Origin of the sequence: Paenibacillus sp. Root444D2 (genome assembly GCF_001426375.1) — a bacterium.
GTDB lineage: Bacteria > Bacillota > Bacilli > Paenibacillales > NBRC-103111 > Paenibacillus_E.
Window position 1 is genome coordinate 115344 of sequence record NZ_LMEO01000005.1, and the last position, 57537, is coordinate 172880.

The following is a 57537-nucleotide window of genomic DNA, read 5'->3' on the forward strand; positions in this document are numbered from 1 at the left end:
TAATCTTGAGTTTCTATCTATAATTTTAATATCGACATCAGTTCCAATAGCAGCTACTTGCAAATAAAGGGTTTGGAACTTTTTCTTAGGTTTCAATGTGAAGTTAGAGTCTGATGTGCCTATCTGTCTAATAACTTCGACATAATCCTTGCTTTTGTATTGTGTTAATTTAGGATCTTTGACAGCTTGATAAAAGACTTGATCGGCGTTAATAGGAGTGCCCTCAACTTTTTCACCAAATAATACGCTGCTAGTTGCAGCATCATAATCAACAGCGACATTTAAAGAATTTGCAATGGCTCTGGCTGGCAAGTATGTGTTTCCGTTAAAGGTAATAGGAGTAACTACATTTCCATCTGCATCTAACAATTGTACCTGTTTCCCATTTACTTTTACTTTTAGGTCATTGTTTAAATAAGCTTGGATTTCCTCCAAATTTGCACCTGCATAAACACCTGCGCTAGTACTGAGTAGAAGGGAAGCTCCAATAAGAGTTATAATCGATTTTTTCAAGTTGGTTTCAATCCTCCTTAATTTTCAACATAATGAAGACACCATTTGATAATACCACAATTTTCCATAAATATGAACGATAGCTTTAGCTTGCTCATAAAGTTATTTCCTACCACTCATAACTGCCCTCCCACACCCCATTCATCTTGACGTTGCTTCTGGAGATGCCTTCTTTGTGGAAGCCGGATTAAACTCACCGAAAAAACTTTTGTTTTATAAAATAAAATTTCACATATGTTATTGAATGTTGAAATATTATTTTGTATGCTAAAAGCAGCCGAAATTTTTTATAACATTTGCCAAGAGAAAGGAAGAAAGGAGGCCAACGTTTATTCGGCTTTCATGTAAGCGAATACATTCCGAGAAGGAAGTGAATCCCATTGAAGAAATCTTTTCAAAGTGGCGCAGCATCAATCCCTTTTACCATGGCCTTATTATTGTTCTTGAGCACAATCATGTTTAGTGTACCTATTGCTAGCGCTGACACGGAAGCTGCTTTGAGCGCAGATGTGCAGGCGTTAGCCGGCGTGCAGGCTGCCGTCGGTGTGGAAGGCTTTGAGCAAACGGCTAATCTCTTCTCTTCCTCGGCGAGGGCGACGGCAAGCATCGGTCTTATCAGCCGACCGGAAACGATTTATTACGGCTATCATGCTGTAAAATTGTCCTACGATTTTACAGGCACGACCGGAACGTCGGCGGCTTACGTCAACTTCAAGGATGCGGACGGCACAACAGGCAGAACGCTGCAGGGACTTCCGAAGAGACTCGGCCTCTGGGTGTACGGCGACGGCAATAACCATTGGCTGCGCGTTCAAGTCAAAGATTCGGCGGGAACTGTCTCCGCGCTTGACTTCACCACCAGCAATGGACTGAACTGGACCGGCTGGAAGTACATCACAGTATCCGTTCCGAGCTCGCTGAGAGCTCCGATTAAGCTGAATCAAATCTATGTCGCGGAGACAAAAGATAACAACAAAAACAAAGGTGCGCTTTATTTGGACCAGTTGACGGCGTTTTACACAGATTCGACCGTTTATGGGCTCGATTTGGTGGATCTACCTTTTCTTCAGGTTGGGGAATCGAAGAAGGCGCAAGTATTCGCGACTTACCAGAACGCAGTGGAGCCTGTCCCTGTTACAAGCGGGCTTTCCTTCCGCAGTAGCAACGAGCAGGTCGCAATAGTCGACACAAACGGCACAGTCCGGGCACTGCAGCCAGGCACAGCCACGATCTATGCCTCCTATGGGACGGCTCCTGAAGCATCTTATGTGCTGACCGTCTCAACGAGCGCAGCCGTGCCTTCTAGATTAGAGCAATCTTCCTTGGAGAAGCTGGAATCGGGCTCTACGAACAAAATACGCCTGTACGCAGTGTACACGGACATGACCGAACCCGTTAGCGTACTGAGCGGAGCAACGTTTGAAAGCAGTGCTCCTGATGTTGCAACCGTCGATGCAGATGGCGTGGTGAAAGCCGTAAAACCTGGAACGACAACGATCACAATGTCCTATAAAGGCGTCTCAACGGCTTATACGCTGAATGTAAACGCCCCTGTACCGGTATTGCAGAGCATCAAGCTTACCGAGCTCCATACGATGACGGTTAGCGATACCTTACAAGCGAAGGTGCTTGGCACCTACACATGGCTTCCGGGGCAAGTCGAACTGATTAGCGGCGTTACGTATACGAGCAGCAACCCGGCGGTCGCTGCGGTGAGTGCAAGCGGTGTTGTCACGGCGCTGAATTTCGGCACCTCCCGGATTACCGCAACGTATGGCGGGAAAACAAGCGATTTCTACTTGGTGGTGAACAAAGTGGCCGCCTTTCCAAAGTCCGAGCTCAGAGCGGCATGGATCGCTACAGTCGATAATATAGACTGGCCGGACAAAGGTGTAACGGACCCGGAGCAGCAAAAGCGCGATTTCACAAAGCTGCTGGAGCCCCTGCAAACTACGGGTATCAACGCAGTCATCGTGCAGGTAAAGCCGACTGCGGATTCCTTTTACCCTTCCCAATTCGGTCCTTGGTCGGAATGGCTGACGGGCGTGCAAGGAAAAGATCCCGGCTATAACCCGCTTGCGTTCATGCTGGATGAAGTGCACAAGCGAAATATGGAGTTCCACGCTTGGTTCAATCCGTACCGGATCAGCCTGCAGGACCGTTTAGACAATCTGGTGCCGGATCACCCTGCGCGCCAGCATCCGGACTGGGTCGTTTCGTATGGCGGGAAGTTATATTTCAACCCGGGAATTCCGGAAGCGAAGCAGTTCATCATGGACGGCATTATGGAAGTCGTGAAAAATTACGATATCGACGCGGTTCATTTTGACGATTATTTCTATCCGTACCCGATCAGCGGTGTCGACTTCCCCGACCAGGATGCTTTCCAGAAATACGGCGCGGGCTTTGCAAGCAAGGCGGACTGGAGACGTAACAACGTCAATTCGTTCGTACAGGAGATAGGCGCCAGAATCAAGCAGGAGAAAAGCTATGTCAAATTCGGTATCAGTCCGTTCGGCATCTGGAAAAATAAAGGCGAAGATCCAGCAGGTTCCGATACGAATGGTCTCAGCAGCTACGACGCCATCTATGCGGACTCCAAAAAATGGGTTGATCAGCAGTGGATCGATTACATCACACCGCAAATCTATTGGTACATGGGCTATTCGCCGGCCGCGTACGACAAGCTGATCGAATGGTGGAACGGCGCGGTTGCCGGTAAAAACGTTCACCTTTACAGCGGCCAGGCCACCTACCGCATCGGCTCAAATGATCCGGGTTGGCTGAACCCGAACGAAATGCCGGACCAAGTAAGCTATAATCGCAATTTCGGCAACGTCAAAGGAAGCATCTTCTTCAGTGCCAAATGGCTGCCGGCGAATCCGCTGGGCTTTACGGACCGGTTAAAAACCGATCTCTACCGCTACCCGGCACTTGTCCCTGCGATGCCTTGGCTCGACCATCAAGCGCCAAGCTCCCCTGTTCTCGCTTCCGCCATCAGCAAACCATCCGGCGTTGAGCTGACTTGGGCGAATGGTACAGCAGACGCGGCCTACTATGTCGTTTACCGTTTCGAGGGCGATACGGCAGGAAGCTTGCAGGATGCGTCGAAGATCGTCGCTACCGTCCGCAAGCAGGAGGGCTCGAAGGGATCATTCGTCGACCGGACTGCCGTTGACGGTGCGCGGTATACTTATGTCATTACCGCTGTGGACCGAATCCACAACGAAAGTGCGGCGAGCAACGCGATTGCGATAACGAACGTACTTGATGTGACAGCACCTGTGACGACGGCAACCGTTGAAGGAACGATGCGTAACGGCTGGTACGTTTCGGAGGCGACGGTGAAACTTACGGCGACGGACGACCTGACCAGCGTCAGTTCAACGCAATACAGTAACGACAACGGCGCAAGCTGGCAGCCGTACGGTGGGCCTGTTACCGTTGAGGCCGACGGCGTGACCACCCTTCTTTACCGGTCCGAGGATGCCGCCGGCAACGTGGAAATAGCGAAAAACATGGAAATTCGCATCGACCGTTCAGCCCCAGTGATTCAAATAGGCGGCGGGTCCACTTTCTCCGTAGACCAAACCGTTCAAATAAAATGTACCGCTTCCGATACGGTTTCGGGCCTCGTCTATAATCCGTGCACCGCACTCCTTGTCGATGCTCCAGCCTATGAGCTCGGTCTTGGCTCGCACGTCGTAACCATCGACGTTCAGGATGCCGCCGGCAACGCAGCATCTGCAACGTTTACATACACGGTGCAGACGACCGTTAGTTCCCTTGCGAACGTAACTCGCGCATTTGTGACAGGACCGGGAGCAGATGGTGTTACGAACTCGCTTGTGAAAAAGCTCGAGCACGGTAATTACGATGCTTTTATCAATGAAGTGCAGGCACAAACCGGCAAAAGCCTGACGAACCACCAGGCTGACGTCTTGATCCGTTTGGCAGCGTCTCTGCAATAAATCGTAATATAGTTAAAAATTCCCTTGTTCCGGTCGGAACAAGGGAATTTAATATTCGACATTGTATGTTAATGTTAAGATAGTCTCATCCTAAAAAAACTGCCAAACTTGGGAATGGTGAAAATATGACAAGAAACGAATTGAGCAAAATAATTAAACGGCGTGAAGAAGGGCGAGCCAAGCAAGATCAAGAGATCTTAAGTGAGGTTCGCGAGCAGTTATTAGCATTGCTTTCCGATTACCCGGATGATGCGGAAATCAACTACCAAACCGGGATAGTGCATGACAATTCCGGCCTTGGACTTGAGGCTATTCCATACTATGAGCGGTCTCTTAAGTTAGGCCTATCTGGTCCTGACCTAGAAAGATGCCTAATGGGTCTGGGGAGTACATACCGATACTGGGGGTACTACAAAGAAGCAGTTGAGACGTTGCGCAGAGGCGTTAGGGAATTTCCAGAAAATCGGGCAATTCAAGTATTTCTCGCCATGGCTCTCTACAATAGCCAAAACTACAAAGAAAGTGTTGAACTGCTGATCACCAATTTAATGGAAACTACCTCAGACGAAAAACTTCATTATTTTAAACGAGGGATAATGGCTTACAACGAAGACCTTGATGAAACTGCCGGATAAGCATAACATTATTGTTTAGAGTGATTACCACTGAATAATGCCATACAAATAAGCAGCTTCTTCTCAGAGGCTGCTTTTAATTTGGAACCGGAGAAATCCCTTTTATTGGTCGCTCTCATGCACCGTTCAGGTAATCGGTGAGAACTTCATCGATTATACGCCTTGCGACGCCAGCGAACACTGGGTTGGTGTCCTTGTAGTAAGGGAGGGCAATCAATCCCATTGACAGGGCATAACCGCGACCACGAGCCCAGGTTGCGTCATCAGGCCGCAGCTCTCTACGGAATATTACCCGTGTTTCTGCGTTGAGGATGCTCCATGCAAACAGCATGTCCCATGCGGGATCACCCAAACCCATACATCCAAAGTCGATAACGGTACTTATCCGCCCTTGTTCGATCAACAAGTTTCCTGCATGGATGTCTCCGTGAATCCAGACTGCCGGCCCATCCCACTCTGGCGCTTTCAAGGCTGCTTCCCACGCTAAGGTTGCCGTATCTTGATCGATCATGTCTTGCAGTTCTGCGATTGCTTTGCGGACGACGTTATCTCTCTTTTCCAGCGACATGCCTCGGGAAGATGCTGGGGGCGTAACATCGGCGAGATCGATCCGCTGCATGGCTGCTACGAATTGAGCCATCACGGTCGCCGCTTGGCCTAGATCGTCGATGCGACCGATGATCGCGTCCTCGCCATTGAACCACCGATACACAGCCCATTGCCAAGGATAGCCCTCGGCGGGCACTCCTATCGCGAGTGGGGAAGGAATGGCAAGGGGTAGATGTGGGGCAAGTTTTGGCAACCACAACTGTTCCCTCTCAGCCTGTCCAGTGGCCCCCTCAATGCGAGGCATTCGTACGGCCATATCCTCCCCGAGCCGGAAAATCGCGTTATCCGTCCCGCTTGAATTAACCCGTTTGAGCGGTAGCTCTGCCCATTGCGGAAATTGCGCAGCGAGTAACCGCTTAACGAGTGATGCGTCAATCTCCAACTCGTTGTCATGCATCCTGTTAGTGTTTATCTGTGAAGTGGATAAGTCTGAATCCGTTTCAGCAGTTAATTCGTCCAATGTGATGCCTATTACCCGTGCGATTTGAACCATTTGCTCCGGCAACAAGTCATGTTCTCCGTTAAGAATTTTCCCCATCAATGAATGGCTCGCTCCAATCTCGTTAGCAAGCCATTGAATCGACTTTTTATTTTGCTCTAACCACGTCTTCACTTGATTCATCATTAGAATAGTACCTCCCATAATTATGTTTATCATCATTATATGTACAATCCCTTTAGTGTTTTCATATCATTCACTCATTCTCATATAAGATTAGTTAATTGTATGGGTGTGTTTTACTTTCGACAAGGTAAGTTTCGTGAATACATATTGTGTTTGTTCCTACAGAATTCAAAAAAGACGCTTTTTCAGCGCCTTTTAAAGTATCATTGTAGTCGAGTACTACCTTGCCGTTCCTAATTTGTGGCATCGATGATGAGGTCAAAATGTTGCAAATTCCTATAGCTTATCGCTAAGCTCTCGAACGGATCTCGGCGGCTTTGATCCTGCTCCACGACAAGTCACTGAGTACCAATTGCCTCCGCCACCTTCGAAATCTTCGTGAAATTCAGAATACCTACGCCGTTCTCCGCAAAAAATTGCTCCTCGCCCGCTTGACGGGGATTGAGCCCCTGACCTCATCGCTTCCGGCGATGCGCTCTCCCGGCTGAACGGATTCCCCTCGAAATTCTTAATCATTTAGAAAAGTTTTCTCGACCAGCACGTCTCTCAATGAGACAGCGGTCAGGTTTATATTTGCAAAACCAGTTTTCCAACCGTGTTCTTTTCTTCCAATAGAGCAAGTGCTTCTGCGGCATTTTCCAAAGGATACACGCCTTGAATCTCCGCATGTATTTCTTTTCTTGCCAGCATTCCTAACGCTTCTCGGGCTGCTTTCCCTGTCTCCACAGGATTACTGTCGCTGTATCCGCCTAATGTAAAACCAGCAAACTGTTTGTTGGAAAACCAAATTTGATTGTAAGAATGCATAACATCCTCTTCTCCGCTTGCGTTTCCAACTACAACCAGCTGCCCTAACGGACGAAGCACCTCTAAGCTTTGTTTGCGCATATTCCCTCCGACAGGATCAAAGACGGCATGAACACCTTTTCGTCCGGTTGCTCGTAGGGTTTGTTCCACAAAATCGGAACGGACGAATAATTCGTCGTACCCGAGGGATTCGGCCAACTTTACTTTCTCAACACTTCCGACGGTTCCGAGTACCTTGCCTGCTCCCAGACGATTCGCCATTTGCCCCAGAAAACTGCCCAGCCCGCCAACCGCTGCATGAACGAGTATGTTGTCACCCGTTTTCATTCGATAAACATCTTTTATAGCCAAATAAGCGGTTGTCAGATTTACAATGGAAGCTGCAGCTGTCGCTAAGTCGAGGTCAGCTCCTAATTGATCTAACGGAACCGTCAGATCTGGCCGTACATTCGCCATTGATGCAAAGCCGTTAAGATCATGCAGTGTCATCGAGGCAACGGGTTGACCAATGTAGAAGCCCTCTACTCCTTCTCCAATGGCGCGTACATATCCCGACACTTCCAAACCTGGAGTAAGCGGCATCGGAAAAGCGGTAATGAATTCGCCACGACTAAGCAAAACTTCGAAATAACCTACTCCAGCATAAGCAACGTCAATGGTCAGCATACCGGGGGCCGGTTGCAGATCCGGCTTCTCTCGCAACTGCAAATTTGCAGGTCCTTCTGGTCGGTCAATTATGATAGCTTTCAATTTGTGAAACCTCCTTGATTGAGAATAAGTCTATTATATTCGACGACCAAGGAGGCAACCTGTTTGCAGTTATACAGGTATCCAGACTAACAGGCTTATTTGCGAATATGTACTAATTTTTGCTCAGTGTCGGTACCTGCAATGGGTGTAAATACACAGCAGTGTAGGTTTTCATTGCCGTTAATATTAGAAAAGGTGTTTAATTGAAAGTTTAATCTCCCTGCGACGTGATGATCAAACGTGTAAAGTATAGCTTTCTTAATATGCACATCATGCAAACGCCATAACGTTAGAAACTCCTCGCTTTCCTCGCACATCCGCCGCACGAAATCTTCATACCAAAGATCGCCGGCCTTTTGGTCAAAATACATACGAAATACCCCTATCGTATAATCAGCAAATTCCTTCCAGTTTGCCAACTGCTTTCGCAGGTTTGGATCGGTAAATACCAACCGTGACATCACGCGATTCTCTGCGGGAATCGCATGGAAATCCGCAATGATTTCAGAAGCCATCTGATTGAAGGCCAACACCTCAGTTCGATTATTTGCGATGATTGCAGGATAGCTCAGTTGGTCGATAATGTTCTGAAGCCCTGGATCTACTTCCTTAGCGTTCGGGTAAGGTTCCCCCTCACCGCTATAATTTGCCAAACGAAGCAAATGAAGATGTTCTTCTGAAGATAATTGTAAAGCTTTGCCTACGCTCTCGATCACTTCTCTTGAGGCGGTGACGGCCCTGCCTTGTTCCAGCCAGGTATACCAGGTGATGCTTACACCCGCAAGATGAGCAACCTCTTCTCTGCGTAATCCCGGCGTTCTTCTTGTTCCAAAGCGACCGATAGTGTTGACATGATCCGGCTTGATCCGTTCCCGGCGGGATTTTAAAAAGTCTCCGAGTATATTGATTTTCGGGTTTTCTGAAGACATTCCACAACCTCTTTCTTCGCAATCAATTCAAGTTATTTCTATTATACAGATATAAATAAAAAACGACATCTCTGCCGTTTGATTGTTGATATGTCCTCACTTTCCGTATCAGCGATTTCATACCTGTTCGTTAAACAGGTTTATTCCAAGCCTTCTTCACTTGATTAATTTCGACAAATCCGCTATTTTTTTATTCTCCAGATACTGCTCCATCTGACGTTCGGCGTCGATCACAACCTGCTGGATCAGACATTCACTTCCGTGATTCAGGCTGCATTCGAACAAGGAAGCGGTCCCTTCGATCGCATGGATGATATCGAGAAAGGAGATATCTTCCTGTTTCCGTCTGAGGCGATATCCACCGTTTGCGCCGGGCGTGGACTGAATCAATCCTGCCTTGACAAGCTTGGTCATCATCTTGGACAGATAGGTCTGCGAAACGCCCAATTTTTCAGCAAGCAATTGCACGCCAACAGGCTTATCAGGAGCTGCCGTTACCAAATAAAGCATTGCATGAAGCGCATAGTCAGTCGCCTGAGAATATTTCATTCAGCACCTCCATTAACGATTTTACGAATCCATAATAACTCTAATATTTCTAAAAGACAAGCATTAATCCCATACAATTGTTCATCTGCGATAAATCATTCTGCATGGCAAATCCATCCCGCAAAAAGTCCAGTAGAATAAACACGGGTTATATTCGTAAAGCCTGTGTCTTGAAGTTCGCCATCGTCGCGGTCTCCGTACGCGTTAACGCGTACGAATTCTTCTTGAAGTAGCACGTAAGATGATTCCGGTAACAAGCCTTGGTTGCCAAAGTTTTTGATATAAGCATCAGTCTCAGCGTCACGAATCGCAATATGTTTAACTTTTTCTGTAGCTAGTTGATTCCCTATTGACAATGCACATGGCATAAATTATCATATTAATAAATGAACGATTCATTCATTAATCGAGAGGTGGAATATAAATGACGAGAATGATAACGAATAGTAAATGGACAGTACAAGGCAAATATGTAGTAATTACTGGGGCAACAAGCGGTATTGGGTTGGCCGCGGCCAAAGAGTTCGCAGCTCGGGGGGCAAACTTAGGAATCGTAGCTCGTAATCAAGCTAAAGCAAATGAAGTAGCGGCCCAAATCATGGCATCAACCGGTGGGAAAACCACTGTGGACGTATTCTTGGCTGATATGGCTTCACAAAAGTCTATACGTCAAGTAGCGGCTGATATTTTGGACAAATGCCCGAGAGTGGACGTTCTGGTCAATAATGCCGGCGCCTTGTTCGAAACGAGGCAATTAACCGACGATGGTATGGAGATGACTTGGGCTGTAAACCATCTGGCGCCTTTCCTTCTGACTACGCTTCTCCTTGATCGCATGAAGGAAAGCGAGCATGCCCGTGTTATCACAACTGCATCCCATGGTCACAAGATTGCCAAGAAGGGTATCAACTTTGATGATCTCACTGCGGAACACCTTTATAGCTTTCCCCAAAATTTTATTGGTGGTCCTACATTTCGCTACGCTGAGACTAAGCTCGCCAATATCCAGTTCACCGCTGAATTGGCTAGGCGGCTAGAGGGGACCGGAGTCAGCGCCTACTGCTTTGATCCAGGTCTAGTTTCTACAAACTTCAATCAGAACAACGGACTTTTAGCCCGTATGACGATGGCCGTGATGAAAATGTTCTCTCGCAGTCCGGAGAAAGGTGCCGAAACTTTGGTGTGGTTAGCAGACTCGGATGAAATGACTGGTCATAATGGTTATTACTACACCGACATGCAAACAACAATTCCGTCTGCTCCCGCTCAGAACCTGGACACCACAAAACGATTATGGATGGTAAGCGAAGAACAGATCGGAATTCGTAGACTCTAACAGATGCCTTCCCCCTCCATTCAGCAACATTCCCACGAATTACCTGATACGTCATATCCGTTGAAGCACCCTACCCCATACATGAATGAACAAAAAAAGGAGCTGCCGAGGCAAGCTCCTTCAGTATTCTCTGTCTCTCGGTTTTATAAATCTTGCGAAAGACGTATCATATCCACAACTTGAATCCCATTTTCAAATATTTTTTCACTGTAATGTCTTATAAAGAAGTCTCTATCAACTCCAATTATTCTGAACCCACATTTCTGATAGAGAGCAAGTTGTCCTACTCCTGAGTTTCCAGTGCCAATTTCAATCGTTTTAAAACCGAGCAACTTTGCATTTTGAATTGCATGGTTTACCATCTGTTTTCCTATCCCTTTGCCTTGATAGTTTTCAGCAACGGCTACATTAACTAACTCAACTGTCTCAGGCCTTGTTCTTAGTAGAACATAGACACCTATTATGCTATCATCCATTTCAGCGACATAGCATTGACCTCTTTTGATATATTCTTCAACAAGTTTCTGAGAAGGGTCCGCTAATAAAAGTAACTCCAATGGAGGTTGTTCGTCTGCACTTAACTTTCGTATTTCCATTTATTCTATCTCCTTGATGAAACGATTTTTTAAATATTCCATGCTATCCTGTTTATTAATCATAAATTAATAGCAATGAAAAGGAAATAAAGGAAAATTAGAGGAATTCATAGAATAGCTTATCCTAAACTTCAATATCGCATCGACAAGGAGTGTACTTGTGAACTATTCAACATTATCGAAATTCTTACCTTCTAGATTTCATCGTTTTCATGTATTTCTTATTTTTATTACAACCGTATTGCTTGTCTCGTTAATTGGATATAATCAAAGAGATTTTGCGAAACCCCGTAATTATCTCTATGAAAAACATAAGGCTTCCAATGGTGTCGTATTGCATACAATTCGGACTACTCCGGATTATGTTCGACTGCAAGCGATCGATATGAATGTAACGAAAACTCCTTATTACGGTATTAATGGGGGCTTTTTCTGGGAAGGAGCACTGCTAAGCATCGCTGTTATCAATGACCAACCTTTGAAAGGAATGCCTGGCGATTACGGATCTGGATGGTACAACACTGGCATTGACACTAACTTAAAGCGTGGAACGCTTGTTTGGGATGACGTCACTAAACACTTCTCGATTCAAGTAGTCACGCATGCCGGTGAGCTGACCGTAACAGATAAGCAGCGTTATTGGGCACAGGGTGGTGTCAGCATGAAGCTAAACGATAGCTTTGGCTGGGAGAGCGATATGATCTTAGAGCAAATGCCAGCCTATAACGAAGGTCATATGCGTACGGCAGTTGTTTATGATAGTCAAGAGAATATTTATATGATTGTAACACCTTCGTACTGTACGATTGAAGAGTTTCGAGCAGCCATACTCGATAGCTTTAGTGATCGAAGGCTGATAGACGGCATCTATTTGGACGGAGATGGTTCCTCCCAATTGCAGTGCCGCAATGTCCGTCTGAAAGGAGATCAACGACAAGTCTATCAGATGCTAACCTTAATCCAATAAGATGACCCCTTTTAAACCTTTCACATTATTTCAGCTATGCTCATCCCCATATCCTCATTATTAATTATCCGAATATGTCACGTCGTCGAATACCATGTTGCCCACGTTCGTAATCGACTGCGGAAACGGGTTGGCTACACCTTCTCGACGTTAAAGTAACGTGCTTCGGGATGCGCAAAGACAATGGCCGATACCGCCGCCTCCGGCTCCATCATGAACGACTCCGTCAGTTCTACACCGATATCCTCCGGCTTCATCAGTATGAAGAGCGCCTCCTGATCCTCCAGATTCGGACAAGCAGGATAACCGAAGGAGAAACGCTGACCGATATATTTCGCTCCAAATCGCTCCTGCATCGTCATCTGAGGGTTATCAGCAATTCCCCACACATCACGCATGATATGATGAATTCGCTCTGCGAAGCCTTCGGCAACCTCAAGTGCAGTAGCCTGCAGCGCATGCGACTTGAGATAATCCCCTTTGTCGCGCCACGCCTTGGCAAGCTCATTGATCCCATGGCCAGTAGTGACGAGCAGGAAGCCCACATAGTCCATTAGGCCGCTTTCCACTGATTTCAAGTAATCAGCCAAGCAATAGTAAGGTTCCGTTTCCTGCCTTGGAAAGCTAAATGTGTGCAGTTCTTTACTTGGGTCCTCCGGATCATAGACAATGACATCGTTACCGTTAGATTGTGCAGGGAAAAAGCGATACATCCCATGAGCTTGAATAATCCCTTTTCTCTGAGCATCATTCAGAATAGAATCCACGGTTGCTTTCAGTTCTAAGGCTTTAGCATCTTTCTCTTCCAAGAGCCGCTCTACTTTGCCTTTCAAGCCTAGATGATGGCCAAGCAGCATCTGCATGTTCACATAAGGCATAATGTGGCCGATCGGATAATCACGCAAAATGTGCCGCATGACATCCGGTGGCACTTGAACCGGAATATCCTTCGAAATGGTAGATTCATGAACACGCGTCAACTTTGGCTCTTCCTTCCTGCCGGCTTCCATGACATACGATTCCTTGCTCTCTCTCAACTCTTGAATGAGCCGCTTCCGCTGCTCAGGATCGCTCAACCGGTTAGCAATGTCCAGACCGTCCATCGCATCCTTGGCATACAAGACTAACCCTTCATATTCCGGAGCAATGCGGGTCTTCGTGAATTTGCGGGTCAGCGCAGCGCCTCCTACCAGTAAAGGTACATCGATACTTGCGCCCCGCAAATCCTGTGCGGTAATGACCATTTGCTGCGCCGATTTCACGAGCAGTCCGGATAAGCCGATGGCATCGGGCTGTTCTCTGCGATAAGCTTCAATGATTTGCTCGGGAGGAACCTTAATCCCAAGGTTCACAATTTGGTATCCATTGTTGGAGAGAATGATCTCCACAAGATTTTTACCGATATCGTGAACGTCGCCTTTCACCGTGGCAAGAATAATTTTACCCTTAACTGCAGATTCATCCTTCTCCATGTAAGGTTCTAGATAGGATACGGACGCCTTCATGACTTCCGCACTCTGCAGAACTTCAGCGACAATGAGTTCATTGTTGTTAAACAAGCGCCCCACTTCCGCCATTCCTTTCATCAAAGGGCCGTTGATAACTTCAAGCGGAGCGTATACCTTCAGAGCCTCTTCCAGGTCGGGAAGGAGTCCTTCCTTCGTCCCTTCGATTATATAGGAGCCGAGGCGTTCTTCCAGTGAGAGATTCGATATTTTTTCTTTCTTCTCTACTTTTTTCACCCGAAAATGTGCGACAAACGCAGCTAACGTCTCATCGTTCGTATGATAGATTAGATTCTCAGCAAGTCGGCGCTCTTCCTCCGGAATCGAAGCATAACGCTCCAGTTTCTCGGTATTAACAATCGCGTAGTCGAGTCCAGCCTTGGTGCAATGGTACAAGTACACAGAGTTCAACACTTCCCTGCCTGTATCAGGAAGACCGAAGGAAATGTTGCTAAGACCAAGAATCGTTTTACAGGCTGGGTATTTAGCTTTAATCAGTTTAATTCCTTCGATCGTTTCAACAGCGGATCCGAGATACTGCGGATCACCAGAACCCACGGGGAACATATTCGGGTCAAAAATAATATCGCATGGTTTCAACCCATATTTATGTGTCAACAAGTCATAGGCACGCTCCGCGACCTCGATCTTTGCTTGTCTGGATATGGCTTGACCTCGTTCATCAATGAGGATCATGACGACGGTTGCCCCGTATTTATGAATTAAGGGCACGATAGCAGCGAACTTGGCTTCGCTATCCTCCAGATTAATCGAGTTGATGATCGCTTTTCCTTGCGAATATTTCAAACCAAGCTCAATGATGTGATCATAGGTGGAGTCGATCATAAGCGGTGCTTTTACTTTCTTTACCACTTCCTGTAAAAAATGCTCCATCGCATAAGCCTCATCGATATCTGTATCCTGCAAATTGATATCAATGACGTGCGCACCATTCTTTACTTGTGCCCTGGCGATTTCCGAGCCTTCCTCGAACTTTCCTTCTTTGATTAATCGTTTGAACTTTCGGGAACCGGAAATGTTCGTCCTCTCTCCGACCATGATCGGACGATTCTCTTCCTCGATATAAACAGTCTCGATCCCTGACACCGCAGCGGGATGAATGCCGTAATTCTGGCGCGGCGAGTATTGACTCAACGTATCCGCTAGGACGCGAATATGAGCAGGCGTCGTTCCGCAACAGCCTCCGGCAATGTTAAGCCAGCCCATTTCGGCGAAGCCGGCCATCTTCTTTGCCAGTGACTCTGGCGATTCATGGTAATGCCCGTTCTCATCGGGCAAGCCGGCATTCGGGTAGCAACTGATGGCCGAATCGGCGATTTGTGATAGCGTACGAATATGGTCACGCATAAATTCCGGACCGGTCGCACAGTTCAGACCAATGGAGATCGGTTTTAAATGCTCCAGCGAAATGTAGAACGATTCGATATTTTGACCTGCCAACGTGGTACCCATAGGTTCGATCGTTCCTGAGATCATTATAGGCAGCTGCGCACCGAGCTGTTCGCAGGCTCTACGTACGCCAATGCTGGCAGCTTTCACGTTGAGTGTATCCTGTGATGTCTCGATTAACAGCGCATCCACGCCGCACTCGATCAAAGCTGCCGCCTGATCATAATAGCTTTCTTCTAATTGTTGGAATGTCACTCCTCCTGTGACAGAGAGCGTCTTAGTCGTAGGCCCCATAGCCCCTGCCACGTAACGCGGCCAATCCGGTGTTGAATATTTCTCAGCAGCTTGAATAGCCAACTTCGCAGCTGCAACATTGATGGCACGCGATTGATCTTGCAAACCATATTCTGCTAGTACAACTGTTGTCGCACCGAAGGTGTTCGTTTCAATCATATCGGAACCAGCGGCCAAGTAGGCTTCATGAATGTCCAGTATAATATCCGGGCGCGTTAGGACGAGCATCTCATTACAGCCATCTAGTTCTTCCCCGCCAAAATCATCGGCAGTCAGATTCGCCTGCTGAATCATAGTCCCCATAGCGCCATCTAGGATCAAAATCTTCTTTTGCATTTGTTCTTGAATAGATGGTTTTTGCATCGTTAATCTTCCTTTCATCTCAGATAAAGAACATCCCCGCTTAATTTGCAAAAAATGATAGCAAATTACAGCAGGGACTTAATTTTCCGGGGATAGAACTGTTGTCAGTGTCGTTCATGGATGCTAGCCAGCACTCGGTTGCTATCTGTCTGGATTTTTCTCTTTCCCCACTTTCGTAAATACTTGCTAGGGATGTGGAACATACCCTTCAATCTTTTTGAGGTCAGGTAGCGGGTTGAGAGGGAAATCTTCAAGCCTGATATCGGTCTAGTTGCCGCTACGCAGAACCCCCAGTCCTCCCCATATCTCTTCATGACATCAAAATGATAAGGCAATACATAAAAACCGGCTGCTTTGAGCGTTGCCATTATACTCCAGACGAATTCTGGCATCTCTGACATCAAGGAGCACGCTATGGTAATGGCTCCCCCTGGTGCCAGGCGCTTTTTCAGGAGACTGTAAAACTCTTTGCTGTAGAGACGGCCGAGCGCAAGAGAATTATAGCTAGGTTCTGGAACGTCGATGATGATGACATCCCACTTCTTCTGGTTCTTCTCCACGAACGCCCTTCCGTCCTGAATGACGGTTCGCACTTTTGGATTTCGCAAAGACCCCTTATTAAACTTCACCAGCGGCTTCAAATTCTTGCCTAACTCCATCATGATGGAGTCAATATCAACGACGGTAATTGCCTTTACGTCTCGATAACGGAGTACTTCACGCGTTGTAATGCCTCCGCCTCCACCGATCATCAGAATGTTCTGCTTCTGCTTAGCGATGGCCATTGGTATATGAACCATCGATTCAGCCCACATATTGTCATCCTCTGTCGTGCCGAACATCACGTAGCCATCCCCATAGATCAGCACTTTGCCATTGGCTTGCTTGACCACTGCTATTCGTTGAAAGCGCGACTTCATTTTGCGCAAAACACGATACTTCCCGTCTGGCTCATCTTCCTCAGAGATATAATCCCGAAAGGACGCAACGCTTGCTTTTGACATATTGATTTTACGATTCGATATAATCTGCGCTTTTTTATAAATCACGATTATCCTCCCCTTTATGGTAGAAATACTTGGTTCATTACTATCGTTTGATCTCGGTCTGGTCCAACTGAAAAAATTGAAACTGGAATCCCCGATAACACACTGATTCTCTCTATGAAATGACGCGCATTGACAGGAAGATCTTCCATTGACTTGACGCCTGTAATGTCCTCTGACCAGCCGGGGAGCTCTTCATAGATCGGTTCGCACCCAGCTAAGATGTTAAGATTAGCCGGGAATGATTCCATGACATCGTCTATATACTGATATGCCGTACAAATTTTCAAACTAGTAATGCCAGTCAAAACATCGATCGAGTGAAGTGAAAGTCCTGTAATTCCACTCACACGGCGAGCATGGCGAACCACAACACTGTCAAACCATCCCACACGTCTTGGACGACCTGTGGTAGTACCATATTCATGACCAATCTCACGAATGTGGTCTCCAATTTCATTCCTTAATTCAGTCGGAAATGGACCGTCTCCTACTCTTGTCGTATAAGCCTTGGCTACTCCGATCACTTGCTGAATCTTAGTTGGTCCGACACCTGCGCCAATACAGACCCCTCCTGCGATCGGATTGGAAGAGGTCACGAATGGATAGGTTCCATGATCGATGTCTAACATGACTCCCTGGGCACCTTCAAACAAAACTCTTTTTCCAGCGTCTATCGCATCGTTTAGCAGAACTGACGTATCGGTCACATAGGGACGGAGGATTTCTGCTATTGCCAAATATTCATCTAAAAGATCCTCTATAGCAAAACCTTCTGCCACGTAGACTTTGTCAAGCAACCGATTTTTTTCCTTCACATTACGCCTCAACTTACGTTCAAATTCCCCTGGATCCAGTAGATCCGCTATTCGAATACCCACACGAGCAAATTTATCCGTATACGCAGGTCCAATTCCTCTGCGCGTTGTACCAATTTTATTCAGACCTTTCGCATCTTCTTCTACAGAATCCAACTTAAGATGATACGGTAAAATGACATGTGCCCGATTGCTGATCCGTAAGTTATCCGTGCTCACCTTGTGACTTTGAAGATACTCAATCTCCTGAACAAGCGCCCTTGGATCAATGACCACTCCGTTTCCAATCACACAAATTTTATCCTTATAAAAAATTCCGGAAGGAATCAAATGCAGTTTATATTTATTTCCCGCAAACACGATGGTATGACCGGCATTATTGCCGCCTTGATAGCGAGCGACAACACTCGCTTTTCCCGCTAAATAATCGGTTATTTTCCCTTTTCCTTCATCCCCCCACTGCGCTCCTACAACAACGACGGTTGACATCCAGCAATCCCCCCATCTTGGTTCTTACTCTTCACATACCTCGTCAATTCCGCCGTCATTTCATACCGCATAAACGGAGTAATCAAATAAATACCTTTAAAATAACGAGAAACAGTATCCACGAGTTCCATTGCAATTTCCATTCCTTGTTTTCTTGCATCTTCACCTTGGTAGCGAGCCATCTTCGCAAGTACGTCATCTGAAAGTCGTATGCCCGGGACATGATGATGGAGAAATTCAGCATTCCGATAGCTGGTTAAAGGCATGATCCCAATGAAGATAGGAATAGATAGCTGCGCAGTAACTCGTGCGACCTGTTCGATTTGTTGATGACAGAAAAGAGGCTGACTCATGGCAAAATCCGCACCTGCTGCAATCTTTTTCTCCAATCTCTCAACTGCTTTGTCTAAATGCCGTGTATTGGGATTGAAGGCTGTCCCAACGGTAAATCCCGCACGTGCTTTAAGGGGACGACCCGAGAATGAAATCCCCTCGTTTAGCTTTTTAATCAGGCGTATCATTTCAATTGAAGTTGTATCGTATACGGAGGTGGCTTCCGGAAGATCACCATAGCGCGGAGGGTCACCCGTTACCGTTAACACATGGTCAATGCCCAAAGCGTAGAGTCCCATCATATGAGACTGTTGAGCAATCAAATTCCTGTCCCGGCAAGTCACGTGGAGGAGAGTGCGAATTCCAACCTGTTCTTTCACGAGTGTCCCCATCGCCACATTGCTGATACGAGTCATCGCGAGCGAGTTATCTGCCATAGTTACCGCGTCTGCTCCTGCCTCTTTTAACGCTATGGCCCCCTCTAAAAAAGGAGAGTAATCCAGATCTCTTGGGGGATCTAATTCCACAATAATGGTCGTTTGTTCTTTAACCATCTCCGGTAAAGTCCTTTGCTTAGGAGGATCTGAACCTGTCTTCATTCTCTCACCCCTTTTCTATTAAAAGTTACTATATTCTATGTAATAGAAACCAAATGGTATGGATGAGTAGCTATTATCATGCCTAAATATATAACTGTTGGTAGAATGCACATTACGCATTTAGAAGATTGCGAATATACATATAGTAGTAACACACACCATAATGGTATAAGGGGTTGAAAATATGAATCTGCCTCCTTCTGTTCTAGTAATTGGAACGATTTTCATAGACTGCAAAGGATTTGCCTGGAAAAACTATCATTCATTTACTAGAAATCTGGGTAACATTCAGTTTGTACACGGCGGTGTAGGAAGAAATGTAGCTGAAAATCTAGCAAATCTCGATGTAGCGACATATTTTGCTTCCTCCATTGATGCCACTGCCATTGGGAAAGAAGTCGTAGAGAGACTTCACAAGTCAAACGTCAATACCGATGGTCTTTTCGAGTCAAAACAACTGGGAATGGGCATGTGGCTGGCGATCTTGGACGAAAAAGGCGATCTAGCCGGTTCCATCTCTCAAATGCCGGATCTTACTCTCCTACAAGAATTGATTTCAAACAAAGGGAAAGAAATGATTAGGCAATCCACGCACGTTGCGCTTGAATTGGATCTTAATTTCCAAATTGCTCATAGCGTCATCCAGCTAGCTGCAGAAGAAAAGAAACCGATCTACGGCGTTCCCGGCAACTTAGACGTGATTTTAAATCATAGAGAGCTATTAGATCATTTAGATTGTTTTATATGCAACAATTTTGAAGCAGATCTATTTTTCGAGCTGAATTTTACGAATTTAACTACCGCTCAAAAACTAGAGTCTCTTATTCAATTTGTTGATCGGACAGGAATGGGCTCTATGATCGTTACTTTAGGAGAAAAAGGGGCTGTCTATTATAATCCTCAAACCAAAGAAGTTGGGTACCAACCTGTCTTTCCCGTCAAACTTGTTGATTCAAGCGGAGCTGGAGATGCTTTTTTTTCAGGTACAGTCATGGGATTGGTAAGGGGGCTTTCTTTAAAAGAAGCAGTGATTTGTGGAACAAAGGTGGCAGGATGGACCATTGAATCTACTGAAAACACATGCCTGGATCTACCCAATAAAATAAAAAATGATGAGTTCTTTATAAAATTGAAGTAAGAATGAGCACCGGTTGAAAAGAAAAAAGAGGGCTATCCGATAGCCCTCTTTCTTAGCCCATTACAGCGTTACGTTGATCAGAATGGTAATATTTGAATAACCTCAAATTTTTCAAGCTATTTTGTAAGGCATATTTTTTTTCTTCAAGAACTTCTTTTGGCAATTTGAACAACGTTGAAAGGTTTTTGGGGAGTGTTTGGTTAGGGACCGATACTTTTTTTCTGCCTGGTATAAAATTTTTAAACGAAGCAATTTGGAAGCCCCAGTCTCCAAAAGAAGGGACATAAACATAGTAGCTTTTCGTATTCAATCCTACACTTTTCAATGTATGATGAATGCTCCAATATACACGTGGCATATCTTCTGTCGAATTGGACTGGATGACGATCATACCGCCAGGAGCAAGCGATTTTACTATGCGTTGGAAAAATTCTTTTGTGTACAGCTTACTAATTACTTTGTCTGATGGATCGGGAAAATCGACGATAATCACATTATAGGTCTTTGAAGTAGGGAAAAATAATCTTGCATCCTTTTGATGAACCTTCACGCGTTTATTAAATAATGAACGATGATTTAAAGTAGATAGGGGCTTACTTTTTGCTAGTTTGATTATTTTGGGATCCAGCTCAACCAGATCAACCTTTTTTACATCCTTATACTTAAGAACTTCTCGTACTGCGAATCCATCACCTCCACCTAATATTAATACATGACGTCGACTGGGGGACATCGTCATTGCCGGATGAACAAGTGCTTCGTGATAAAAGCGTTCATCCAGTGAACTGAATTGCAATTGCTTATCCAAATACATCCGTACATCTTTCGCTTCTACTAGGACAATATTTTGAAACCGACTTTTACCTTTAAATATGATTTTAGGTTTCCTTTGCAATAAATGCCTTAGTGTTGGTATATCCCATATATCACCCCGAGTTTGAATTGAGTTAGGTTTTTTTCTTATCGGTTTTTTGGCCTTACCTTGAGTCATTGTCTTATTTTGCAATTATTTCACCTCTTATTTAATTACAGTTTCGCAATAACTTCTCCTACAAATTAAAATCATGATATGCCATGGTTTTTGAGAAAGTGTGGGCTTCTCTGGGTGACAGTATGAATCTGCGTATCCTTATCTCAAAAACAAAAAAAGGTCAATCTGCATGAGCAAACTGACCTTTTTTTATGCAACTATGGCTCATCGTTAGTTTAGAGGCATTATCCATTTTTATGATAATATAACTGAGAACGACCGGAAGATTATGAATAAAATCCTTAACGAGCCCCCAATTTCCTTCGGCTGATTCGATCTTGGGGACTTTAAATTCAAGAATTAAAATGGTCATCACGATTGCTATGACGCCATCACTAAGAGCCTCAAGCCTGGTCTTGGTCATCGGGAGTTAGCAATAACGCTATAATGCTTCATCTCTAAGATTGCATTGAAAAAGGGTTTAACCAATGAAAAGAAATGTTGAAAATCTGAGCTCGTCCGAAATCCTTGCATATGTCCCTCCATCGAGTCCCATTCGATTCTGACAATGAAATGATTAGCTTCTTCAATGCCCTTAATGACCTCATATGACAAACAATGCGTAGAGCGGTCTAAATACGTTCCAGCCTCTGTATATGCCGTTATGAATTGCTTAGCTGATTCTGGCGCTATGTCATACCGAATGATTTCCACTACCATGTGATATCCCGCCTTCATAATTTTTTTTATAGATGTAATCCATATCCAGAATTATACAGGGTGGAACCTCAGCAAACAATACGGCACATTTTTGTTCGTAGAACGTTGCCATGGTTACGTGCTATTCGCCTGACGTCCCCAAAGCACTCACTTGCAGGTCGAATTCGCGCATACGTTGTTTGCCCCATTCGCACATAAGCTCAAGAATCGGCTCAACACTCTTGCCATACTCGGTGAGGGAATATTCAACTCTTTTAATCCGCTCGTCAAATACAATCCTCTGGACCAAGCCATCCTCCTCCAGTTCCTTCAATTGAAGGGTCAGTATTCGCTGAGTGATATTCGGCATCCGCTGATGAAGCTGGTTGTAGCGTAAAGTCTGCTTGGATACATACCGCAGGATGACCGTCTTCCACTTCCCACCCAGAAAATCTAATGTCACTTCTACTGGCAGCCATATATTTTAGTCATGGTAAATACAACTCCTCTTCAATTCTTTGTGACATAAATTTACCTTATTTTAACATATAAGAACAACTAGAAAAACGGCCCTTATTCGCTATTTTGCGATAGGACCGTTTTTGTATTCTTGCTATTTTTTGAGTTGTTGGATTAAATTGCAAAAGTTGCTAGGATGATTACCAAAAGAATAAAAAGAACTAAGATAAATGCTACGTTTTGGCCATAACCATAACCTACTCCACTCATTTTTATTCTCTCCCCTCTGGTGATTTTTCACTACGTTATAAATATACGCTCAGTACATATAGCTTGATTGGACGTATGCCATGGGGAGGCAAACGCGGAGGAAAAGCTCAGACGCATCGGGATAACTTATGCAGAAATTTGAGAATCAAATTGCATCCATACCATCATGGGACCCACCACCCTATGCATCATCACATGAACCACCATGGATATCACGATGGGATTCATCATGGGTATATGCAAGGATACTATCATGCACGCGCGATAGGGCCGTTTGTCTTGATTATCATTGTGCTGGATTTAGGAATCTTAAATTACAAAAGCTGATGTGATGATAACCAAAAGAATAAAAAGAACCAAAATAAATGCTACGTTGCGACCCATCCCGTAACCGTCACCACAACCTACACCATAACCTACTGCTCCCATGTTTACTCATTCCCTTCAGTGATTTTTCACTTACAGTATAAATATATGTTCGGTACAGAGTGCTTGCTTGGACGTATGATATTGGGAGGTAACCGCGGAGGAAAAAGCCGAAATAAAAAAACGGCCCGTGGTCGCATCTATTTCGCGATAGGGCCGTTTTTGTTATTCTCGATTTTTTTGTTGGATGAAGGAAATTTAAATTACAAAAGCTGATGTGATGATAACTAAAAGAATAAAAAGAACTAAAATAAATGCTACGTTACGGCCCATCCCATAACCGTCACCACAACCTGCACCATAACCTACTGCTCCCATGTTTACTCATTCCCTTCAGTTGTTTTTCACTACAGTATAAATATATGTTCGGTACAGAGTGCTTGATTGGACATTTGCCATTGTTAGGCAAACACTGATACCCTATAAGAACTTGTTGCGATACTCGGACGGCGTCATACCATACTGCTTCTTAAAGCTCTCCCGGAAATGATCCTGGTCTGTATATCCAATCCAGTCACAAACCTCATAGATTTTAATGGCGGGATCCTTCAGCAGTCGCGCTGCTTCCTCCATTCGAAGGCGAATGATCGCATAATTGATCGTCATACCAGTTACTTCTTTAAACAGCAGATTCAAATATTTATCACTTAATCCAACTGAAGCGGATACAACGGATAGCGCCAATTCCTTGCGCGTGTATTCTGCTTTCAAGTACTGGATCGCTTGCTCGACCAGCTTCTTCTTTTTTAAACTTCCGGACCATTCCCCAAGCGGCAGAGTTTCCAACAAATTCGGAAGTTTGTCCTTGGCGGCTTGTTGTGTGAGAGCCAAGGCCTGACGCTCTCCTCGTTCTTTGCGCAGCACCTCAACCCCGTGCGCAAGAACTCTTTCAATCTCGCCCGGGTCGATCGGCTTCTGAACATAGTCGAGCACCTGCAGTTTAATGGCTTGCCGGGCGTGCTCAAACTCATTGAGTCCGGATAAAATAATGCAGCGGATATCCGGATTGCGAGCTTTTACAGCCTCAATCAACTCCAAGCCATTCATCTTAGGCATCCCAATATCGGTCAAGAGAAGATCTGGTTCCTCGCGGTCCAGCCAGGCCAGAACCTCCTCACCATTTTCAACGGCGCCCAACAATTCAATATCTAAAGCTTGCCAGTTAATGGCGTGAACCAACGTTTCACGAACGATCTTCACATCTTCTGCAATCAGCAGTTTGAACATTCAGACCCTTCCTTTCTTCATACTGGCTGCTCCGGATGGTAGGGCAGAACAACTTCAACGCATGTTCCCTCTTTTACCCCTATATATCGTAAACCATAAGCTTCACCAACATGCAGTTGGATTCTCCGGTGTACATTCATAGTACCGTAACCGGTTCCTATGCCGCTATTTTTAATACCGACATCACGCACAGGCTGTTGAGAAAGCATTTGGTTCATTTTATTTGCATCGCAACCTCGTCCATTGTCTTCGACACGCATCACAAGCTCCTCCCTTTCCAATCGTGCTGAAACAGTGATTCGGCAACCGGAATGACGATCGGCAAACCCATGAATGATGGCATTTTCAGCTAGAGGCTGTAAAATTAAATGCACGATGTTTGCAGACAACAACTCATCAGGTACTTGTATATCGACGTTCAGATCATCCATCATCATCTTTTGAATGTGGAGATAAGCTTCAACCTGCTTGACCTCACTTTCTAAGGAAATCCAGATTTGACCTCGATTCAGGCCGTAACGAAATACGTTGGCGAGTGAACGAACGACCCGACTCGTTTCCTGATCTCCCGCCATAATAGCCCGACAGTTAATTAAATCCAAGGTGTTATATAAGAAATGAGGGTTGATCTGGGCATGCAGCAGCTCCAGTTGTAGCTGGCGGCGTTCAATCTCTTCGGTAAAGGATTTCTCGATCAAACTATGCAGGGTGACGAGCATGGCAGCGAACTTTTGGTTCAGCTCATCCACCTCATAGATACCTGTGTTTTGATAAGGAAGCGGCATTTTAAATTCCACAACTTCCGGACGCTGGATAGCGTTAACAAGTCTGGTAATGGGAACAGTGACCCGCACAACGATTCTTCTAAGCCAGAAGCCCGCAACCAGCAAAGCAGCCAATGTTATAGCAGCACCTAGGGCGGATATCGCGAAGGTGTATTGGCTGAAATGGCTCTCTGGAACCACCGATAACAACTTCCAGCCATTCTTCAGCGTTTCGAACATAACCCTGTGGCTTTCTCCGTCTATTCTTGTTATGATCGACCCCTTAGCTCCGGTCAATGTGCTTACATAGGGAAACTTTCCTGCGTTTTCGAGAAAATCATAGCGCTCGCTGTAGATGACTTGATTCGTTTCATCCAGCAGCAGATGGTAGCCCTTCTCCAAATGAGCATTGTCGAACATGCTCTTGATGTTCCTGGTATCCGCACCGACGATAACCGTACCGAGGCTGCGGCCGTCTTTGAGACTCGTCTTTTTCCTCGCGGAATAGATCATAGCGGCATTCATCAGATCCCTCTTCTGGCCCCACCATACGTTCTGACGTTCCCCGCTGCTCAGTCGGTGAAACCATTCCTGATCCTGCAAATCTTCATTCTTGAAGATTCCTGTTATCGGATAGAAATCATCTGGCGCCATGGCATAGAGGCCGCTCCCCGGTTCCAATGCAAGAGAAACCACGTAGGATTGCTGCGCCATATCAGGAGACCCAAAGTCATTCAAGAGGGACAATAACGACAGATTCTGCAGGTTAGTCTCCAGCGTGTAATAATTATCGGCCGCCTCGAAAGTTTCCTGATATGTGGCCTCGAGCAGATTCTCTATCGATTGATTACTTAAAATAAAAGCGGCTACATTATTCATTGTATCGAACTGGTATTCGATATTCCTATACACGAATTTCATCGACTGTTCCGCCATCTTGAGGGAATGGTCGTTCTGAACTCGGATGAGAATGTAACTAGCCGCCGTTGCAAATAAAGCGATGAAGGTGACAATCAGCACAAAGATCGGAAGACCGAGCCTTGACAGTAATCCTGATTTGCCTTTCCGTTTTTGTATCTGAATTGCCATAATCCCCATCCTTTTCAATGATGCTATGGCTAAAGCCCCGTCAACCGATGTTTATCGGCCGAGGGGCTTCCCATTCATATCTAAAGCTTCTTCAAGAAGGACATGCTTTCCTTCTACTTGCCTGACTTTTTCTTCAAGGATTCTTCGAGCTCAGTTAATATTTTTGTCCCTCCCTGTGATTTCCATTTTTCTGCAAATTCGTCAAACTTCTTGATGTCTGCGCCCATAATGATTTGCGTAAAGACAGAATCGCGCAAGGTATTCAGCTCCACCAGCTTAGCTAGTTTGGTTGGTGAATCCAGATAGTTGGAAGCGTCGGTAATTTGGTACTTATTATGAATTGCGACATCCAGCGCCTGTGACTGGCGGAGTGGAAGCGACTCTAGGTAACGTGGCCAGCCTTTCAGTCCGGGAGCAAACAGATAGCTTTGAATACCACGGAAGTTCCCGTTCTTATCCTGCTGTGTCTTGGGATCAATTAGATCAGTAACGACCCTCATCTTGCCATTATCGATTTGATAGTCTTCCCCTTCAATGCCCCACACGGTAAGCATCTGATTCTCAAGTGATAACGAGTTCTCGATCATAGCCAATACTTTCTTAGGATCTTTCGTTTTGGCGCTGATCGCGTGCATTTGGCCGAATGGAGCACCTGCAGGGGCTACAGCTTTGCCATCCGTACCAACAAGCGAGTCGGTCAAAGTCAAATATTTGTACGGTTGAAAGGACTGATCGGCGAGCTTTCCATCTGCTGTGAGTTTACCACTTTTCTTTAACTCGTTTGTTTCAACTTGGGTATCGTAATCGTTCGGCGTGGACCACCAGCCCATCCAAGAGAACAGCTTGCCGCTATACAGCTTCGCCCTCAGCTGCTCTTCCTTAATCGTCGCGAATTCTTTGTCGATAAGTCCTTCTGCATACATTTTTTGCAGATACTGCAGGGCTTCTCTCATCTTGGGATCAATGTCGTAATTGCTGAATTTGCCATCCTTCTCGGTAAAAAAGCCAGGTGTCACACCAAACGCGCCGAAAATATGGTCAAAAGAATTATTCGCGTATTTCTGCTGACCGATTTGTGCCGTATAGCCTCCGAGCGGAATCACATCAGGTTTCTCTGCCTTACTTTTTTTCAACAAATTGTAGTATTCATCAAGAGTTTTCGGAACCATAGCCCCCATGCCCTCCACAAAATCCTTTCGCAGCACAAGATTCCAGCGGTATCCTGAGCCCGGTCCGCCTTGATATGGAATACCGTAAATCTTACCGTTTACTTTCGCCTGTTCAAAAACTTCCTTCGGCACTTCCTTGAGAATATTCGGCGTATCCTTCTCATTGATCAGGGCCGTAAGATCAGCGAAAGCGCCCTGCTGCGCATATTTTTGGAAATCATCGGCGAAATCAATTCGAACAACATCAGGAATATCACCGCTCGACATCTTCAGATTTAACTTCGTTTTGTACTGCTGAAGGTCAACCATTTCGGGAATAATCTTGATATTCAGCTTTTTCTCTACAGCTTGTTTGATTACATCTTTCGATGGATCGTAAGGCTTGGATATGTCCTGGGCTTTTAACCATTTCAGTTCGTAGGGCTCCTCCGTTTTCGGCGATGCCGATACCGCACTTCCTGAAGGCGAAGAAGAAACTGCAGGTAAGTCGCTGGATTTGCTGCACCCCACAACCGTTACGGTTCCGACTAAAATGGCGGCAAGCATACCGTTCGACCAAACTTTCACTTGATTTGACATGTAAAATAGACCTCCTTGATTTCTCTTTGATATGTTCACTTTAACCTTTCACCGAGCCAATCAACATGCCTTGCTCAAAATGCTTTTGAATGAAAGGGTAAATAATGAGCATCGGCAGGGCGACAATGATAATAGCAGCCATTTGAATGCCTATCGTAGGCGGAGGCGTTGAGCCAGCCGCTTCAAGCAGCTCCGGCGGGAGGCTGGAACTTGCAATAATCGTGCGGAGTACGAGCTGTACAGGCGCTTTGTGCCAATCCGTCACATAGAGCATAGCATTAAAGAAATCGTTCCAGTAGACGACTAGATAAAGGAGTCCAATCGTCGCTATGACCGGTTTGGATAAGGGCAGAACGATCTGCCACAGGATTCTGAACTCGGATGCCCCATCAATTGAAGCAGATTCCCGCAAGCTATCGGGGATGCCTTCAAAAAACGATTTCATAATGATCATGTTAAAAGCACTGAAGGCCATAACCACAATCAACACATAACTTGTATCTAGTAATCCCAACTGTTTAATGGTGATATAAGTAGGAATCATTCCGCCCTTGAATAGCATGGTGAAAACAAAGAAGAGCATGATCATTCGCCGACCGGGCAGCTGTTTCTCCGCGAGCGAGTAAGACGCCGTTATCGTAAGGAACAGCGCAAGCAAGACGCCGGCCGCTGTATTGCGAATCGTATTGCCGTACGCAGAGTATATAAGCGAGCCTTCCTGCAGCAAGTACTTGTAATATTCCAAACTGAAGGAAGTCGGAAACAGAATCAATCCATTTTTTTCACTGAAAATATGGTACGGCGTAACGGATACGGAAATAACATACCAGAATGGGATGACAATGAGAATCGTCAATGTGGTTAGAATGATATAGTTGGTGGAGACAAAGGCCTTCTCGCCTTTTGTAAGCTTCATCGGTTCTCTTTCCTTTCTCAGAAAATGCCGGAATCATTGATTCGTTTAGCGAACTGATTGGCAACCAGCAAAATCACAAGTCCAATTGTGCCCTTGATGACGTCAGCCGCAGCGGCAAGACTGAGACTGAACTGCTCGATGCCTACACGGTAAATGTACGTATCCAGAATATCCCCAACCTCAAAGACCATCGGATTGTACAAGTTAATCACCTGATCCAACCCAGCGCTCATGATATATCCGACCCTCAGGATGAAGATGACGATGATAGTTCCCATAATTCCCGGCACAGTAATGTGAATAATCCGCCCAAAGCGTGATGCCCCATCCATAATAGCCGCTTCGTACATTTCCGGATTAAGCCCAGCGATGGCTGCAATATAGATGATAGCTGCCCAGCCCATCTCTTTCATGGCATCCGTGACGACAAGGATCGTTCGGAAATATGCCGGTTCGACGAGCAGATAAGCAGGATCGCCACCGAAGAATTCGATGATTTTATTAATGACTCCAGTTTCCGGTGAAAGGAGCAGCGTTATGATCCCTCCATAGACGACCCAAGACACGAATCTTGGCAGGTAGACGGCCGTTTGAAGCGACTTTTTGAACCATGCAACTCTAACTTCATTCAATGCAAGCGCTAACAGGATCGGGCAAAGGAACCCGCTAATCATTTTGTATAAGCTGATAAGCAGTGTATTCTTGAAGGCATGGAGGAACAATTCTGATTCAAATAACATTCGGAAATATTTGAATCCGACCCACTCACTGCCGGAGAATCCCTGAATAGCGTTATAATCCATAAACGCAATGCTGATGCCATATAGCGGGAGATAGTCAAAAATGAGAACCCATGCGGTAGCGGGCAGCAGTAGAACATATAACAGCCTATATTTCCATAACCTCCTTATATGCTTCAGCAGTGGCTTTTCTTTTGTTTCGGTGATCTTGGCGGTCACCATCCCCATCTCTTTATCCTCCTATCTTACTTCTTGCCGCACTCGACTAAGAAAGTGCTTACATATTTAGCTTAGCGGAAATCGCTGGAGACGAAAACCCGAGTGAAGGACAATAATACAGGGGAAAAGTCTTTTCTGTCGAAAAAAAAGCATATCTCTGCCTATGCGGCAAAAATATGCTTCAGAAGCTTCCTCTATGGCAGCATTTAGCTCCTCATCGGGATCAGCAATCACCGAGCCCCTGCGCTAAGTGCCTTCGCACCTTGTTGCAGGCCATAATGATCCGAAGTGTAGTGACCATCGAGTATGATACGGGCAAGGGATCCGAGAGAAGATACATTCAGCCGATCGGTCTTTATGCCAGTCAAGGCTACTGGTATTGTCCGGCTTACTGCTTTGAGCGCAGAGGATATCGCCTCTTCCGTGCGGATCGAGTACGCTCCGCCAGCTTGAACGATTTGCTTACCTGCTTAGATGAGGTCGACAAGAAATCCATCTTCGATTGGAATGTCCACGAGCGGAATGCGTCGGAGGAACAGGAACTGATCGTCACCATGGAAGTGGTGCGATCCGTATGATGATCCCCGTAAACAATGTGTCGTTTTATTCGGAGATGATTTGGGGAGTTGGAGAAGCATCAGAATTATCGAACCGCCAGAGGCAATAGCTTATATAGAACAAAAATTGGAGATGATGAGGCAGCAGTACGGGAGTGCGAGCTATTCAATGCAAAAAGCTCCAGATGATAGTTTTAATCACAAGGATTCCAATGGGTCTTCGGTTTAAGCATGCTCACAGTGCTTACTGGCTTTAGACGGCTAACCAGGCCAGAGCAAGGGAACAGATTTCAGAATTTCAAGCTCTTTTTTTGTATCGGGATGCAGCACTATCTTATCAGAAAGGTTCAAAGTGGATTCTTTTACCTTCCTTCCCCATTTCCTTGAAAAGGAACGCCAAAACGGCAACCGATCAGTTAGTTCGGCAGCCGTTTCCTGGTATTTATTAAGCTTTTGTTCCCGTTAATTTCATTCAGTTATTGTCTTTAAATCACTTACTTTTAATAGTGCTTCTCTATTCGTATCATGATATACAACCCTAACGTCTAGTTCATACTCATTGCTCAATTCGAAAGAAAGGATGGTGCATTTCCTACCACGATTCTTCGTCTTTCTTGGATTATCTGGAGCAAAAACATAGGAGCCTCCAATAGTAAGATTAACTGTATCACTCATTACATCTGCAATCCTCTCATGCTGTATTTACGTTATTACGAATTTAGTACATAGAGTGTCTTAGAATTTCAGTTCTGCAATTGCCTTCTTGTACTTATCATTCCTTGCATAGTCTTTATCTGTTGGGTTAGGAATTCGACCAATATCACTGTTATCTTCTAGATCCAGAAGCTTCACTTTCGTCGCAAGTGGGTTTAGCTTGATCCTTTTGATAAAGTCTTCGTATGATTCATCTGCTCTTTTTGTAAGGCAATCTAGAGCTTCTATAATTTCTATGCTAAAACCTGCATTTTTTAAATCAAATAGCGTAGTATCTGAATCTTCTACAACATCATGTAAAATGGCTACAATTGCTTCTTCTTCGCTGCTGGCTTTAGTTGCTAATCTTGCAGGATGTAAAATGTATGGATTTCCACCTTTATCTGTTTGACCATCGTGAGCTTTCGCGGCTATTAGTATTGCTTTAGTTAAAGTACTCATTTTTCACAACTCCTCATTTGCCAAAAATAATAGCTGAAATCAATTTATCGCAACCTTCCTAGTAAAGATAGCCTAATAAATCTAGATCTCCCTCGCTCCAATCGATCTTTCCTACTTCCTTAATCATTAATTCATCAATTACCTCAAACTCTATGCCATTTGAAATCTAGTTCTTGTATATTTGCTACTAATTCATTATTTATATCATATTCAAATACTTTATCTATCTTCAAATTACCTCTCCAATACCAATATATTTGTTTTAACTCTTTTCAACATCAAGATGCTACATCCCTTTTTTAACATACAGATTGTCAGGGGCTTCTTTCTTATCAATAAAGTCCAAGATATCTTCTAAACCGAAAATATCCCAACCACCGTTAGCGTACTCATCAACGAATTTACAATATTTTCTTCTGAAGTTGGTTTGTAAAAGAAAAAAGAGCAGGGCTTTAACTGCCCTGACCCTAGCTGAAAATACATGGTTGGAGAATTTTAGGAACCTAGATGCCAGTCACTTGGCCACTTTGATTTATTTCGTGCGAATAGGGAAATACAAGTCTATCTCAGCGTTTGGATCATCCGACTGCGTATAACGTTGATCATAAAACTCAAATTCATATTTACCAGTTCGGGTACCACCGTCATATTCGTAAGGACTGTTCGGAAGCCAATGTCCCCAAAAATGCCCAAAGGCATCACCGATACCGTCAAGAGGACCACGATGCGTCAACACGATATAGCGCGCAGCTGGTACTTCGATGCGCGTCATGCCCGAGGGGATATCGCCGTCCTGAGAGATTTGCACAGAAGCCGTATAATTGAACGGATCGCCGGGTTTGTTGACTGGATTTTGCAGCATGAGTCCGTAGCTTCTCCAGCCGAGCTGACTAGGAACCTCTGGAATGCGCTTACTGAATTCACCCCACAGCTTGGCAATGGTGTTCTCGGACGGTGGCACAGACATATCAAAATGAATCATTTCGGTAATTCCTACAACGCTGAAGGCAGGTTTTTCGATGATTTTAGTTTCGATTATCATAAATAGTCATTCTCCTTTTTGGTGTGGGGTTGATACGCACTTACTTATAACTATATGGAATTTTTATCCATACAAGAAATATAACGTACGTACGTTCCCTTGTAAACGTTTTTTTCAATTGAAAATAAAACTTCAACGAAATTGAAAATAGGAGCCGCTATACAGCAGCTCCTGTACTATCGTTCCGTACTGTTTCAAGACCCTTAGTTGTGGGTGATCGATGATGTCATATCCAATCACCATCCCCTGGGATCGCGACTTGATCAAGCAGTCCTTCGACCGCCATCCGACTGTATAAATCCTCTCTTGTGACAAGACAATGGTTTATCGAATCCATATGCACAGCGACTACCTTCGTATACGACGCGTATTGGCATAAACTTACTACATCGTCCGCATCCATCGTAATCGGGCCACCTACCGAGAACTGCGCGCCGCCAGCATTAACGACAGTCATATCAGGCCGATGATCGTCTAGCGCCTGCTTTACATCGTCGCACCATATCGTGTCCCCCGCGATGTACAGCGTCGGCTGGTCGTCCGCTTTGAGAACATAGCCTGATACACGCCCCATTTTCTTTCCGATATCACCTGTACCATGCTGCCCGCATGTTCGGATGATCGTCACACCTTTGAACGTTAAGGTCTCTTTGATCGTTGTCACCGAGGTGAAACCAGAGGAAGCGATCGTTGTATCATCATCCGGCTGGCATAGAATAGGTGTTGATTTCAAAATCGCAGCTGCTGCCGCAGCGTCCCAGTGATCTTGGTGTAAATGTGTCACGAGAACTACGTCCGGTTGATGTCTATCAAGAATTGCAAAAGGCAATGGAACGAGAGGATTACGTCTATCGTTCGTCGAATTGACGATCGGAGGGTTCACCTTTGCATCGCTAAACATTGGATCAATTAAGAAAGACACTCCTGCATATTGCAGCCATAGCGTCGCATGGCGGATCAATTGAAGCTTCATTATCGTACACCTCTTATATTTTTATTTTGTGGTTTTGTTATAATTATAGAATAAGCTGGAAGACGTATATACATCATGATGAAAAGAAAAATCAGCTTTCATTTTCACTTTGAAAGGAATTCCCCTATGTTGAGCAACCAAACGATCGACGAAGTCGATCTTCACATCTTAAATTACTTGATTAAGGATGCTACCCTGTCCCACAAGGCAATTGGCCAGCTTGTTCATTTGACTGGGCAAGCGGTTGGCGCTCGCGTACGAAAGCTGCAGGATCTCGGTATCATAGAAGGATATACACTGCGCTGGAATCCGGACAAAATTGGTCAAGTAGTACACGCCTTTGTTACAGTTTTCATGAAATCGAACTCCGCACATCATTCTTTTCAATCGTTTGTTCAACAAAACGACATGATCTCTGAAACACACCGTGTAAGCGGTGAAGGCTGCTACTGGATGCGAGTACGCGTCAGCACGCCGATAGAACTGAATTCTTTCCTTGATGAACTCTTGAAGTATGGCAATTACAAGGTAAGCCTATCGATTGGCCAAGTCAAATAGAAAACATGAAAAGCCATGATTCTCTACAATTAGTAGAAAAATCATGGCCTTTTTCATTGCTGTTCCAAATTAAAGGGATTACTTATTGTAAGTTATGGTATTGGCACGCCCCATTCCGATATTCACTTGAATATCGCCTTTGCCACTATCCGCTTCGTTGCTCGTAATGGAAGAGTCAACACGATAAAATCATTGCCTGAAGCAGCGTTTTGAACTTGGGCTTCCTGATAGTTCTTTTTTATGAATAAATGAGTTTGTGACAGAATTTGTCACTATTATGCTTTAACATTGAAAATGTAAGCAATACTAATTCATTAGGAGTGATCGACTATGCGCAGATATACCGCCCTGTTCTTTTTTATCATGTTTATGATTGGAACCGATACGTTCCTCATCTCGCCCTTGCTCCCGACACTTCAGAAGCAATTCGGCGTATCGACGGGAATCGCCGGGTGGATGCTTGGCGCCTACACGCTAGGCTCGGCCTTATTCGCCTTAATCGCCGGGCCTCTGTCCGACGGCTGGAACCGAAGAACCGTTCTGCTGAGCGGCCTGCTCGGATTCTCCGTCTCGACGATCTTGTGTGGCTTCGCGGACAGCTTCTGGACAATGTGCCTATTCCGCTTCCTTGCCGGCGTCAGCGCAGCGTTCACGGCCCCCCAGGTATGGGCATCCATTCCCGTCATCATGCCAGCTTCCAGAGTGTCCAAAACAATGGGAATCGCCTTCGCAGGTTTAGCTGCTTCACAGGCTCTTGGCGTGCCAATCGGAAGCTGGCTCGCAGTCGCTCATTGGTCTGTTCCTTTCTGGACGATTGGAATCGCTTCGCTGCTGCTCATCGCTGTCGCCTTCTACTCGTTGCCCGACATGAAGCCTAGTACGTACGAGCGGACGTCAATCCTTCGCCGATATGTCCCTCTGATCATGAGCGGCAAGGCCCGGAGCGGTTTCATTGCCTACCTGCTACTTCACTTAGGGAGCGGTACCGCATTCGCTTTCATTGGCAAGTGGATGGCCGATCGTTTCGAGCTTCCAATTGGACAAATCGGTACCGTGATGATGTTCCTCGGGTTTGGCACTTTGCTGGGAAGTATAATTAGCTCTAATGTGACTCGAAGACTAGGCAATACGAACGCGATCGTAGTTGGAATGTTGATGCTCATGGTCCTATACACAGTTATGCCTCATTTGACGAATCTCCGTTTCGTGACAATCATTTATCTGATCATTTTTGCGACCCTTGGGATTATCTTCCCGATGGTCATGGGGGCGCTCACTTCACTGAACGCCTCGATCCGGGGAACGATTTCCAGTCTGGCCAACTCAACGATGAACAGCGCTAACACACTTGGCGCGTGGATAGCAGGCCTACTCTATGTCCAGTTCGGCGGTTATTCATCGATCGGCATTTTCTCAGCGGTATGCCTGGCACTCTCGCTTGGGATGTTCCTGTTCGGAGACGTCCTTGGGAGGAAAGCGGAGCATTCAGGCCAAGAATCGGCATCCGCTTCCTAAGCCAAGGAAGACATTTCGGTCAATTTATGGAGTCCCATTAATCTTTCGCAAACGTAAGACTTCGCAATTTTTGCGATTTCTCGTGTTTTCTTATGCAAATGTCCCGTCCAGACAGGCTCCAACACGTTCTAGCCGCCAAACACCCGTTTGGCGGCACCTATCGCCCCGCCAGATTGCCAAGTTCCGCCGATTTCACCTCGATGCCGAGCTGTAACTGCTTGACTTTGGTCGTGAGCAATCCCCACCAGTATTCCCGGGAACCAACAGCCGGTCATGAGATCCTGCATCGTCTTCGGCTCCGGCAAACTCAGCTTTTTGAGCCAGTCGGTGCGCACATATAGAAACTGCGCATAGAACGGATTGGACGTTCTCGGAATGGCCATCAGCTTACCGCCAAACGTAGCCGATTTCATTTGGATACCGCCATCCATTTTCATGAACTTTTTAGTTTCAGGCGTAGATGCCTTATCGTAAACGGCGGTGAGATCCATAATCATATCCGCTTCGATCAACTGCTGGAGCTGAGTAGCATCGACCAGCATGAGGTCGGGAATATCGTTGGATGCGATGGCTATTTTTAGCTTTTCCTTGTACTGGTTGGCATCGGCGGCAACCCATTGATTCGTGATTTTGACCCCGATATCTTTCTCGTAGGCTTCGTACACGGAATTGTTGTCGAAGCTTTCACCTGCATCGAATTTCAAATACGGATCGCCTTCTCTGATCGTGGATACTTCAAGCACTTTTTTCGATTCCGGCGTTTGTGCTGCGGTTGCAGACGCTGTCGTCTATGCAGACGGTTGCGGGCTATTCTCCGTTTTGCCGCTACACGCCGTTGCGGCGATAAGACTTGTAATCAAAGCAGTTGTGAGAACGTCTTTCCCTCTGAGTTTCATTTTCATATGACCCCTCCCATTTGACTTAACCTGTTACTCAGGATGTTGTACGCGTTTCAACTTCCTTTGATAGTTTAAGTATAAGAAAAGAATCGCGATCCTTCTATATACCAGTGTTTACTTTGATATACACCTCTTGACGGCGAAAAATCCCAATTTCTCCAAGTACGAATGAGAAATCGGGATTAGATTCCATCTTGTTATATTCGAGATATTATTGAATCCCCATTCGTTTTTTTCTGATTATGGGGATCTGTCGAGAACGTACCACCAGAAACCTTTCCGGAAACGAGAATAGACATTCAAAATTACATCGTCCTTTTCGTAGATGATCTGTACACCAAGTGTTTCCTTGTGCCTCCATCCCCTCTGAGCCAGATAAGCAGTAAGTTGTTGTTCGGATGGTCCTCGTCTCCCAATCAATTTACTGGCATCTGATGTAAGGGGTACTAAACGAGCATGGCCAGTTTCAATGGCAAGTATTGCTCTTGGTATAGAGTAAGGGTACTCCTTTGCTAGTGAAAGCAGCGTCAAGAAAATTGCAAAAATGATTAACGCAGACCAGATGACTATCTTTCTGATACGCATGTAAGGTCCTCCTTCTTCACGCTTTCCAAATCAATTTTAGTTTTTACGTTCTCAAATTTAAAAAGTTGCATTAAGCTGCCCATTAATGAAGGCTGGACAAGTCATTCGCCTTGAAGAATATAATTAGGACCTTATTGTGGAGTACAATACAACAACGAAAAAAACGGCCCGTGATCGCTATTACGCGATAGGGCCGTCTTTGTTTTCTAGATGTGCTATTGGATTAAATTACAAAAGCTGATGTGATGATTACCAAAAGAATAAAAAGAACCAAGATAAATGCTACGTTTTGACCATAACCATACCCTACTCCGCTCATGTTTTATTCATTCCCCTCAGTGATTTTTAACTACGTTATATATATACGCTCGGTACATATTGCTTGATTGGACGTATGCCTTGGGGAGGCAAACGCGGAGGAAAAGTGCCAACGAATCATAGTAACTTGCGCAGAAATTCGAGAGCCAAAACAAAGAGAAAAAACGGCCCTTGTTCACTATTTCGCGATAGGGCCGTTTTTCTGGATATTCTTTGTGTTAGGGAATTACCATACAAAAGCTGATGTGATGATGACTAAAAGAATAAAAAGAACCAAAATAAATGCTACGTTACGACCCATACCATAACCGTCGCCACAACCTGCACCATAACCTACTGCTCCCATGTGTACTCATTCCCTTCAGTGATTTATCACTACAGTATAAGTATATGTTCGGTACATGGTTCTTGCTTGGACGTATGCCACAGGAAGAGAAAATCTGAATTTTTACAGACTAGGAAGAAGGTGCAGATAAATTGAATCCTTTAACTATGAGCCATACAGCTAGAATCATTTCATTTGCAGCTACTGGCAGCGCCAAAATAGCACCCCAAAAAGAAATTTGTTGAATGACACCGAACATGACTAACAAGGCACAACTAAAAACAAGCGTTGCCCCTGTCATACCCAAAATAGGTATAAACCTGGGTACGAGTTTGGATTTATAAAATATATAACTGTACATCATTGTGTTGATGCCTAGCATGAAAAGAGGCCCAAGCAGAAAGGTCCAGTCATGTATGGCTTTTAATACGATACCTGAAGCTTGAAAAGAGGCGATATCAGGAGCCGATGCTGCTGCGAATTCCCGGCTTAAGGTCAACAGGGACAGGACGCTGATTATACCAACAGTAATAATAATGGCTTCAAGAAACCTGAAGCAAACATGCCAAAGAGCAATAGTTTCATTATACTTTCTTAAAATTGGAAACATTGTAGTTGCAGTACCAACCGCTGAAACGACAAGCATTAACTCCATAAGCGCTCCCAATACCACCTGGTTGCCATGTTCGGAACCTTTTATCAGGTAATCCGGACCATTTAGGATAGGATCGTATAAAATAAGACCTATTACCGCCGTAACCGCTGCAAGTATAAACAGTACTCCCACAATTAACGCGCTCTTTTTATTAGTATTCATTTGTTTATCTCCTTTTTTGAAATTATTATTGCCTTAAAGTTATGACCACGTTTCTTCGGCTGATCAGAGTCGGCCGTGGGCTGCGCTGTCTATCTTCCCTCAATGCCACCGATCTGCGCGCTTCTTCACGTAGTGTGTAAACACAAATCGCCAAGGGATGAAGAAAGGAAATATCACGACTATCAAGCAGGATGAGGCCGTCGACCAGGTTGACTCATCCATTTGACCGGAGTACCACAGTGGGAGCGCAACGATAATCAGCCAGATCGACTTCCACGCCAATTCCCACAGAAGCAAAGGCAGCATCTGCAGCGGATAGAGCAACCCCAGAACTGACAGAGCCGAGAAGGCGGCAAGCATACACTGGACCACTCCTTCCATAAGTTCCCAAGGCTTTTCGTGGTGGATGATTCCTGGCCATACCACGATGCCGAGCCCCACGATAATAAGAAGGTACAACGCCCTCAGCAAATAAAGTCGAATCAACGAGATCTCGTTCATTCAGGTAGCTCCTTTCTTTCTTTCTTTCTTTCGAATGTGATGTATTCCCGAAGTTAGACATAATTCTTCTTCATCCAATCCGTGATACCAAGACCCTCTGATTCATGTAATTCCGCCACATCAGCCATTCTAAGTAATGATCCGTTTTTGATCGCAATGAAGCAGTCCAGTAATGATTCAATTTCCGTAATCTCATGGCTTGTCATGATTAATGTCTGAGATTCCAAGTCAACATAAGAAATCATTCCTTTAACGATAGATTCCCGCACCATGGGGTCAAGTCCAGACATTGGTTCATCCATTAGAATGTAGGGTACTTCTCTGGCCAAAGTCAGCATGATTTTTAATCGACCACGATTTCCTTTCGAGAGATTTTTGATTTTCATATGAGGCTCCAGCTGCAAAAACTTCATGATTTCTTCCGCTTTAGCCATGTTAAAGTCTGTATATTGGGAAGCCTGAAAATCCATTGCTTCACGTACTGTGAATATAGTATAAAAAGAACCAAGTTCCGATAAATAAGAAACCACTTTGCTGATTCTTCGATTGGCAGTCTCTCCATTTACGGTTACCCTCCCACTCGAAGGTAACGACAGTCCGGAAATTAGTCTCAATATGGTTGACTTCCCACTGCCGTTCTCACCTACAATGCCAATGATTTTACCTATGGGCAAAGTGAACGAAATGTTATGGAGTACGGGCTGTTTAACATATTTTTTTGAAACATTTGTTAATTGAATCAACTTACTCATCTCCTTTATCAAATTTGCGTAAATGGTCCTGTAGCCCTGATATGATTTCATAAGAGCTGAATCCCATTTCCTGCATGACCTGGACAAAAGTTAGGATCTGCTCATTTTTTAAATTTTCACGTTGTTGAACCAAGCGTTCCTCTTGTTCCGTCACAAATGTACCTTGACCTCTTTTCGTTTCCAGAATACCCTCTCGCTCCAACTCACTGTAAGTCCGCTGAATTGTGTTTGGATTAACATTGTATTTTATCCCCATTTCTCGGATTGAAGGAAGCTTCTCACCTGCTTTCAATTCTTTGCTTACAATTTGTCGATTAATTCGATCCGCTAATTGCTGATATATGGGTTTTGAAGCATTAAATTCATCCATTCCTACACCTCAACTTTGTTGTCAACGATCCACGCGCTAAGAAAGAATAATCCAATGATAATAATGAAGTTATACAAATACTCTCCTGCATATGTTTGTATAGGCTGCATGGAAAAAGAAGGAAAATCATAGGTTATACTCCCCCATTTTATTAGGAAACTATACAGTTTAGTGGATTCGAATAGGGTAGTTATCCAAATAGGTATGATGACTGCTCCAATAATGACTAACCAGCTCCAACGCCCGATTGCAAATTTAAGGAAGTGGTATAGCGACCAAACAAAAAACACCCAAACGCCAATTATGATAGAGATCATAATAATATGAAAAAATATTAATATTCCCGATACCCATGTATCCGTCCAATACGCTTCAATTAAGTTGAACTTGGGTACGATTAGCAATCCAGTCATCACATATAGCATCAATAGTGAAATAACGATCATCACCAGGCCGTTCACTAACTTACTAATTAACAGTGTAGAAGCCGGCCCAGGATTTTGCAGCCAGAGATGGAGCTGATTTGCCTCTGTTTTCAAACTGATAAATATAATAATCGGAACATATAAAACATGAAAAACAACAGCAATTATTACGGGTAAGAAACTAAGTAATGTATGATCTGCTTTCATACCCGTATATAACGTCAACATGACAATCAATAAATTAATTACAAGTCCTACGAAAAATACGGTTCTTGTTAATTTAAAATCTTTTTTAAATAAAGCTACCCACGCTCTCATCCTAATCTCTCCTTCTTATTGAACATAACCAATTGAACCAGTGCATTAATTCAATAGTACACTAAGACATCGTAACATGTAAATAGAAAATAAAAAAAGCGCCTCCTGCCATCTTTCGGCTTGAAGCGCTTTGCTTTAATCATGCGTTGATTAATGATATGACGAGAATTTTCTTATCCCCCGATATGCGACATTTCCACTTTAGGAGATGATGACTTATGATTGGTATGACTTAATCGTTCGTCTGAGTAACGATCGGAACGATTATGCCAGATGGTACGAATCGAATCGGTAACAGCTTGATCCGATTGCCCAGAGCGGAGTAAATCTTTAAGATCATAACCGCTAGAAGCAAACAAGCAAGTATACAGCTTTCCTTCTGCCGAAATGCGGGCTCTTGTACAGGTAGAACAGAAGGAATCTGTTACCGACGAAATAATTCCTACTTCCTGATCACTATCTGCGTAACGATATCGGGTCGCCACTTCTCCGTGATAATTCGCAAGGATGGGCTCAATTGGCATAGCCTCGTGAATAATCTTTAAAATCTCTTGTTTGGACACGACTTCATCCAATTTCCAATCGTTGGAGTTTCCAACATCCATATATTCAATAAACCGAAGGGTATACTTCTTCTCTTTGAAGTATTGTGCCATCGGGATGATATCCTGGTCATTTTTTCCTTTTTGGACAACCATGTTTACTTTCACTTTCATTCCCGCTTCAGACGCTGCTTGCATGCCTTCAAGAACAGTTTGCACCTTGCTTCTATTACCGTTCATATAAGCAAAACGCTCTTCATCTAACGAATCCAAACTCACTGTCACACGGGATAAACCGGAGTTGAATAGATCAACTGCAAATTTCTTTAGTAATGAACCGTTAGTGGTTAAAGCAATGTCCTCTACGCCATCAATTTGGTTCAGCCGCTTGATAAGTGTGGGGAGATCTTTGCGCAGCAAGGGCTCTCCTCCAGTAATACGCAATTTTTTTACGCCTAAAGACACGAAAATCCGTGCTAATCTTTCAATTTCATCAAACGATAAAATTTTATCGTCAGGTAAAAATGAGTAGTCAGGACCAAATATTTCCTCAGGCATACAGTACCGACAGCGAAAATTGCAGCGATCCGTAACCGATATTCGCAAATCCCTTAAAGGGCGCTGCATGTTATCCAGCACAACATTTTCCATATGAATGGCCCTCCCTTCTATGTCAAATATTAATAATTCTTTTCGGGCACGTATACACGTTTAGCGACTGGTTACGGATAAAACCAATCGTGGTGATTCCCAGTTGTTCGGCTAGCTGTAAGGCCAATTCTGTTGGAGCAGACTTGGACAATATCACTTCGCAGCCTATTTTGGCAACTTTTAATAAGATTTCGGAGGATATACGGCCACTAAAAACGATAATTTTATCGCCGATGGGAATGTCATTTTTCAAACAATATCCATAAATTTTGTCCAGTGCATTATGTCTTCCAATGTCCATCCGGCTTAAAACAATTCCGTTAGCGTCACACAAGGCCGCATTGTGGACCCCTCCCGTATGATGAAATGTATCAGCTGATTGCTGCATATCATTCATTAATCGGAAACAATCATCGATGGAAACTTTTACACGAATATCCTCCATCTTCTTGACGGTCAATGCATCGTTTACAAAAACAAATCCTTGCCTACTCATCCCGCAGCAGGAGGTAATATACCGTTTACTTTGAAAATCACGGTAATATGGATTGATTTTTGTTGTTGTCACATGGACAAATCCTTCTCTCTCCTGTATCCATATTTTTTCAATATCATCGTAGTTCCTGATAATACCTTCAGAAGCCAAGAATCCTATGACCATATCTTCTATATATTCTGGTGAACACACCATCGTAACAAATTCCTGACCGTTAATTTTCACTGTAACCGGATATTCCGTTACAATGCTATCCTCAATCTCCTCAGCAAGACCATTTACAAAACGAAGGATTCCCCTTTTCACCTCGATTGGTTTCATGATCAGTGGCCCCTATCTATGACTATATATTCTTCCAAGCCATTGCCAAATAAATCTTTGCGAAGCTTTCGAATAATTTCATTGAACTCATGCACCATTTTTGACATGTCCACATTTCCCCTCGTTAGACAGTAAAAATGACACTCTAATTGTTTAGAAGTGTCATTTAAGATGCCATTCATATGATTATTGAGCTTTTACGATCTCTCTACCCTTATATGAACCGCAGTTTTTGCAAACATGATGTGCCATTTTTAATTCTGCACATTGTTCACACTTCACCATTCCTGGCACAACCAGTTTAAAGTGAGTACGGCGCTTATCGCGACGTGTTTTGGACGTTCTTCTTTGAGGAACAGCCATATTCAAAACACCTCCTGTTCATTACATAAATCAACAAGAGATATCATAGCTTTCTTGATTTGCTTTGTCAATGTTCGGCAGAATTCTATGTCAATTAAATTGTTCGAATGGATGAATGTTAGCGCTCCGTTAAAACGGTTTGAACACCATCAGCAGAATCGAGAGGAAAGCTGCAAAATTTGCGATCCCTTCTAGCCAGGCGGAGCGTGTGCGGCTCAGTCGGTACGCGTCAGGAAGATCATCGCCCTGAGTCTGCTGCAGCAGTGTAAGCTGCTGCTTGATGCCGGCGGGATGTAAGCCAGCCAAAATGACCAGAATGACGAAGAAGATGGCAATCGAGACCACATACCACAGCTCTCGGAACAAAGTGGTTTCAAGGAAGCCAAGCGTAAGTCCCGTAAGAAGCAGCAATATACCGCCGAATTTCGGCAGGATCGCCGTCTTCTCCAACAGCTTAAGCGCGAACTTGGCCTGACCGACCGTCCGGGCGCTGCTCATGATCAAGGGATAGCAGATGATTGCGCCAATGGCCGTCACGGCAGCGATAATATGAATGAACAATAGATAAATATACATGTTATGTCCCCCTCATTTGTAAATGCCCTGCTAATGATGATATTGTTCTATTTATTTGCTGTTTTGGCTCGCTGTTCTTCTCGGTACAACAACCAACCTACAACAAATAAATACACCGCAGTAACAATATGAATCCAAGAAGGTGTTTTAACTGTTGCATTCGTTAGTACCAATGATGCATCTATTATAGGCATTAAAATAGAAGTAAACATTACAACAAGTAATGCTTTTCTCATACGAAGTACCATCAAGGTAAGTAGAAAGAAACCAATAAATAGATCACGATCTGCTTTTATATGAACAAGATATCTATCCGCGCTGTCATGCAATGGTATTCCAAAATCTCGAATTGCAGCTTCTGGCTGGATAAAACCTCTTACTCCTATAAACAACATCAACAGCGCAACAACACTCACTAACCAAAATGTTACTGACTTTGGTCCCCAATAAGTTTCACTCATTTGTCTGTCTCCTTTTTCCATTTATTTGATTGACTTTATTGTATATCGGTAATAATATTTTGTTAAGAACGCACTTTAAAGTACGGCACTTACCAAAAGTTAGGGGGCGGGGATTTACCAATGATTCATCAGCGCGAATGTCCAATCGAGACAGTCATTCATGTTTTAGGCGGCAAATGGAAGCCGATGATTTTATGGCATTTGATGGAATCAAGCAAGCGGTACAACGATCTGGAGAAGCTAATCCCTAATGTCTCCCAAAAAATGCTTACGCAACATCTTCGAGACTTGGAACAAGAAGGCGTGATCGAAAGAACGGTATACCCCACCGTCCCTCCAAAAGTAGAGTATTCACTTAGTGAATACGGCAAAACCTTGATCCCTGTTGCAGAAGTGATGTGTGCTTGGGGAGAACATCATAATGAGCGAAAACAAGAAGAACCAGCGTCTTAAGCTGGTTCTTTTTTCTGCCTTTCTTACGTGACTTTGATGAAAAATCAGAGGTACTAAACAAAAAAAAGCGCCACCGGATCACTCCGATGACACTTTGCTCTAATCCGTACAAGGTAGAAAAGAGGCGGTTCCCCGCCTCCTTTCCTTAGGTCAATCTGTTTTTTATCCGCTCAAGAATGCTGCTGTTTCTTGCTCTATAAACGCCATAAATAACCGATCCCATGACTGCTGCCGCGGTTGATGCAACGATCATTGTTTTGTTTACCTGACGCATTACGAACACCTCCACATTTTATTGAGCGAACAATGCTTAGTCTGCCTTAAAAGATGAATAATAATTCAAGATCTGGCTTAATAACTCTATCAATTCCAATCAATATGAATACTTCTACTTTGCCTGAATGTACCCTTCCGCTTTAAGCAGTTCGGCGATCAGAACAGCACCGCCCGCTGCTCCGCGTAATGTATTATGTGATAATCCAACAAATTTAAAATCGTATATGGAATCCTCGCGCAATCTCCCCGCCGAAACACCCATACCGCGCTCAATTTCACGATCAAGTTTAGTCTGTGGTCTGTTCTCTTCTTCAAAATAAGTAATGAACTGTTTTGGCGCGCTTGGCAGACCAAGCTCCTGCGGTCGTCCTTTGAATTGCAACCAGCGATGAAGAATCTCTTCCTTCGAAGGTTTTTTCTCGAACGATACGAATACGGTAGCCAAATGCCCATCCGTTACTGGAACGCGAATACACTGCGTTGTAATTAACGGTGCACTTGCTTTAATAATTTCATCATTTACAATGCTGCCCCATATCCGAAGTGGCTCCTGCTCGCTTTTTTCTTCCTCGCCGCCAATATAAGGAATGACATTATCCAACATATCGGGCCAATCGGTAAAGTTTTTACCTGCTCCGGAAATCGCCTGATACGTCGATGCAACCACTTTTATCGGTTTATAATCTAACAATGCATGAAGGGCCGGCACATAGCTCTGGATTGAACAGTTGGGCTTAACGGCAATAAAGCCGGTGGAAGTTCTAAGCCGTTTTCTCTGTGCGGCAATCACTTCAATATGACCTGGATTAACTTCCGGAATGACCATCGGGATGTCAGGCGTCCAGCGGTGAGCCGAATTATTGGAAATAACAGGCGTGCCCGTTTTTGCGTATGCCTCTTCCAACGCTTGAATTTCAATCTTTTTCATATCCACTGCACAAAAAATAAAATCAACCTGAGCGGCAACCTCCTCCACTTTTGATGCATCCAGAATGACGATATTTTTCACATCTTCAGGAATTGGGCCAGACAACTTCCATCTGCCTTGCACAGATTCTTCATATGTTTTACCTGCCGAACTGCTACTAGCGGCAATGGCTGTTACTTTAAACCAAGGATGCTGATCCAGCAACTGAACAAACCGCTGACCAACCATTCCTGTTCCTCCGACAATTCCAACCTTCAGTTTTTCTGACATAAGATATTCAAATCCTTTCAAAATGGCTTGATTAATGGGAATCCCTAAATATATATTCAAACAGTCTGATCTGGTGTACAGCATGTTGCACGTAAGCTAATCTCCTTATGCACCAATAAAAAAAATCCCACCCCCAAGACTATAGTCAGTCTTAGGGACGAGATTGTATATACTCGTGGTACCACCCCAAATTCGCTAATATGTCGCCATATCAGCCTCTTCAAGTACGGCATTACCATGTAATGCGAATACTTTAGCTCTGTAACAGGAGCTCCTGACACACCATCACCCTTTTCAGGAGGATCCGATGTGCTGCTCTGAGGCTTTCTTCAATAAAGTACTCTTTACTCCTTTTCAGCAAACAGGAGCTCTCTGAGAAAGAATTCATTTATTTACTCTACTCTTCATCGCATTTGATTATTGCGATTATATTACCAAATAAACATTATAAGGTAAACATAATTTTTGAAAATTCGAAAACATTACAAATTTGAACATCACTCATCTTCTATTTTAAAGCGAGACAAGATCCGTAGTTAGCTGGTTAAGACGCTCACAACCATTATCTGTGACAAGAACCATATCCTCGATCATGATCGAACCTAGACCGTGGCCATAGTATGGCGTCTCCAAGCAAATCACCATGCCCGGACGAAACACTTCAGCCTCGGACGGACTAATGAAAGGCGCTTCTTCAGCGGCGAGGCTTAGACCCGCGCTGTGGCCGAGATGGCCGCGGTTGTAATTCGAAAGCCCCGAGGAGCGAATCTGTTTCATGCCCTCCTCAAAGGCTATCTTCATTGGCATCCCTGGTTCAATGATTTGCAGAAGACGGTCGTGTCCCGCCCTTAGTGCGGCGTAAATACGCTTTGCTAAATCCGAAGGGGGCCCCAGCACGAAGGTGCGGGCGATGTCGGAGCCATATCCGGCTACATCGACACCCACGTCAAATTTAATCAGATCACCCAGTTCACTTGGACGTGTGTCAAATACATGCGCAGGAGCAAAATTAGCTCCTACGGAAACCATATGAAACCGTGCGGTTGAACCATCCGGATGTCTCATCAAGGCCTTGCGGAAGGCTTCAACGATCTCCGCGGCGGAGATGCCTACCTCAATTTCACATATCACGGCAGAGATGCCTGCCTCCGCATAAGTGCAAGCCTTGCGCAGCTGGTCGATCTCCCAAGGGGTTTTTATCGCACGCAGCTTAGTAAAGATAGGGCTAGCTTCTACCAACTCGGATACTCTTGGGCAGGCTTGCTGTAACGCTATGACGGACGGGTATCGCATCGAGCTTAGCTCGACAGCGATTTTCCCGTGGGAAACTCCATACTCAGCGAGCACCTGACCCAGCACCCCGAACATTTCCTCTGCTTGGGGGGAGACCGGCCGCTTTCCCTGGAATTTGTCGCCGATCAAACCCAACGGGTCATCAACATCCACCCAGGTGGGATACGTTCGGACCTCGTACCCTGGAAAATCATTCGTGACACCGGCTGCTTCAAAATCATTCATGATCAAGATCGTTTTACGGCTAGGATCACGAAACAGGACGGCGAGTGCAACTTCACTCATACGCAAAGTGTACATGAATGCGCTTTGGTGACTGGAAAGGTAATAAAAGTTTTCGCAGCTAGAGGAAACTAGAACGTCGATCTGTTCGTTCTCCATGATCAATCTGGCTCGTTCTGAAATGGTTTTTATATGTTCCTGATCAATATGGGCCACAATCTCAACTCCTTCGGATTAGGCTTTCCTATCTCCGTATGTTAAACAGGCTCCTGAGCCATCTGTCGCAAAAACTTGCGCGCCCGATCGGTTTGCGGCTGGACAAAAAATTGCTCCGGGGCTCCTTCCTCCTGAATGACACCTTCGCTCATAAAGATAACTCGATTTGCCACCTCTTGCGCAAATTTCATTTCATGCGTGACCACGATCATCGTCATGCCCTCGTTAGCCAGCTGCCTCATAACCGACAAAACTTCGCCGGTCAATTCCGGATCAAGTGCCGAGGTCGGCTCATCGAATAGCATAATTTGAGGCTGCATCGCCAGAGCACGGGCAATCGCAACCCGCTGCTGCTGACCGCCGGAGAGTCGGGACGGATATTCATGCTTCTTCTCGGCCAAGCCCACTTTATCGAGTAATGATTCAGCCAACTCAATCGCCTGCTCCTTAGGCATGTTTTTCACGGTCACTGGAGCCGTGATCACATTTTCCAGGACAGTCAAGTGCGGAAATAGATTAAATGATTGAAAAACCATACCGGTTAAGTTACGAAGTTCCCGGATGGCTTTTTTCTTCGTCAGAGCATTCATCGAGTCTTCCCACAGGATGTTGTCCACACGAATCGAACCCGCGTTAGGCTCTTCAAGACCGTTCAGGCATCGAAGCAATGTACTTTTCCCTGAACCGCTAGGACCTAAGAGGACCACAATTTCCTGTGAATTAATGCGCAGGTTAATATCCTGCAGTACAGTTAAAGCATCGAATTGTTTACTAAGATGGTTTACTTCTATCAAGCCCACTCCCCCCTTAATAAGCCTTTGATAATTTTTTCTCGATGCGATTAAGAATGTTGGAAAAGAACATGCTCATGAGCCAGTACATGAGAGCAATGGAAATGTAGAACGGCATGGCAATATAATATTGCGCAATAAGCAGTTGGGCTGAGCGCAGCAGCTCAGTTACAGTCACAATGGAAACGAGCGAAGTCTCTTTCAGCATGCCTATGAAAGTATTTCCCATAGGGGGAATCGCCACGCGGGCTGCCTGCGGAAGAATAATCTTACGCATCGTTTGCCAAGGTGACATATTCAGGGATAAAGCCGCTTCCGTCTGCCCCTTAGGCACAGACAAGATCGCGCCCCGAAATGTCTCAGATAAATAGGCGCCGATATTGATACTAAGTGAAATATAGGCCGCTGTTAGCGGCCCGAGTGTAATACCGTAGTCAGGTAATCCATAATAAATAATGAAGATTTGCACAATGATCGGGGTTCCGCGGATGATGGACACATACCCTCTGGCCAAATTGCTGATCAACCGATTTCCTTTTAACCGGGCGATGGCTACGAACAGAGCGATAAAAAATCCAAAGAACATCGAGACGATTGTGATAAGCAGGGTATAGTATGCGCCTTTGAAAAGAAAGCCTAAGTTATCTAAAACGAGTTCCATTCTTGCGGCCTCCTAAGGCTTTATTACTTAAAAATTCGGATCGACACCAAACCATTTTTGGTGAATTTGCTTCAGTGTTCCGTCCGTTTTCATCTCGCTCAAGGCTTTGTTGATGGCTTCCACCAGCTCTGGATTGTTTTTGCGGGTAGCTACACCTGCGAAATCTTCCTTGATCGGCGCTCCGACCGCTTTAATATTTAACTTGTTTTTATCCATGAGTGGCTTAAGCGCAAAGATATTGTTGATGGTCGCGTCAATCCTTCCAACGTTCAGGTCCATCAAGGATGAAATGACATCGTTGTACGTGGCGATTTCAAAGTTTCCGACCTTAGGCATAGCCACATCACGTAAGTATTTCTCATCGTTCGTACCGAGACCGATTCCGATCTTCTTACCTTTGAAATCCTCAACCGCTTTGATTGTGTTGTTATCACCCTTTACAACGACATTCACCGAGTTCTTAATATAAGGATTGGAGAAATCCATTGTTTTCTTACGGTCTTCGGTAATGGTTACCTGGCTTATCAAAACATCATATTTATCTTTTTGCAAACCTTCAATTAAGCCAGAAAATTCGCCGGTAATGAACTCGGCCTGTACACCAAGCTTCTTCGCGACTTCTTTAGCGATGTCGGCATCGTAGCCGTCTACTTCTTTCTTGTCATTCAAAAAGTTGTAGGGAGCATAGGTACCCATCAAGCCCACTTTGATTTTGCCATTTTTCTTGATTTGCTCAAGCAGGTTTGCTGAAGCTGGAGACACGGCTGGTGTGTTTTTAGTATCGGTTGTGGGACTTGCTGCTGGCTGTTGTGTTGTTTTTCCGCACCCGACTAACGCTAGACCCACGATAGTAAGTAACGATGCCGCTTTGAATACTTGATTAACCTTGAATGTCATTTCAATACACCCCTATATAATATTATACTTGCTAACCTAACAATCCCCGGAATTCGAACCGTGCCGTTTCCTCGGCTATTTGCGATGGCGTGTATGCGGATGTGTAATCAACATCATGCATAGGTCCGAACAACCACTTGGTAAGGACACCTGTAATTAAAGAAACCAGTATGTTTACACGAAGAGAAACGTCCGCGAAATGAGGAAGCATCTCCAGCTCGATGGCTCGGTTTACATTGTTCTTGAACGCTTCTTCGAATACGATCCACGTTTGCGAAACAGCTTCCCGGACCAACGGGTCTGCTCCTTGGCCTTTGATAAGCAAAAATGCCATCAAATTCCGGTTATGATCGGCGAACTCGAACAATTCTGTCAATAATCTTGCAGATGAGCTAACCATATCGTCTACGGAGCCCGCATGCTTGCGATAGCCTTGTTCAATTACTTGTATTAGTTTCTCTTTGCCGTTCTCGATCAGACGGACCGCGAGCTGCTCTTTGCCTTCAAAATACCAGTAAAACGTTCCCTGCGACACGCCCGATGCTTTGACAACATCCGAAACCTTCGTATTGTGATACCCTTTGCGTGCAAATAACTCTAAGGCTGAGTTCATCAGAACCTGCTCTCGCTGCTGTTCTTCATTTAATATTGATGCCAGTTTCATGAGCTCCTTTCTATTAACTGACGAGTCAGTTATGTTAATTCCGATTGGTTTACTATAGTATAAGAAACTCCTACAGTCAAGTCGTAAATTACAGTGTTATCCACTGCGTCCTGTATGGAACCCTAATAAATAATTCCAGGTCTCGATATTTCCACCTTTACGTTGGGTTGAATGGTAATAAGCGGATAGGTGCTGTTCCAATCCATAGTCTTCCAAGCTTCTGGATGGAAGGCTATGATCCTTCTGCCAATTCCAAAAACGTCGCAATTAGCCTTCTGCAGCTTCTGAACGACCTTCTGAGCTTCCTGTGTTAGCTCTTTTGAGAAAAACTCGTTCAATTTGGAAACTTGTCCGGTTTCATCTAAATGATCCGGAGAGAATTCCTCCGCTTCTGCCTTTAGCAGCAAATCAATGGTGACCACGACCTTGCCTTTATTTACATCAACATCTAATTTCCGTTTTGTTTGAAATACACGAAATGTCATTTTGCTGCCTATTTTCTTCGATTGATTAGGAATAGGTAATGTCAGGATTGCTTTTTTACCCATTCGATCAGCTAATAACAAACAGAGTTTTGACTCTCTAGTGTCTAGAGTCCCTGTTAAGGATTTACTGTTAAACAAAGCTACTCCCTTAATAAGAGGGGTTCCATCCCCCGCTGCCAGATAAGGCAAAATCACATCTTGTCCAGGGTCAAATAAAACGGTACAAATCGATTGAATATTTTCTTCTGGAAGGATCGTGAATGTTTCTGCGCTGAGAATTTGTTTATCCAGGTTCAAAATGAAATTTGGCTTTCTCATATATCCTGTTTGCAAAAGTGATTCGGCGCGATCTTCGACAACTCCAATCTTGGCGTTTAAAGCACTTCTTGGATCGCGATAAAAAACATCCAGAACCGTATAGATATCATTCTTCGCCAGCTGTTCTCCAATCATAAGAAATCGGTTCTTGGCCCCGTCCGGAACCAAATTCAGTTTTTTTCCTAAGTTACTTCTTGCTTCTCGAGCAGTTTCACCAGTAACCGATATGATTTCAGGTGCATTTCTCTTCTTATCCGAGACATCCGGTAAGACAAAGGTGACTAGTACATTTTCACCTTCTGCTTTGTCAATACCTACCCCTAGAATTAAACGAACGTTTTTAAATAACATTTGATCCCAGCAACCGGTTAAGAGACTCATGGAAAGTATGCCGAGTAATACATGCCGGATTCTTTTCATTCCGCTGCTTTCCTCCTTCCTCTTAGGATGCTCAATAGTAATAACGGTATGGGGATCAAATAGATCATGAACAACGCGAAATAAGAAAACCATTTATTGAGCTTGCTCATAAACAGAAAATTATGCGGTAGCAGAGCAAGCAGTAAGCAAACCACAACGACCAGCAAAGTCACCTTAGAACTGTTTTCTATTTTCAATATTTGGGTTATCCCTGTGGAAGCTAGAAAAACATAATTGACAATAGACGTCATGACGATCACAACCCAAAGCGATAAAAACAGTAAGTCCGATCTTTCTACAATCCTGAAAGAAAATGCCTTAAGCATGTATAGAACAGGCTCTGGAATGATTTTGAGTTCCATAGGACTGAAAAACATAAAGCATGACAGGATTATTAATACGTAAAATAGGATGACAAACGTGTATGATATCAACATCGTTTTTAATATTTCTCTGTCTTTCCCCTTGACTTGAGGGTAAACCATAAGCAATAGCTCAAAACCGGCCAGCGTAATCACCGCTTCCCTCATACCTTTCATCATATTACCAACCCCGGATTGACCTATGGGAAAAATATACAAAGGGTTTCCTTTGCTAAAAGGTAAAAAGATCAATAGGATAATAACGATTAGAAGTATAGAAACCAGCGTTTCAAATCGGGCAATTATTTTCAATTTTTCTTTTGCTAGATAATAACTGGTTACCATCATCAATGTCATAATGACCCATTTCGGTGTCGTTGGGAAAATCCATGCATTAATTATTCGGCAGTAATTCATAAGGATCACGCTTGCTATTCCAATAAAATAAATAATATAAAGAACACTAATTAGATGACCTGCAAATTTCCCTGCCACCTTCGGGAGAAATTCAATCATCGTCATCATTGGATATTTCCTACAGATCGTCCATATCATGATAATGGCCAGGTGGGTCGCAAATCCTGCCAGCAGCATGGAGATCCATCCGTCTATAGATGCTTCAGAGTGAACACTAAAAGGAACGGTTAAAGCTCCCTCTCCTATCGCTGTTTGTATCGTGAAAAAAGCCAACTGCTTTTTGGAGATCCTATCTTTTTCTACGCTCATGCTTCACCCATCCCCTAGAAAATAATTCCCGCAGCTTTTTTTGGGGAAGACTGTCCGCAGGACGCCGGTTCATTTTCCAAATGGGCAACCGGACGAGAGAGTCTTTCAAATCCCTCCATTTGAATGGAGATAAGGGGTAAAAATAGGGCGTTCCAAACCCCTCTAATTTGCACAAGTGGATCAAAATACATGTAAATCCGAACGTAATTCCCAAAAAGCCGAAAGTAGCAGCCAAAAGCATCATCGGAAAGCGCAGAAAACGCACCGTCTCTCTGAACTCATGGGATGGCACAACAAATGAGGCAAGCGCCGTCGATGCTACCACAATAATCATGATATTGGACACCAGCCCCGCCTTCACGATGGCATCTCCAATAACAAGCCCTCCAACAATACCGATTGTTTGCCCTACGGCAGTATGTAAGCGCAACCCTGCTTCTCTTAACATTTCAATGGTTATTTCCATCAATAGAGCTTCAATAATTGGAGGAAACGGAATTTCCAGTACGGCACTTTGCATGAGAAGCACCAATTCATTTGGGATGGTCTCAAAATGAAAAGAGACAACTGAAATGTATCCAGCTGGTAGGGTAATGGCAATGAAGAAACTGGAAACCCGTAACAAACGGAAGAAACTTCCGTTAATCCAACGGGCATTGTAATCATCAGGTGATTGGTAAAAAGCAAAGAAATTGATTGGTAAAATGATCGCTTTGGCTGAACCTTCCGCTAATACGGCAATTCTTCCTTCCATCAAATTTGCTGCTACTCTGTCCACTCTTTCAGTGCTTAATATTTGCGGAAATGGAGAGAAAGGCGCATCCTCAATGAGCTGCTCTACAAAACCTAATGAAGCTATATAATCAATTCGGATCGATGTTATTCGCTTTTCTAAATCAGTCACAATTTCAGGATTCGCCAATGACTCGATGTAAACCATCGCCAGACGTGTGTTCGTCTCCATGCCTACCATCAAATAACGGATCACTAAATCCTTGTTAACCACTTTTCTTCGGATCAGATGAAGGTTCGTATTTAACCTTTCAATAAACCCTTCATGCGAATCTCCGAAAACTTTCTCATTGATTGGCTCTGTGATGCTTCGTCCCATCGAAGAGGATGTATGAAAGATGTAAAAATCAGTCTCACTTTCACAATCGACAACACAGCCGCCATTCAAAATGGCTTCCCCTGCTTGTTCGATCAAGCAAGTAATTTGCAGTTGATCCAGAGGGATGGCGTCTAGAAACTCACCTTCTTTGATTCGTTTCAATGGAAAGATGATCTTGTCCAGGATAGCTTCTTGATCGGTTAAGGTTGCCAGATAAATCAAGTTGACTTGTCGTTGATTCCAATTCAAACATTGTATAACCAGATCTTCCGTATTGTTTAAAAGTGTTTGAAAATAACTTTTTCTTTCTTGTATCGACGAAAGCTCCATATCCTTAATTTCTGGACTTTTACCCAAAATTTCATCACGCTGCCCCTCATTTCAAAGGTTATTTTCTCCAATTGGGTAAAAGAGTATTCATGTGTTGATATATACCCGTTATAACACAGATAAAGGGACAGCCTCGCGGCCGCCCCTTGATTAAAAGTATTTCTTGACCTTTTTCTCGAATCCCTAATTTCTTGTTAATTGCACATAAGGCTTAGGGGTCATTTCCCAATCAGCAGTGATAATATTCCGGCAGCTATCAACGGACCAACAGGCACACCTTTTAGAAAAGCCACGCCTAGTATTGTCCCAATGACAAGACTTGTCACGATTGTAGGGTTGCCCGACATCAAAAGCGCGCCGCGTCCGCCTAGATACGCTACCAACACGCCAACTACGATGGCCGCGATCGATTTCCAATGCAAGAAGGACTGGTAAAGCTCCTTGATGCTAATCGAGCCGCTGGCCAGAGGCGACAAAATACCAATTGTCAGGATAATGATGCCAAGCGAAAGCCCATTCTTCTCAATCCACGGGAACACTTGATGCAAATTGACGACTCGAATAAGCAAAAGCACGACGGCAGCAATCGTAATCGAATTGTTGCGGCTAATGACACCTAGCAAAGCCAGCAGAATCAGCATAAACGATGGCATATCGAGCTGAGGCAAACCGACCAACCTCCTTTTCGCTTTGTAGAGGGCTGAATAGATTAATTATAAATCTTATCATTTCACATGATCAATGTCACATCGCTAGGGTCTGGCCCTAGCCTTGTTCTTTGTCATTGTTCAGTTATAATTTTTTTCGTTATTTGAAGTCCAAATCGTCTAACGCCTTTAACATATGGATATCTTCAGGTTCTTTTTCAAACAGGTCATTATCTATTTCTGTTGTAATTATGGAACCGCAACTTGAATAAAACTTTACCGCAGATTCTGTTTCTGTTGAAGAAATGTATAAATACTTCGCCCCTTCTGCAATAGCAACTTTACTTAGTTCGTTAAAAATTTGGCTGCCAATTCCTTGTCTTCGATACTGACGACTAACATACATGAGATCTATCTGAAGTTGATTATTGTCTCTTCCTCTAAACTTGTGAGCCAACACTCCAAATCCGACCAATTTATCTTCGTCAAAAGCTCCATAAGCTGTCCCGCCGTTATCTATTTCATACTCATATCTTGAAATTATCTCACGGTAATTCTCTTCGTTCCAATTTGGGCATTCATGCCCCGCCTTTACTTGATCAAGAGATCCATTATTCATCTTGTAAATCAGGTCTATTGTTTCAGAACGGTCGATTTCCCGAATTTTATGCGAATCGTCATGACCCAATTGAATGATTCTAATCATAATTGTTCCACACTGATAACGATTTTACCTTTGGCGTGTCCTTCTCCAAGATACTGGAGAGCTTCAGCAACCTCACTTAAGGGGAAACGTCTATCTATCACAGGTACAACTTTGCCAGCCTCCAAAAGCTCCTTCATAAAACTTTGATCATTTTTGTTCGGTTTATGTATAAGGATACCCATTTTCTTACCCCCGATCATTGAAATCCATGGTCCTAGGAACATGACTTGGAAGATTCGAGACATGGAACCTCCTACCATAACATAAGTACCCTTGGGACTTAATGCACGTTTGTAATTGAAAATCGATCGATATCCCGCAACATCAAGAATCAGGTCATAACGCTGCCCATTTTTGGTGAAATCAACTTGCGTGTAATCAATAACATGGTCTGCACCAATCGATTTCAGCATATCTAATTTCATCGTGCTGTCTACGCCTATCACTTCAGCCCCGAATGATTTGGCAATCTGCACTGCAAAGGTACCCACGCCTCCACCTGCGCCATTAATTAAAACCTTTTGTCCTTTCTGAATCTGTCCCTTATCGCGAAGTCCCTGTAAGGCGAGGACTGCTGCTTGAGGGATGGCCGCTGCTTCCTCGAAAGTCATACTGGCTGGTTTCAATGTTAAGACATTTTCACGAGCACATACAAACTCCGCAAACCCGCCCCAACTACACCCGGAAATGTCCCCGAATACTTCATCACCTGGAAGCAACTGCTTTATGTCTTTACCAACTGCTACAACCCGCCCCGCTATGTCAGCTCCGAGTATGTTGTATTTTGGTTTTAGAACTCCCCCGAGACGAACCATGAACGGTACACCTCTTAGGAGATCCCAGTCCCATGAATTCACGGATGCAGCATGTACTTTTATCAATACTTCATTGTCCTTGGGAGTAGGTTTTTCAACCTCTTTAAGCTTAAGAACGTCAGTAGTTCCGTATTTTGCGTATACAATAGCCTTCATGAAGATTACTCCTTAACACCTATTTGTGTTTTGGTTTTCTTTATTGATCGGGTTTTATTGTAAATGAGTTAAATCCTTTAACGATCAGCCAAATCGGAAATATTATTTCAAATAAGGCTCCTGGAAGAAATAAAATCATTCCTGCACTATAACCGAAAACCTGTAATAAAGCGCTTGTTAACAACGATACGTATCCAATTATCCCAAAGACAGATATTAAACGAGGAATGAGTTTGGATTGATATAATAAGTAACAAAACAACAAGCTGTATAGACCAAGAACGATCATTGCTAACTGAAAGGTCAAAAACTTCCCTTTTATTGCTAACATACCTATTGTTTGAAAATAGGAAGAATCCGGAGCTCCTGCTTCTATATATTCCTGGCTTAATGATATTAGTAATAAAGGGCTAACTGCACCAACAATAAGGATTATAGCCTCAATAACCCTGAAAGCAACG

The 57537-nt window shown here is 44.2% G+C and carries 63 protein-coding genes, 1 pseudogene and 1 other annotated feature (2 of these 65 running past the window's edge); of the genes and pseudogenes, 9 read left to right on the plus strand and 55 right to left on the minus strand.

Translation table 11 applies throughout. The features are described 5' to 3' along the window. Window positions 1-513, minus strand: partial view of a stalk domain-containing protein gene (locus ASD40_RS04860; RefSeq protein ID WP_063870719.1) — the 5' portion only. Its footprint begins 153 nt before the window's first position; 513 of the gene's 666 nt are visible here — the first part of the coding sequence; its start codon is at window positions 511-513; its stop codon lies off the left edge, out of view. A 380-nt stretch (window positions 514-893) separates the two neighbouring features. Here ASD40_RS04860 and ASD40_RS04865 point away from each other — a divergent pair, with 380 nt between their 5' ends. Beyond that, window positions 894-4484 carry a family 10 glycosylhydrolase gene (locus ASD40_RS04865; RefSeq protein ID WP_057302209.1) on the plus strand — a complete coding sequence of 1197 codons (3591 nt, stop codon included), beginning with the start codon at window positions 894-896 and terminating at the stop codon, window positions 4482-4484. A gap of 125 nt (window positions 4485-4609) precedes the next feature. Next, window positions 4610-5119: a tetratricopeptide repeat protein gene (locus ASD40_RS04870; RefSeq protein ID WP_057302210.1), complete on the plus strand. Its 510-nt coding sequence runs from the start codon at window positions 4610-4612 to the stop codon at window positions 5117-5119. Between the two features lie 115 nt (window positions 5120-5234). Here ASD40_RS04870 and ASD40_RS04875 read toward each other — a convergent pair whose 3' ends face one another. From ASD40_RS04875 to ASD40_RS38140, 6 genes are all read right to left on the minus strand, one after another. Next, entirely contained in the window at window positions 5235-6353 is a 1119-nt protein-coding gene (locus ASD40_RS04875) for a phosphotransferase (protein ID WP_200957357.1), read from the minus strand. A 276-nt stretch (window positions 6354-6629) separates the two neighbouring features. Then, entirely contained in the window at window positions 6630-6869 is a 240-nt protein-coding gene (locus ASD40_RS37040) for a hypothetical protein (protein ID WP_156389899.1), read from the minus strand. Window positions 6870-6920: 51 nt separating this feature from the next. Further along, window positions 6921-7910 carry a quinone oxidoreductase family protein gene (locus ASD40_RS04880; protein ID WP_057302211.1) on the minus strand — a complete coding sequence of 330 codons (990 nt, stop codon included), beginning with the start codon at window positions 7908-7910 and terminating at the stop codon, window positions 6921-6923. Window positions 7911-8005: 95 nt separating this feature from the next. Then, complete coding sequence (locus ASD40_RS04885; protein ID WP_057302212.1) at window positions 8006-8839, minus strand: helix-turn-helix transcriptional regulator; 834 nt, start codon at window positions 8837-8839, stop codon at window positions 8006-8008. Window positions 8840-8995: 156 nt separating this feature from the next. Further along, complete coding sequence (locus tag ASD40_RS04890) at window positions 8996-9388, minus strand: RrF2 family transcriptional regulator (RefSeq protein WP_057302213.1); 393 nt, start codon at window positions 9386-9388, stop codon at window positions 8996-8998. Window positions 9389-9483: 95 nt separating this feature from the next. Continuing rightward, a complete protein-coding gene (locus tag ASD40_RS38140) occupies window positions 9484-9756 on the minus strand; it encodes a hypothetical protein (protein ID WP_057302214.1) in 273 nt (90 codons plus the stop codon). 56 nt (window positions 9757-9812) lie between these two features. Between ASD40_RS38140 and ASD40_RS04900 the strand changes: the two genes are divergently transcribed. After that, window positions 9813-10724: an SDR family oxidoreductase gene (locus ASD40_RS04900; protein ID WP_057302215.1), complete on the plus strand. Its 912-nt coding sequence runs from the start codon at window positions 9813-9815 to the stop codon at window positions 10722-10724. A gap of 143 nt (window positions 10725-10867) precedes the next feature. Here the strand turns inward: ASD40_RS04900 and ASD40_RS04905 are convergent, their stop codons facing one another. Next, window positions 10868-11320 (minus strand): GNAT family N-acetyltransferase, encoded by a 453-nt coding sequence (locus ASD40_RS04905; protein WP_057302216.1) that lies wholly within the window; start codon window positions 11318-11320, stop codon window positions 10868-10870. Window positions 11321-11480: 160 nt separating this feature from the next. On the opposite strand from ASD40_RS04905, the gene ASD40_RS04910 reads away from it, so the two are divergent. Continuing rightward, on the plus strand, window positions 11481-12287 hold the full coding sequence (locus ASD40_RS04910) for a hypothetical protein (protein WP_057302217.1): 807 nt from the start codon (window positions 11481-11483) through the stop codon (window positions 12285-12287). Window positions 12288-12421: 134 nt separating this feature from the next. Here the strand turns inward: ASD40_RS04910 and metH are convergent, their stop codons facing one another. The 4 genes and pseudogenes from metH to ASD40_RS04930 all read right to left on the minus strand — a co-directional run. Continuing rightward, entirely contained in the window at window positions 12422-15859 is a 3438-nt protein-coding gene (gene metH, locus ASD40_RS04915) for a methionine synthase (protein ID WP_057302218.1), read from the minus strand. 104 nt (window positions 15860-15963) lie between these two features. Then, complete coding sequence (locus ASD40_RS04920) at window positions 15964-16908, minus strand: spermidine synthase (protein ID WP_057302219.1); 945 nt, start codon at window positions 16906-16908, stop codon at window positions 15964-15966. A gap of 14 nt (window positions 16909-16922) precedes the next feature. After that, a complete protein-coding gene (locus tag ASD40_RS04925; protein WP_057302220.1) occupies window positions 16923-18212 on the minus strand; it encodes an adenylosuccinate synthase in 1290 nt (429 codons plus the stop codon). After that, window positions 18191-19132 (minus strand): annotated as a pseudogene (locus ASD40_RS04930) (methylenetetrahydrofolate reductase); the annotation flags it as partial. The pseudogene ASD40_RS04930 and the gene ASD40_RS04925, both read right to left, overlap by 22 nt. Before the next feature lie 196 nt (window positions 19133-19328). On the opposite strand from ASD40_RS04930, the gene ASD40_RS04935 reads away from it, so the two are divergent. Next, window positions 19329-20282: a carbohydrate kinase family protein gene (locus ASD40_RS04935; protein ID WP_057302221.1), complete on the plus strand. Its 954-nt coding sequence runs from the start codon at window positions 19329-19331 to the stop codon at window positions 20280-20282. Window positions 20283-20334: 52 nt separating this feature from the next. On the opposite strand, the gene ASD40_RS04940 is transcribed toward ASD40_RS04935, so the two are convergent. The 12 genes from ASD40_RS04940 to ASD40_RS04980 all read right to left on the minus strand — a co-directional run bounded on the left by ASD40_RS04940 (window position 20335) and on the right by ASD40_RS04980 (window position 29818). Further along, entirely contained in the window at window positions 20335-21288 is a 954-nt protein-coding gene (locus tag ASD40_RS04940) for a fused MFS/spermidine synthase (protein ID WP_057302222.1), read from the minus strand. 145 nt (window positions 21289-21433) lie between these two features. Continuing rightward, window positions 21434-21676, minus strand: a complete 243-nt coding sequence (locus ASD40_RS39350) for a TMEM175 family protein (protein WP_057302223.1) — start codon at window positions 21674-21676, stop codon at window positions 21434-21436. Beyond that, window positions 21673-21972, minus strand: a complete 300-nt coding sequence (locus ASD40_RS04950; RefSeq protein WP_057302224.1) for an antibiotic biosynthesis monooxygenase family protein — start codon at window positions 21970-21972, stop codon at window positions 21673-21675. The genes ASD40_RS39350 and ASD40_RS04950 overlap by 4 nt, the downstream gene beginning before the upstream one ends. 121 nt (window positions 21973-22093) lie before the next feature. After that, window positions 22094-22414, minus strand: a complete 321-nt coding sequence (locus ASD40_RS04955; protein ID WP_327205273.1) for a winged helix-turn-helix transcriptional regulator — start codon at window positions 22412-22414, stop codon at window positions 22094-22096. 170 nt (window positions 22415-22584) lie between these two features. Then, window positions 22585-22680, minus strand: coding sequence for a YjcZ family sporulation protein (locus ASD40_RS37050; RefSeq protein ID WP_156389900.1), 96 nt, complete (start codon window positions 22678-22680; stop codon window positions 22585-22587). Window positions 22681-22989: 309 nt separating this feature from the next. Then, the gene (locus ASD40_RS37740) at window positions 22990-23109 is read right to left on the minus strand and encodes a YjcZ family sporulation protein (protein WP_082562066.1); all 120 of its coding nucleotides are present in this window, start codon (window positions 23107-23109) and stop codon (window positions 22990-22992) included. A 195-nt stretch (window positions 23110-23304) separates the two neighbouring features. Then, window positions 23305-23424, minus strand: coding sequence for a YjcZ family sporulation protein (locus ASD40_RS36250; protein ID WP_082562067.1), 120 nt, complete (start codon window positions 23422-23424; stop codon window positions 23305-23307). Between the two features lie 102 nt (window positions 23425-23526). After that, window positions 23527-24333: a response regulator transcription factor gene (locus ASD40_RS04960; protein WP_057302226.1), complete on the minus strand. Its 807-nt coding sequence runs from the start codon at window positions 24331-24333 to the stop codon at window positions 23527-23529. A 17-nt stretch (window positions 24334-24350) separates the two neighbouring features. Then, window positions 24351-26186, minus strand: a complete 1836-nt coding sequence (locus ASD40_RS04965; protein ID WP_057302227.1) for a cache domain-containing sensor histidine kinase — start codon at window positions 26184-26186, stop codon at window positions 24351-24353. A gap of 113 nt (window positions 26187-26299) precedes the next feature. After that, entirely contained in the window at window positions 26300-27934 is a 1635-nt protein-coding gene (locus ASD40_RS04970) for an extracellular solute-binding protein (RefSeq protein WP_057302228.1), read from the minus strand. A 40-nt stretch (window positions 27935-27974) separates the two neighbouring features. Beyond that, complete coding sequence (locus ASD40_RS04975) at window positions 27975-28850, minus strand: carbohydrate ABC transporter permease (protein WP_057302229.1); 876 nt, start codon at window positions 28848-28850, stop codon at window positions 27975-27977. A gap of 17 nt (window positions 28851-28867) precedes the next feature. Then, a complete protein-coding gene (locus tag ASD40_RS04980; RefSeq protein WP_057302230.1) occupies window positions 28868-29818 on the minus strand; it encodes an ABC transporter permease in 951 nt (316 codons plus the stop codon). Window positions 29819-29985: 167 nt separating this feature from the next. Here ASD40_RS04980 and ASD40_RS38450 point away from each other — a divergent pair, with 167 nt between their 5' ends. Continuing rightward, a complete protein-coding gene (locus ASD40_RS38450; RefSeq protein ID WP_082562069.1) occupies window positions 29986-30387 on the plus strand; it encodes a WYL domain-containing protein in 402 nt (133 codons plus the stop codon). A gap of 714 nt (window positions 30388-31101) precedes the next feature. Here the strand turns inward: ASD40_RS38450 and ASD40_RS04995 are convergent. The 3 genes from ASD40_RS04995 to ASD40_RS05005 all read right to left on the minus strand — a co-directional run bounded on the left by ASD40_RS04995 (window position 31102) and on the right by ASD40_RS05005 (window position 33536). Next, window positions 31102-31521, minus strand: coding sequence for a GTP pyrophosphokinase (locus ASD40_RS04995; RefSeq protein ID WP_057302233.1), 420 nt, complete (start codon window positions 31519-31521; stop codon window positions 31102-31104). A 532-nt stretch (window positions 31522-32053) separates the two neighbouring features. Continuing rightward, window positions 32054-32563 carry a GyrI-like domain-containing protein gene (locus ASD40_RS05000; protein ID WP_057302234.1) on the minus strand — a complete coding sequence of 170 codons (510 nt, stop codon included), beginning with the start codon at window positions 32561-32563 and terminating at the stop codon, window positions 32054-32056. Window positions 32564-32789: 226 nt separating this feature from the next. Next, on the minus strand, window positions 32790-33536 hold the full coding sequence (locus ASD40_RS05005) for an MBL fold metallo-hydrolase (protein WP_057302235.1): 747 nt from the start codon (window positions 33534-33536) through the stop codon (window positions 32790-32792). A 126-nt stretch (window positions 33537-33662) separates the two neighbouring features. Here ASD40_RS05005 and ASD40_RS05010 point away from each other — a divergent pair, with 126 nt between their 5' ends. Then, the gene (locus ASD40_RS05010) at window positions 33663-34094 is read left to right on the plus strand and encodes an Lrp/AsnC family transcriptional regulator (RefSeq protein ID WP_057302303.1); all 432 of its coding nucleotides are present in this window, start codon (window positions 33663-33665) and stop codon (window positions 34092-34094) included. Between the two features lie 330 nt (window positions 34095-34424). After that, window positions 34425-35609, plus strand: coding sequence for an MFS transporter (locus ASD40_RS05015; RefSeq protein ID WP_057302236.1), 1185 nt, complete (start codon window positions 34425-34427; stop codon window positions 35607-35609). A 128-nt stretch (window positions 35610-35737) separates the two neighbouring features. Here the strand turns inward: ASD40_RS05015 and ASD40_RS05020 are convergent, their stop codons facing one another. The 14 genes from ASD40_RS05020 to ASD40_RS05075 all read right to left on the minus strand — a co-directional run bounded on the left by ASD40_RS05020 (window position 35738) and on the right by ASD40_RS05075 (window position 44329). Next, on the minus strand, window positions 35738-36352 hold the full coding sequence (locus ASD40_RS05020; protein WP_057302237.1) for an extracellular solute-binding protein: 615 nt from the start codon (window positions 36350-36352) through the stop codon (window positions 35738-35740). Between the two features lie 396 nt (window positions 36353-36748). Next, the gene (locus tag ASD40_RS05025) at window positions 36749-37093 is read right to left on the minus strand and encodes a hypothetical protein (protein WP_057302238.1); all 345 of its coding nucleotides are present in this window, start codon (window positions 37091-37093) and stop codon (window positions 36749-36751) included. A gap of 223 nt (window positions 37094-37316) precedes the next feature. Beyond that, entirely contained in the window at window positions 37317-37412 is a 96-nt protein-coding gene (locus ASD40_RS36255; RefSeq protein WP_082562070.1) for a YjcZ family sporulation protein, read from the minus strand. Between the two features lie 225 nt (window positions 37413-37637). Then, a complete protein-coding gene (locus ASD40_RS36260) occupies window positions 37638-37757 on the minus strand; it encodes a YjcZ family sporulation protein (RefSeq protein WP_082562071.1) in 120 nt (39 codons plus the stop codon). Window positions 37758-37866: 109 nt separating this feature from the next. Next, window positions 37867-38553, minus strand: a complete 687-nt coding sequence (locus ASD40_RS05030; RefSeq protein WP_057302239.1) for a DUF4386 domain-containing protein — start codon at window positions 38551-38553, stop codon at window positions 37867-37869. A 99-nt stretch (window positions 38554-38652) separates the two neighbouring features. Further along, entirely contained in the window at window positions 38653-39054 is a 402-nt protein-coding gene (locus ASD40_RS05035) for a hypothetical protein (protein ID WP_057302240.1), read from the minus strand. A 53-nt stretch (window positions 39055-39107) separates the two neighbouring features. Next, window positions 39108-39797 carry an ABC transporter ATP-binding protein gene (locus tag ASD40_RS05040; RefSeq protein ID WP_200957359.1) on the minus strand — a complete coding sequence of 230 codons (690 nt, stop codon included), beginning with the start codon at window positions 39795-39797 and terminating at the stop codon, window positions 39108-39110. Window position 39798: 1 nt separating this feature from the next. Further along, entirely contained in the window at window positions 39799-40176 is a 378-nt protein-coding gene (locus ASD40_RS05045) for a GntR family transcriptional regulator (protein WP_057302242.1), read from the minus strand. Between the two features lie 2 nt (window positions 40177-40178). Continuing rightward, entirely contained in the window at window positions 40179-40919 is a 741-nt protein-coding gene (locus tag ASD40_RS05050; protein ID WP_057302243.1) for a hypothetical protein, read from the minus strand. A 173-nt stretch (window positions 40920-41092) separates the two neighbouring features. After that, the gene (gene moaA / locus ASD40_RS05055; RefSeq protein ID WP_057302244.1) at window positions 41093-42112 is read right to left on the minus strand and encodes a GTP 3',8-cyclase MoaA; all 1020 of its coding nucleotides are present in this window, start codon (window positions 42110-42112) and stop codon (window positions 41093-41095) included. Window positions 42113-42134: 22 nt separating this feature from the next. Beyond that, window positions 42135-42929: a formate dehydrogenase accessory sulfurtransferase FdhD gene (gene fdhD / locus ASD40_RS05060; RefSeq protein ID WP_057302245.1), complete on the minus strand. Its 795-nt coding sequence runs from the start codon at window positions 42927-42929 to the stop codon at window positions 42135-42137. 186 nt (window positions 42930-43115) lie between these two features. Further along, a complete protein-coding gene (gene rpmF / locus ASD40_RS05065) occupies window positions 43116-43292 on the minus strand; it encodes a 50S ribosomal protein L32 (protein WP_056837598.1) in 177 nt (58 codons plus the stop codon). Window positions 43293-43421: 129 nt separating this feature from the next. Beyond that, on the minus strand, window positions 43422-43868 hold the full coding sequence (locus ASD40_RS05070) for a DUF2269 family protein (protein WP_057302246.1): 447 nt from the start codon (window positions 43866-43868) through the stop codon (window positions 43422-43424). A gap of 47 nt (window positions 43869-43915) precedes the next feature. Next, window positions 43916-44329 carry a DUF4267 domain-containing protein gene (locus ASD40_RS05075; protein WP_057302247.1) on the minus strand — a complete coding sequence of 138 codons (414 nt, stop codon included), beginning with the start codon at window positions 44327-44329 and terminating at the stop codon, window positions 43916-43918. A gap of 120 nt (window positions 44330-44449) precedes the next feature. Between ASD40_RS05075 and ASD40_RS05080 the strand changes: the two genes are divergently transcribed. Then, on the plus strand, window positions 44450-44782 hold the full coding sequence (locus tag ASD40_RS05080; protein WP_057302248.1) for a winged helix-turn-helix transcriptional regulator: 333 nt from the start codon (window positions 44450-44452) through the stop codon (window positions 44780-44782). Window positions 44783-44927: 145 nt separating this feature from the next. Here the strand turns inward: ASD40_RS05080 and ASD40_RS39025 are convergent, their stop codons facing one another. The 14 genes from ASD40_RS39025 to ASD40_RS05145 form a co-directional block, all read right to left on the minus strand. Continuing rightward, on the minus strand, window positions 44928-45056 hold the full coding sequence (locus ASD40_RS39025; RefSeq protein ID WP_268795871.1) for a hypothetical protein: 129 nt from the start codon (window positions 45054-45056) through the stop codon (window positions 44928-44930). A 114-nt stretch (window positions 45057-45170) separates the two neighbouring features. Continuing rightward, the gene (gene asd / locus ASD40_RS05085; protein WP_082562084.1) at window positions 45171-46256 is read right to left on the minus strand and encodes an aspartate-semialdehyde dehydrogenase; all 1086 of its coding nucleotides are present in this window, start codon (window positions 46254-46256) and stop codon (window positions 45171-45173) included. Window positions 46257-46406: 150 nt separating this feature from the next. Beyond that, window positions 46407-46673: a binding site (T-box leader), on the minus strand. 96 nt (window positions 46674-46769) lie between these two features. Next, window positions 46770-47987: a M24 family metallopeptidase gene (locus ASD40_RS05090; protein ID WP_156389901.1), complete on the minus strand. Its 1218-nt coding sequence runs from the start codon at window positions 47985-47987 to the stop codon at window positions 46770-46772. Between the two features lie 41 nt (window positions 47988-48028). Beyond that, window positions 48029-48781 carry an amino acid ABC transporter ATP-binding protein gene (locus ASD40_RS05095; RefSeq protein ID WP_057302249.1) on the minus strand — a complete coding sequence of 251 codons (753 nt, stop codon included), beginning with the start codon at window positions 48779-48781 and terminating at the stop codon, window positions 48029-48031. A 13-nt stretch (window positions 48782-48794) separates the two neighbouring features. Next, window positions 48795-49439 (minus strand): amino acid ABC transporter permease, encoded by a 645-nt coding sequence (locus ASD40_RS05100; RefSeq protein ID WP_057302250.1) that lies wholly within the window; start codon window positions 49437-49439, stop codon window positions 48795-48797. 27 nt (window positions 49440-49466) lie between these two features. Continuing rightward, window positions 49467-50336, minus strand: a complete 870-nt coding sequence (locus ASD40_RS05105; RefSeq protein ID WP_057302251.1) for a transporter substrate-binding domain-containing protein — start codon at window positions 50334-50336, stop codon at window positions 49467-49469. 31 nt (window positions 50337-50367) lie between these two features. Next, a complete protein-coding gene (locus tag ASD40_RS05110) occupies window positions 50368-50949 on the minus strand; it encodes a TetR/AcrR family transcriptional regulator (protein ID WP_057302306.1) in 582 nt (193 codons plus the stop codon). Between the two features lie 173 nt (window positions 50950-51122). Further along, window positions 51123-52223, minus strand: coding sequence for a Ger(x)C family spore germination protein (locus ASD40_RS05115; protein WP_057302252.1), 1101 nt, complete (start codon window positions 52221-52223; stop codon window positions 51123-51125). Then, the gene (locus ASD40_RS05120) at window positions 52220-53311 is read right to left on the minus strand and encodes a GerAB/ArcD/ProY family transporter (RefSeq protein WP_057302253.1); all 1092 of its coding nucleotides are present in this window, start codon (window positions 53309-53311) and stop codon (window positions 52220-52222) included. The genes ASD40_RS05115 and ASD40_RS05120 overlap by 4 nt, the downstream gene beginning before the upstream one ends. Next, complete coding sequence (locus ASD40_RS05125; protein WP_235549167.1) at window positions 53292-54779, minus strand: spore germination protein; 1488 nt, start codon at window positions 54777-54779, stop codon at window positions 53292-53294. The genes ASD40_RS05120 and ASD40_RS05125 overlap by 20 nt, the downstream gene beginning before the upstream one ends. A gap of 191 nt (window positions 54780-54970) precedes the next feature. Continuing rightward, complete coding sequence (locus ASD40_RS05130) at window positions 54971-55405, minus strand: DUF441 domain-containing protein (protein ID WP_200957364.1); 435 nt, start codon at window positions 55403-55405, stop codon at window positions 54971-54973. Between the two features lie 154 nt (window positions 55406-55559). Next, on the minus strand, window positions 55560-56105 hold the full coding sequence (locus ASD40_RS05135; protein WP_057302255.1) for a GNAT family N-acetyltransferase: 546 nt from the start codon (window positions 56103-56105) through the stop codon (window positions 55560-55562). Then, a complete protein-coding gene (locus tag ASD40_RS05140) occupies window positions 56102-57076 on the minus strand; it encodes an NAD(P)-dependent alcohol dehydrogenase (protein WP_057302256.1) in 975 nt (324 codons plus the stop codon). Before ASD40_RS05140 ends, ASD40_RS05135 begins: the two co-directional genes overlap by 4 nt. A gap of 40 nt (window positions 57077-57116) precedes the next feature. Further along, a protein-coding gene (locus ASD40_RS05145) for a DUF4386 domain-containing protein (RefSeq protein WP_057302257.1) crosses the window boundary here: on the minus strand, window positions 57117-57537 show its 3' portion. It continues 254 nt past the right edge of the window; the window shows 421 of its 675 coding nt (coding positions 255-675); its start codon lies off the right edge, out of view; its stop codon occupies window positions 57117-57119.

What these genes read in the sequence shown, in the direction of transcription:
- ASD40_RS04870 (WP_057302210.1), top strand. Translation starts at nt 4,610, where the DNA reads ATGACAAGAAACGAATTGAGCAAAATAATTAAACGGCGTGAAGAAGGG.
- ASD40_RS04875 (WP_200957357.1), bottom strand. Translation starts at nt 6,353, where the DNA reads ATGATGAATCAAGTGAAGACGTGGTTAGAGCAAAATAAAAAGTCGATT.
- ASD40_RS37040 (WP_156389899.1), bottom strand. Translation starts at nt 6,869, where the DNA reads ATGATTAAGAATTTCGAGGGGAATCCGTTCAGCCGGGAGAGCGCATCG.
- ASD40_RS04885 (WP_057302212.1), bottom strand. Translation starts at nt 8,839, where the DNA reads ATGTCTTCAGAAAACCCGAAAATCAATATACTCGGAGACTTTTTAAAA.
- ASD40_RS04890 (WP_057302213.1), bottom strand. Translation starts at nt 9,388, where the DNA reads ATGAAATATTCTCAGGCGACTGACTATGCGCTTCATGCAATGCTTTAT.
- ASD40_RS38140 (WP_057302214.1), bottom strand. Translation starts at nt 9,756, where the DNA reads ATGCCATGTGCATTGTCAATAGGGAATCAACTAGCTACAGAAAAAGTT.
- ASD40_RS04900 (WP_057302215.1), top strand. Translation starts at nt 9,813, where the DNA reads ATGACGAGAATGATAACGAATAGTAAATGGACAGTACAAGGCAAATAT.
- ASD40_RS04905 (WP_057302216.1), bottom strand. Translation starts at nt 11,320, where the DNA reads ATGGAAATACGAAAGTTAAGTGCAGACGAACAACCTCCATTGGAGTTA.
- metH (WP_057302218.1), bottom strand. Translation starts at nt 15,859, where the DNA reads ATGCAAAAACCATCTATTCAAGAACAAATGCAAAAGAAGATTTTGATC.
- ASD40_RS04925 (WP_057302220.1), bottom strand. Translation starts at nt 18,212, where the DNA reads ATGTCAACCGTCGTTGTTGTAGGAGCGCAGTGGGGGGATGAAGGAAAA.
- ASD40_RS04935 (WP_057302221.1), top strand. Translation starts at nt 19,329, where the DNA reads ATGAATCTGCCTCCTTCTGTTCTAGTAATTGGAACGATTTTCATAGAC.
- ASD40_RS39350 (WP_057302223.1), bottom strand. Translation starts at nt 21,676, where the DNA reads ATGACCAAGACCAGGCTTGAGGCTCTTAGTGATGGCGTCATAGCAATC.
- ASD40_RS04950 (WP_057302224.1), bottom strand. Translation starts at nt 21,972, where the DNA reads ATGGTAGTGGAAATCATTCGGTATGACATAGCGCCAGAATCAGCTAAG.
- ASD40_RS37050 (WP_156389900.1), bottom strand. Translation starts at nt 22,680, where the DNA reads ATGAGTGGAGTAGGTTATGGTTATGGCCAAAACGTAGCATTTATCTTA.
- ASD40_RS37740 (WP_082562066.1), bottom strand. Translation starts at nt 23,109, where the DNA reads ATGGGAGCAGTAGGTTATGGTGTAGGTTGTGGTGACGGTTACGGGATG.
- ASD40_RS36250 (WP_082562067.1), bottom strand. Translation starts at nt 23,424, where the DNA reads ATGGGAGCAGTAGGTTATGGTGCAGGTTGTGGTGACGGTTATGGGATG.
- ASD40_RS04960 (WP_057302226.1), bottom strand. Translation starts at nt 24,333, where the DNA reads ATGTTCAAACTGCTGATTGCAGAAGATGTGAAGATCGTTCGTGAAACG.
- ASD40_RS04965 (WP_057302227.1), bottom strand. Translation starts at nt 26,186, where the DNA reads ATGGCAATTCAGATACAAAAACGGAAAGGCAAATCAGGATTACTGTCA.
- ASD40_RS04970 (WP_057302228.1), bottom strand. Translation starts at nt 27,934, where the DNA reads ATGTCAAATCAAGTGAAAGTTTGGTCGAACGGTATGCTTGCCGCCATT.
- ASD40_RS04975 (WP_057302229.1), bottom strand. Translation starts at nt 28,850, where the DNA reads ATGAAGCTTACAAAAGGCGAGAAGGCCTTTGTCTCCACCAACTATATC.
- ASD40_RS04980 (WP_057302230.1), bottom strand. Translation starts at nt 29,818, where the DNA reads ATGGGGATGGTGACCGCCAAGATCACCGAAACAAAAGAAAAGCCACTG.
- ASD40_RS38450 (WP_082562069.1), top strand. Translation starts at nt 29,986, where the DNA reads ATGCTTCAGAAGCTTCCTCTATGGCAGCATTTAGCTCCTCATCGGGAT.
- ASD40_RS04995 (WP_057302233.1), bottom strand. Translation starts at nt 31,521, where the DNA reads ATGAGTACTTTAACTAAAGCAATACTAATAGCCGCGAAAGCTCACGAT.
- ASD40_RS05000 (WP_057302234.1), bottom strand. Translation starts at nt 32,563, where the DNA reads ATGATAATCGAAACTAAAATCATCGAAAAACCTGCCTTCAGCGTTGTA.
- ASD40_RS05005 (WP_057302235.1), bottom strand. Translation starts at nt 33,536, where the DNA reads ATGAAGCTTCAATTGATCCGCCATGCGACGCTATGGCTGCAATATGCA.
- ASD40_RS05010 (WP_057302303.1), top strand. Translation starts at nt 33,663, where the DNA reads ATGTTGAGCAACCAAACGATCGACGAAGTCGATCTTCACATCTTAAAT.
- ASD40_RS05015 (WP_057302236.1), top strand. Translation starts at nt 34,425, where the DNA reads ATGCGCAGATATACCGCCCTGTTCTTTTTTATCATGTTTATGATTGGA.
- ASD40_RS05025 (WP_057302238.1), bottom strand. Translation starts at nt 37,093, where the DNA reads ATGCGTATCAGAAAGATAGTCATCTGGTCTGCGTTAATCATTTTTGCA.
- ASD40_RS36255 (WP_082562070.1), bottom strand. Translation starts at nt 37,412, where the DNA reads ATGAGCGGAGTAGGGTATGGTTATGGTCAAAACGTAGCATTTATCTTG.
- ASD40_RS36260 (WP_082562071.1), bottom strand. Translation starts at nt 37,757, where the DNA reads ATGGGAGCAGTAGGTTATGGTGCAGGTTGTGGCGACGGTTATGGTATG.
- ASD40_RS05030 (WP_057302239.1), bottom strand. Translation starts at nt 38,553, where the DNA reads ATGAATACTAATAAAAAGAGCGCGTTAATTGTGGGAGTACTGTTTATA.
- ASD40_RS05035 (WP_057302240.1), bottom strand. Translation starts at nt 39,054, where the DNA reads ATGAACGAGATCTCGTTGATTCGACTTTATTTGCTGAGGGCGTTGTAC.
- ASD40_RS05045 (WP_057302242.1), bottom strand. Translation starts at nt 40,176, where the DNA reads ATGGATGAATTTAATGCTTCAAAACCCATATATCAGCAATTAGCGGAT.
- ASD40_RS05050 (WP_057302243.1), bottom strand. Translation starts at nt 40,919, where the DNA reads ATGAGAGCGTGGGTAGCTTTATTTAAAAAAGATTTTAAATTAACAAGA.
- moaA (WP_057302244.1), bottom strand. Translation starts at nt 42,112, where the DNA reads ATGGAAAATGTTGTGCTGGATAACATGCAGCGCCCTTTAAGGGATTTG.
- fdhD (WP_057302245.1), bottom strand. Translation starts at nt 42,929, where the DNA reads ATGAAACCAATCGAGGTGAAAAGGGGAATCCTTCGTTTTGTAAATGGT.
- rpmF (WP_056837598.1), bottom strand. Translation starts at nt 43,292, where the DNA reads ATGGCTGTTCCTCAAAGAAGAACGTCCAAAACACGTCGCGATAAGCGC.
- ASD40_RS05070 (WP_057302246.1), bottom strand. Translation starts at nt 43,868, where the DNA reads ATGTATATTTATCTATTGTTCATTCATATTATCGCTGCCGTGACGGCC.
- ASD40_RS05075 (WP_057302247.1), bottom strand. Translation starts at nt 44,329, where the DNA reads ATGAGTGAAACTTATTGGGGACCAAAGTCAGTAACATTTTGGTTAGTG.
- ASD40_RS05080 (WP_057302248.1), top strand. Translation starts at nt 44,450, where the DNA reads ATGATTCATCAGCGCGAATGTCCAATCGAGACAGTCATTCATGTTTTA.
- ASD40_RS39025 (WP_268795871.1), bottom strand. Translation starts at nt 45,056, where the DNA reads ATGCGTCAGGTAAACAAAACAATGATCGTTGCATCAACCGCGGCAGCA.
- asd (WP_082562084.1), bottom strand. Translation starts at nt 46,256, where the DNA reads ATGTCAGAAAAACTGAAGGTTGGAATTGTCGGAGGAACAGGAATGGTT.
- ASD40_RS05100 (WP_057302250.1), bottom strand. Translation starts at nt 49,439, where the DNA reads ATGGAACTCGTTTTAGATAACTTAGGCTTTCTTTTCAAAGGCGCATAC.
- ASD40_RS05105 (WP_057302251.1), bottom strand. Translation starts at nt 50,336, where the DNA reads ATGACATTCAAGGTTAATCAAGTATTCAAAGCGGCATCGTTACTTACT.
- ASD40_RS05110 (WP_057302306.1), bottom strand. Translation starts at nt 50,949, where the DNA reads ATGAACTCAGCCTTAGAGTTATTTGCACGCAAAGGGTATCACAATACG.
- ASD40_RS05115 (WP_057302252.1), bottom strand. Translation starts at nt 52,223, where the DNA reads ATGAAAAGAATCCGGCATGTATTACTCGGCATACTTTCCATGAGTCTC.
- ASD40_RS05120 (WP_057302253.1), bottom strand. Translation starts at nt 53,311, where the DNA reads ATGAGCGTAGAAAAAGATAGGATCTCCAAAAAGCAGTTGGCTTTTTTC.
- ASD40_RS05130 (WP_200957364.1), bottom strand. Translation starts at nt 55,405, where the DNA reads ATGCCATCGTTTATGCTGATTCTGCTGGCTTTGCTAGGTGTCATTAGC.
- ASD40_RS05135 (WP_057302255.1), bottom strand. Translation starts at nt 56,105, where the DNA reads ATGATTAGAATCATTCAATTGGGTCATGACGATTCGCATAAAATTCGG.
- ASD40_RS05140 (WP_057302256.1), bottom strand. Translation starts at nt 57,076, where the DNA reads ATGAAGGCTATTGTATACGCAAAATACGGAACTACTGACGTTCTTAAG.